The sequence below is a fragment of the Vibrio sp. Vb1127 genome (assembly GCF_033338735.1).
GTDB classification, from domain to species: domain Bacteria; phylum Pseudomonadota; class Gammaproteobacteria; order Enterobacterales; family Vibrionaceae; genus Vibrio; species Vibrio alginolyticus.
On the sequence record NZ_JAWOTF010000005.1, the window covers coordinates 115344 to 173014 of the forward strand.

Below are 57671 nucleotides of genomic sequence, written 5' to 3' on the forward strand. Positions count from 1 at the left end.
CAAACTCACCAACTGGGATCAGTGGGTAGTCTTTTTGAGACCATACACGTGTTAGGTCGAATGGGTTGAAGTTGACTTCATCCGCTTCTAGCTCAGGCATGATCTGTACGTACATCTTCCATTTAGGGAAGTCTTGACGTTCAATCGCTTCGTAAAGGTCACGGTGATGGCTTTCGCGGTCTTTACCTACGATTGCTTCTGCTTCTTGGTCAGTTAGGTTTTTGATGCCTTGCTGAGTTTTTAAGTGGAATTTCACCCAGTAACGCTCGTTTTCTGCGTTGATGAAGCTGAATGTGTGGCTACCAAAACCATGCATATGACGGTAAGACGCTGGGATACCTCGGTCACTCATTACGATAGTCACTTGGTGGAATGCTTCTGGTAGTGATGTCCAGAAATCCCAGTTGTTGGTAGAGCTACGCATGTTAGTGCGAGGGTCGCGTTTTACTGCGTGGTTTAGGTCTGGGAATTTTAGTGGGTCACGTAGGAAGAATACTGGTGTGTTGTTACCAACCAAGTCCCAGTTACCTTCTTCAGTGTAGAATTTAAGTGCGAAACCACGGATGTCGCGTTCTGCGTCTGCTGCACCGCGCTCACCAGCTACGGTAGTGAAGCGAGCAAATAGTTCTGTTTTTTTGCCGATGTCAGAGAAGATTTTAGCGCGAGTGTATTTTGTGATGTCGTGCGTTACTGTGAACGTACCGTAAGCACCAGAACCTTTTGCGTGCATACGACGCTCAGGGATCACTTCGCGGTCAAAGTGTGCCAATTTTTCAAGGAACCAAACGTCTTGTAATAGTTGAGGGCCACGAGGACCTGCAGTCATAACGTTTTGGTTATGTGCGACAGGGCAACCTGCTGCTGTAGTCAATTTCTTGTTTGTCATTTTTCTTCCCCCTCCAGGGCTCAATACCTTAGAAACTGTAGAGGAGGTTATTACGGAAAAGCTGGAGGAGAAAACTGATATTGCTTATCAATTCAATAGATGGTGACTATGGTCGAAACTATATTAGAATCAGAAATTTACTACATTAGTTTGATTGACATAACAATCGACGTTCTCGAATACGATTGACTGGGGGGGAGCGCTATCCAGTTAGCGTGTCTGCGATGCTAGTAATATCGCCCCTTAAATGAAGTTTTACGTGTCATCAAAGGGGCGAAAGGGGGAAGTAATTAAGAGTACTTCACTTCAAGTTGTTCAGCTTTTGCAAATGCTGGGTGTGTCGCGAGCTGTTTCCCATAACGTTCAATATTAGGGAAGTGATTAACTAAACCAAACTTTTGAACCAATTCGACAATGAAAGACATCATGATGTCTGCGCCAGTCAGACGCTCTTCTACTAGGTAAGTTTTGCCTTCTAAGGATTGCTCGAAGTAGCCTAGTACATTCATTGCTTCCTTGTCGGCATAGCCTGATAAAAACTGAGTTTCATTTGGCTCTTTGCTTACGAAGATTTTTAGCAGCATAGGTAAAATTGCGGAGCTTTCTGCAAAGTGCATCCATTGCAAATATTCTGTGTGTGCTTTTGTACCGCGCTCAGGAGCAAAGGCTCCGTCACTGTATTTCTCAATCAAATATTCGGTCATTGCACCTGACTCAATGATAATCTCGCCGTTATCTTCAAGAACAGGTGACTTTCCTAATGGGTGAACACTTTTTAGTTCTGGCGGTGCCATGAAGGTCACGGAATCACGGACATAGGGTACAATTTCGTAATTTACATCTAGCTCTTCAAGTAACCAAATGATGCGCTTTGAACGAGACTGATTGAGGTGGTGAAGTTTAATCATTTACATATCCCTTTTTATAATGGGTCGTTAATCTGTACTACAAGTTTGCCGAAATTCTTACCTTCCAACAGACCGATGAATGCTTCTGGCGCATTATGCAGTCCTTGTACTAGATGTTCGCGGTATTGGATCTTTCCTTCTGCCAACCATTGATTAATATCTTGCGCAAATTCACCGTAACGATGTCCGTAATCATCAAAAATGATGAAGCCCTGCACCTTGATTCGTTTGGTCAGGAGCTTACCCATTAGTAATGGAAGATGGTCGGTACCTTCAGGCAGCTCTGTCGCGTTGTACTGAGAAATCAAACCACAAAGTGGGATACGCGCATTTGTATTCAGAAGTGGCAATACAGCCTCGAATACTTTGCCACCTACGTTTTCGAAGTAAACATCGATACCTTTGTCACAGGCATTTTTCAGTTGTTCTGCAAAGTCTTCAGCTTTGTGATCAATACACTCATCGAAACCAAGCACCTCGTTAGCGTAACGGCATTTTTCTTCTCCGCCTGCTATACCAACAACTCGGCAACCTTTGATTTTACCAATTTGACCAACTGTTGCGCCTACAGGCCCCGTAGCAGCTGCTACCACGATGGTTTCCCCTGGTTTTGGCTGACCAATGTCGAGTAAACCCATGTACGCGGTAAATCCTGGCATACCTGCAACGCCTAGCGCGTAAGAAGGATTTTTCGGTTCTTTACCAAGTTTAATGACCATCTCACCAGTTGAGATAGCGTAGTCTTGCCAGCCAACAGTGTAGGCAAGAACCCATTCACCTGCTTCGTAATCTGGGTGGTTTGATGCTTCTACCTGACAAACTGTACCACCGACCATTACGTCATCAATTGCAACAGGGTCAGCGTATGATTCGGCATCACTCATGCGACCACGCATGTATGGATCTAGAGATAAATAAACCGTTCTCAATAGCATTTCACCCTCTTTCGGAGTCGGTTTCGTTACCTCTTCTAAACGAAAGTTTTCTTGTGTCGGTGCACCATGGGGACGTGACGCGAGTACTATTCTGCGATTTGTTGCGTTAGTCATATCTATCTCACTTGTTGATTAGACCGGTCGTCTAGCATTTGTTTCAAAATATCCCGCTTATGTAAAGCGGGAAGGTTTACTGTGTTAACACTGACGCTTTTTCTGACAGTGAAACGTGTGTAGGGTGTTCATTCTGCTTCCACGCCGCCCGTTATGGGCAAGTGCGCGTATTCTGCAGTAAGTGTTGAGTATAGGTCAGACTTTGCGTCAATGCTGCCTGATCTTGATAAAGTTTGTTCAGCAAGCTAGCGCCATTCCAAAGGTAGTATATCTGCCTTGCTAATAACGCACTGTCACCATTGGGGATTGAGCCATCTTGAATGCCGATGTCAATGCAATCCGCTATCGCTTGAATGGTTTTGTCTGCTCCTTGGCGTAATGCCAAGCGCATTGACTCAGAGAGATCGGAGACTTCTGCACTTAACTTAACCAATAAACATTTGTTCGCATTACACACGTCGTCTTCTACTTTGACCATTTCTTCGAAATAGCTCATTAGGCGTTGGTAGCCACTCAGTTCAGTATTGGTAAAGCGTGCGTTTAAACGCTCAAAATACTTAGTAAAGTAGTCTTGAATCATCGCTTCACCAAATTGTTCTTTGGATTTGAAGTAATGATAAAACGACCCTTTTGGCACTGCGGCCTTTTTTAATAGCTCTGAAAGACCAACACTCGTGAACCCTCGGTTTACGATCAACTCGTATCCGACGTCGAGAATATGTTGGCGTGTGTCATTCGTCTTTGCGTTCATGAAGTGTACTATAGGATGAATTAGACCAGTCGTCTAGTATTTGTTGTGGGTTATTTAATCAGCTCATACTCAATAACAAAGAGCGTGTCGGTATTTGGGTAGATTTCTCGAATTAACTGCTTGAGTTTTGGTAGTTCGATGGCTTCTTGTTCTGCATGAAACTCATTAATATCTTCAAAGTGAAGTGGTTCTACAGAACGTATCTTGATATCGCAGACTTTACGATCCGTTTCTAAGGTAAAAACTTCGACTTCTGTATTGGGAACGTAATGGCTTTCTGATTCATCTCGAATCGTTATCGTCTTTTTGCCTGACGTGATCAACGGGGTTAAGAATTCAAAAAAAGTAATCTTGGTTGGATGAGATGGCATGATGTACTCGTTAGTCTGGTTGTTTGGCGTAATTATATACCCAAATCCCCCAGAGATTCCTGTATTACTAGAACGACCGAGTGCGGATGAAGCGAATTAACTTGGCACTAAAGTAACCTGAGATAACGCCTATCCAGTTGGTGCTGAGATCATCAAAACTAAATGATCGATTTGGAATAAAAAGTTGGCTCATTTCTTCCATTGAAACGATAGCCAACAGCAGTAGCAAAAGACGAATCCCAAAAACGTCGGTTTTATTCGGGCTCACCAGAGAAGGGAACGTGAAAACCGATAAAAAGCCGATCAATAAACTGAAAGTAAAGTGAAGCGTACTCGATCCGCCTAAGTAGGTTTCCATTTGCAGGTAAGCAGTATGGTGTAGGTCAGAGCTTTTCCACAAAGAGAGTGAAGCGGTTAGCATCAGGACTAAAACAAAACTCGTGCGTGCCAGTATTAAAGCCATAATTAACCTATTGGAAAGAAGCCTAAGTAACGTTTTACAAAGTACAGTGCAGCTAAATTCTGGATAGCCATGCCAATTGCCATTGCCCACGCTGCACCAATCACCCCAAACATTTGGCAAAGCGTAACAAGTAGGCAGATGGACACCGTACCGGAGGAAATTGTAATGTATTTCATGGTTCTCTCATGACCACTCATTAATAATAAAAAACCTACTGAACCAGTCGCAACATTGACTAACTGCCCCAGAGAAAGGACGACTAATAGTGGCGCCGCGGCGAGAAACTCCCCACCAAAAAACTGCATTACAAACTCGGGGAAGAGGGTGCAAATAATTACGGGAACAAGCGCTAAACCAACATTGGCTCGGCACGCCAAGCGGCTCAGATTCTGCAGTTTGCGCATGTGGCGCTCTTTGTAGAGAGAGGCAAACATCGGGGCGACCACAAAGTTAATGGTAATCAGCACAAAGCCAATCAGTAGTGATGTACGTTGGGCTGCGGCTAACAAACCGAGTTCCGTTGTTGAGATGAAAAAGCCCGCAATAACAAGGCTTCCCCACTGAAGAACATTCGTGAAGATACTGCCAACCCAGACTTGCTTGGCAGAAGCGACCATTTTTTTGTTTGGTACGAAAGCCGATGTTTGATATTGATCTGAGCCAAGCCAATTGGCACTAGATATGACCGCGACACCTATGCTCGCTAAAAGCAGTGCGGTCATTAGATTGTTGATATTTTGCTGACCGATATAGTCTAAGGCAAAGACAAAAATGACCATCAACATGCTTACCCCAAGCTGCAACGCAAACAGAGATGATACAACTTTTCTACATGCTTGAAGCACCCGACTGTTGGTTTGCGCAAGCACCAAGAAAGGTATGCAAAGCAAGCATAAAATAATCGCATACATTGGTGATTGAGTCTGGTTTAGCTGCTCTGGAAACAGATTAAATCCTGCCAACAAAACGCCAATGGCGAGCAGGCAAAATGCCATACTTCGATAAAGTGCGGTTTTATAGTTTTGGCTTTGTTCAAGCTTCTCTTTGTTATTAAAAGCGATCGCATTGTAACGAACTAACGAAACATCAAAACCTAGCTGAGAAACGATAGCGAGTAGCGAGACTAGGTTGAATAAAAAGAAAAATTGACCGGCCGTCGAAGCGTCACTGGTCTTCGATACAATCAGAGTCAGTAAAAAAGCAAATAGCGCACTCAACACACGCGTGATTGCGGTTTTTAATCCAGTAGATAACAAGCTTTTTTTACCGCTGGGCATCAACAGTAATTTTTGTTGAACAGTGTGAAACATAGGGGCATTTAACCGTAAATATTATTGAGTGCGAGGCGCTGCTTTTCTTCACTGAAGGCATCGTTTAATTGTGCTGTATATTGGCGAAAATCGATCTCTTCATAATGATTGACACAATGCGCGATCTGCTTGGCCATTTCTTCAGGTGTGAGCGCTAAAAACGGGTAGTTGAGATCTTTGGTTGCGCCGATGGTCCGAATAACCATAGGAAGATGTAACTTGGATGCTTCTAGAATGGTTAACGGCATCCCTTCCCATGCTGCAGTGTGTAGATAAAGGTCTGAACCCTTGAGCTTTTCAACTACCTCATCGCGAGGCAGCATACCCGTTACATCCACATTTTCAGTACGTAATTTCTGTTCGAGTACGTGGTCACCGCCACCTATCCATGTGATCTCTATCGGGCGGTTAAGCGCATACCGATTAAGGAACTGCAATGTGTTGATAAGAAACTGAGGATCTTTTTGGGGCGCGACACGACCAAGTACAACGAGCTTCAGCGCTTCTTGCTTGTTTCGCTCTATACGATCTTCACTTTGATAAGACACGTAGTTGTTGAGCAATTCGGCACGTTTCGCACCAATGCTAATGGCTAGGTCACACTCTCGTTGGCTACAGCCTGCAACCACATCAATTTTGCTCAGTTTTACTTTCTCTAGTGCTTTATAGATCTGGCGTGCAAGCTCTGAGATATCTTCACGTTCGAAGGCATAACAGTGCGGTGTGTAAACCAAGCGTGCCTTGCCAAGCTTTAGAAATCGGCCGAGAAATCCTGCTTTACTCGAGTGCAAATGCACGACGTCGGGACCAAGTGATGCAATCATGTGGTTTGCATCGCGAATAAATTGAAGCAAGCCGCCTTCTACCCACTTTGTCTGTACGAAAATGTGGTGGTTGTTCTCATTGGTCAAGTCGTTTTCTCGGGCTCTGGCTAGCAAGAAATGCTGATAAGGCTCGTCTCTGGATGAGTGAACATAACTATAGAGGGCGGTTTGAACGCCACCTCCAAATGCTTCTGTAACATGGAGCACTTTCTTCATGATGATTTTGTCCCTGGTGTTTGCATCCATTTGTGTTTAAAAGCATCACGCTCTTGCTCTGAATAAACGTGGCGATACAAGGGAAGATCGTACATATAGAACAGTTTTGAGAAGTCGTAGTGATTCTTAAAGTGTTGGTGGATATTGGAGTACCACTTGTTTTTCGCTTCGTTGCTGTTTTTCAGTACGAAGTCTTGCAACTCAAGAAACTCACCGATTTCTTTATCAAGAGAACTGAGCTGTTCGCATTTGATTAGCATGACGTTGGCCTGATCGTTCTGGAATGTGAAGAAAGGTTGAGTGTTGTCCAGCTCTTGGCGCATCACATCGATATTGAAATTACGCTTTAACTCGTTGTCGAACCAGTCCGCAAAATAGTTGAGATTGATATAGTTATCAAAGCAATGCTCGAGGTGCTGATACGTGACTTCCATATCTCGGTGAATTGCATCATTCTTTTTGCCTTCGATAAATTGCAAATGGAGGTCTTGAAAGAAGCGAGAAAAGACAGTTGCGATTGGATCGCGGACCAGCGTAACGATTTTAATCTGCTCGCGTTTTTGTAAGATACGTTTTCGCTGCTTGAGCACTAAGCGATAGAGTGCGCGGTTTCGGAAGTCGAAGAATTTACTCACGTCTTTTTTATTGTGATACATGTGAAATTCTTCGTGATCATCAAAGGTGTGGATGTGATAGCTCGGGATATTTTTCTCCCCTAGCGTGTGCTCAATTGATGAGGAGCCAACTTTGCCCATTTGGTAAACTAAAACAAAATTATCAGCTTGGAGTTCTCGGTTCTTTTCAAATTGTCGAGAGATTGAATACTTCATCTATCCTATCCTTGATTATTCATATTCGTGGTGATGGTTTACCGGAAAAGTATGAGCAATGGCCCTTGAGTCGTTGCTCATGCTGATCATGACGGGTAATAAGAGTATTAAAATTATGGTGGTGTTTACCGCAACGAAAAACACCATGATGAGGGCGTATATCGCAAGTAATAGGCTTTTTCTGTTTTCATTAAGACTACGGAAGCAAAAGCGAATAAAAAGAAAATAACCACCAAACAGCAGACCAATACCAAGCAATCCGTATTCAATTGCGGTATCTAACACAAAGTTGTGGGTGTAGATCGCCAGCTCATCATAATTAAAGTAACTGATCATAAAGTTGGGTAACATTTTCGCGCCGACACCTAACACCGGGTGTTGAAATAAAATATCTAGCCCATTGGCAAGTAAAAGTTTTCTATGAAGATTCGATACCCAGCGCGCTTCACTTTGGTTGGCAAATAAGACGTCTTCTTGGGTTATTTCCAATGTGTCTGCTAGCGTTTCAAACCCAACGTAGAGTGTGGTTGTGACGGCAGTAAACACAATGAAGCTTAAGGCTAATAAAATCGTCCACGTGTACGTTTCTCTGAGCGATTTTCTCATTAAGTTTTTTACGAGCAGTTGGTCAAAGAAGAAAAGCAGACAAAAACCAAGTAGCGCTTTTCTTTCTTGTGACAACACCAGTAATACTAAAGCTACGAGCATCAAAAGGTGGAAAGCGCGAATTTTATCTCGATAAAGGTACAGTAGTGAGCACAGTACACCGAACCCGTATTTACTTACTCCGAGTAACTTAAACCCGCTTTGATAGCCCTGAGCAAAGTGCCATAAGGCAACGAGCGAACAGATGAAAAACAACAGATACGTGAAATAAACCATTACCCGTTCGTCATCAAACACGCCATAGGCGTACATTAGGCTCAGTAGGCACAAAATCGCTAACCATTGCACAGTTTCTATAACTAGCGGCATTAAAGGGACGCGATTTAGCAGACCATTTATGAACACATACCCAGTGAACAATACGAGGAACCCCATACAGGGATGCATGAGTTTTTCAGCTTTTCCTTCCAATACCACTAATGCAGTAAAACCAATGGACAAAAGGCTTGCGATGTCAGAAGGGGCTAGCGCTATTCCTCCAGCACGAAACTTCATAGGAATAAAGAACAATGTTAGTAAGCACGCAGCTATTATCGGAGTTTGGTTATTTATCGGTACAAAGTTCATCATAAATTTTGTAATAGCTGTTCCTAAAGTTATTCAAAGTAAACTGGTTACAACGTTCGACAAAAAAACAGGAAGCAGCTTCATAGGAGCTTTTACTACCCACTATGTGAAGTATTTTTGTTATTAAGTCATCGGATTGACCTTGTTTAAATAAATAAGTTTTATCTCCGATTACTTCATTTAGTCCGGGGACGTCCGAGCCTAGAACTGGTAACCCTTCAGCCATAGCCTCTACAGCCGCAAGACCAAAACCTTCTACTTTTGAAGATTGCACATACAGATCGAGACTAGATAAGAATCGAGGAATGTCAGATGTGATACCATACCAATGTATACGATGATCGCAGTTCAAATCTTTTGCTTTTTTTCTAAGAACTTGTTTTTTTTCTCCGTCTCCAGCTAGATGGAGGTGGTAGTTTTCTGGTAATTTAGCTATTGCACATATTAATGTATCGTGGTCCTTATAGTGATGAAGCCTACCAACCATTCCTATGTTTATAACTCCTTTTTTTTCTAGCGCCTTATATAATTTAGGTTGTCTAGAGAATCGATGAAGATCTACACCATTGAATATTACTTCATAGCGGTCTTTGTATGCTGGTATGAATTTAACTAATGCTTCTTGAACCTTGTGAGTGATGCAAATAGTTTTGTCATTGCTCATATAAAGAAGGTGCTCCATAAACTTAAATAATGGATAGTCCCTGCGTCGATTAGTTGTGTTATGTTCTGTTTGTATTTTCCTTTTTCCAAAGGAAAATAGAGCGAGGTATATAGAAGGAAATAAATGACTATGTACCAAATCTGGCCATTGGAGTATTTTCCATTTTTCAATTAGAGACAGTGACTTCCAAACATAGCACGTCACTTCACTTTCTTTCAGTTTTTCCTCGAAATCATTGTCTGGATTAAGAATGAGAACTCGTATTTTATATTGAGGCATATGCTGGACTACTAGATCTACAAGAAAGCGCTGTGCTCCACCATTGCTAGATAAGTCATTGATTATGTGTAGTATTTTCATTTAAATACTTTTCCTTGAGTGATAGGATTTCAGAGTTTGAAAAGAAACGTTGTGCTAATTTTGATGAGAACATTTCTTCAACGTACTCGGGTGTAGGTTGAAATTGCGTTTTGAATTCTTTCATTAGTGGCGAGTACCATTTGTTGTCTGATTGATTTTCATAAACAACATCCACGGGGTAACCTAAAAAGTCTTCAACTGCGGAGTTAGCCTTCGTTAGCTTGTCACTTCGAATGACCAACAGTGAGAAGTTATTGTTATGGTATGTTTGATAGCCTACTTCGTGATTAAAAGACTCGTTAAACACATCAATCCCTGTTAGTTGTTTGATCTCGTTGTCAAACCACTGCAGCGCATATTGATGATTCATGTGCTTATCAAATGCTTCTTGGAGTAATTGCGGTCGTTCGGTACGTATTGCGCTGTCATCCTTTAGATATTTGTCCGCCATCCAAAAAGGAAGTGCTTGAAAGAACATTGAGACATTTCGTCCGATCGGTTCACGCACCAGCGAGATAATTCGAACTTTTTTCTTACGCTTTAACATGCGGCTCATCGTTATGCGCTTTAGTCGTCGCTTTAACGCATTGATCTGAGGCTTATGCAATTGCGCTCTAACGGGGGATATTTGTTTTTGCGCATCGACGGTCATAAGGTCGTGCAAGTGAATCGAGTCAGGAATGGAATGCTCTAATGCACTCGAACCTACTTTGCCCATTTGATAGATCAATACCGGTTGTTCTTGGCTTTTCAAGGTTTGGTACCAAGATAGGTTTACGTTAGTAGGCGTATTTCTGGACATAAAGCGTCTCTCCTTCCTTGGCCTTGGCTTGTGTGATTAAGACGCCAAGAGATGGAACTGAGTGTTGTATTTGTTTAGATAACGCAAGGTTAACCAGTGATGATTTTGTTGATTCTGAGCGAATGACGGTGATCAGACCATTGGCATACTGACCAAGAATAAGTGCGTCACTCACTGACAGTAGGGGCGGCGTATCGATAATGATCCGGTCATACTTATTTTGAAAATGTTCGAGCAACTTTTTAAAGCGATCAGAAGCCAGTAATTCCTGTGGGTTTGGCGGAATTAGGCCGGCCGATAATACATCTAAGTTGGCTTCTTTTATATGTGTAACACAATCTTTGATTGGCGTATCCATCGTCAGGATATGCGTTAAGCCAGGGCTTGATTCAGCAATACCGAATCGCTTTGCGATGGAAGGTCGACGTAAATCGCAGTCGATGATCAACACCTTTTCCATTTTTGAAAACGACACCGCCATATTGATACTGGTCGATGTTTTTCCTTCTTCTGGAATAGCAGAGGTAAAGGGCAATATCTTTTGCTTCGTGTTGGTTAATCTGAGCAGAAGCGAGGTTCTGACGGAGCGGCAAGCTTCACTAAATAGCTTTTCTTCATCATCTAAATACGCGGTATAACTGACGCCGTTTTTACGCAAATTGCGTTTTTTGACCATAGGAATCACACCTAAACACGTAACACCAAGTTTTTCCTGCACATCGGCTGTGCTTCGGATAACTTCTCGCATCGTTTCTAAGATGATGACCAGAGCGCAAGCAATGGCAAAGCCAAAAAAGGTGGCAATTAGTACCAGTTTGATTCGTTGTGGTGCCACCGGGAATAGAGGGATGATGGCTTTATCAGTAAAGCGAGCAGTGACATTCTTGTAGTCGCTGGTGGCGTTGGTCTCTTTCTCACGATTTAAGAACGCTTCATAGAGTGCCTTATTGGATTCAACCTCGCGTTTTAACTGTTCGTAACGCGCTTTTTGTGACCCTAACGATTGGAAGTCTGACTTTTTGTTATCGAGCTCTGCTCGAAGCATGTCCTCTTGCGCTTTTGCAGCAAGAAGGTCTTGTTGCTTACTGAAGGAAATGTCACGAATGAGTTGCTGGGTTCTTGATTGAATTTCAGCAAGCTGTGCTTTCGCCTGAATCATTCGATCATGCTTAGGTCCGTAGCGCTGTGCCAGTTCAGAGAGATTTTTGGCTGCCTGTGCTTCCGACAATTTTAGATCGCGGATTTGCGCTTGATTAGCGAATTCATCAATTGACAACAAGCTGTCTAAACTTTGCGAAGATTTACGTCGTAACAGTTTGATTAACGTCTGCGCTTCAATACGCTTATTAACAGCGATATTCAGCTTGCGAGTGAGTTCTTCTAGCTCATTTGCGTAAATTTCATCAATACCGTTGATATCGATCAACCCTTCTTTTAACAAGAATTCTTGCAGCGCTTGCTCCGAGTTACGTAATCGCTCCTCCAATTTTTGAGAGTTATTTGTCAACCAAGTAGCCGCATTTTGTGTAACGACCAATTTGGCTTCAAAATTTGCGTCAATGTAGGCTTGGCCGACCGCGTTGGCGATTGTCGTCGCAAGCTTAGGATCGGTAGAACGAAAGCGAATTCTGACTAATTGGGTGTTACGTACTGGCTCAATATCGAGTTTACTTCTGAAAGCTTGAAGTGCCTGATAATAGGACTCTGAAAACTGGGCGGTTTCTTTTGGGCTTGGTGCCACATTCAGTAGGTCTTGAACAAAAGGAATCGACTTTATTTGGTCGATTTTTTTATTTAACCCCCCTGAGCTTGTGAATTCAGGTAATTGGGTGAGGTTCAGCTCTCTAATGACCTTATCTGCAATATGATTCGATTTTAAAATGGCGATTTGCGTTTGAAAGTACTCTTTTTTTGTCGTGTCGACGCCATATACTTCCTCGATTGAAAGGGCGCTTTTTTGCTCCTCTTGGATGAGTAGCGTAGCTGTAGCTTGGTATATCGATGCTTTGGAGTAGATATACCAAGTACAAGTTAATGAGAACAGAAGCGTGAATGCTGCGATGCTTAGCCAATTCTTTTTAATCGCTTTGAAGTGATGGCCAAAACGAATCAGTTCTACTTTGTTCATCTGGAGATTATTTGGATGAGTCCCGTTCATTTGATTCCCTGTCACTTAAAAGAAGCTCTGGTCAATAAATACAATGTCACCAGGTTCAACGTTGCGGTGCATACTGACCCCTTCCATCGTTTGACCTGTTTTATGCTTGGTGAGGTTAATGCCTTTGCGTGAGGCTCTGTCGGTCAAGCCACCTGCTAGAGCGATGGCCTTCTCTATGGTTAACCCTGGACGGTACTCAAATCCACCAGGTTTCCTGACCTCGCCATTAACGTAAAACAGACGAAAGTTATTGATGGTGACCATCACTTTTGGATTGATGAGATAATCGCCTTTTAAGCCCGTTTCTATTTCGTACTTGAGTTGTTTTGGTGTTTTTTTGATTGCTTTGATTCGGCCAAGGTAGGGGTAATCAAAATAGCCATCTGACGTTATTAGAATATTTTTAATCGTAAGATCTTCTTCACCATAGACCTGCACGGAAATGGTATCGCCAGTATCGAGTAAGTAATCTTCCTCGTTTGAGTCAGCGTTGACCAAAGTGCTAAATAGCAACAACGCTACACTCATGAATTTGATGAATGCCTTCATTAATAATCCTTTTTACAGAGAAAACTGTGCGCTTAAAGTCCAAATGTTTTGTTCGAAGCTATAACCCGATCGGCTAGAGTTTTTATCTTGGTATTGCCAATCGGCTTGCAGCTGTATCCAACGTTTGATCTGATAATCGATACCAAAAGATAGAGTGTACCGATCGTCGTTTCTGGAGATTCCCGTGTAATCATCTTGTTGATAAACAGCACCTAAGCGAGTTGCAAGGTAACTATTCCAATCGTGCTTGAGGTTCAGTCGGTAACGAGTTTGTAGGTTGTAATCGCCATCTTGATCGGGGTTAACCGCCGCCTGAGTGGTTTTCACGCTGACTAGAGTTTGTTCTTGAGGCAACCATTCAAAGCCGATATCCCAACTAAAGCCTTTAAATGTCTCTCGTTGAGCGCTGTCAAAATCTTTGATTTGATAACCGAGTCGAGCGATGCCTTTGGTTTTTCCTGTAACTTCCCATTCGGCACCGGTGTAATAGAAACTGGTGTTGTTATCTTTCGATGGCTGCGCAGAATTTCGGTGCTGATACTCGGTTATGATTTGGTTTGTTCCGACTAACCAATAGGTTCTTGGCGTCGCTCTTAAATAGAACTCCAAATGTGCATTGGGAGCTCGAAAATCGTTGTATTTAGTTTTAGCGTTTGGGCGCCCAGGCAAGCCGTCACGATAGTTTTGATAGGTTTTATCACTATAGCCTAAACCGAATTCGAGTCTGCCTTTGGCACCGTTAGATCCAAAGACATAATTGGTTTTTACATCGTTACGGTTGAACTCTATTGGTGAGTCGATTGCGCTACCATTACCTTCGGTAATATCTTCTCCTCGAACTTCATGCTGGGCGCGAAAACGGTAATCAACCACTAAACGATGACGATGATTAAATTCGAAAAAGTTGGAAAACTGAAAAGTGTGGTCGTCGAAGTCGTTGCGATCGTCAGATGAAAAGCCCGCTTTTAACTTATATAAAATATCTGCGCGATAGCGATTCCGTTCTATACGTGCTAGTAAGCTTGGTTCTATACCCCAAATATTGACCGATTCTACATTGCCGGATTTTTCCGCTTTATTGATGTTGTCATCTCCCTCGTAGAAAGTTTTTACGAGGGGAATCAACTCTATACCAGACTCGGTTTGGTAAGCCATCGGTTCTGCGAGCAAGTCAGTAGAAAACAGACTCAATGCTATTGCCATTGTCAGTTTCTTCATAATCTCAACCTTAGTAAGCGTTAGCACCAGTGAAGCCTTTGAAAACGGTCATAAAGATGATTTTGATGTCCATCCAAACCGACCAATGGTGGATGTAATCCAAATCAAACTCGACTCTCTTTTCCATTTTTTCTAAGGTGTCGGTTTCGCCGCGATAACCATTAATCTGTGCCCAGCCAGTAATGCCTGGTTTTACTTTGTGACGTAGCATGTAGCGATCCACGATCTGACGGTATTCTTCATTGTGTGCCACGGCATGAGGGCGTGGGCCGACAATAGACATGGTCCCTTGCAGTACATTGATAAATTGAGGTAGTTCGTCCAAAGAGGTGCGACGTAGAAATCCGCCAAAAGGCGTAATACGAGGATCGTTCTTTGTCGCCTGTTTCACGTTGGAACCTTGATCCATGGTTGTCATTGAACGGAACTTCCAGACTTCAATCTTGCGTCCATCAAGACCGTACCGATGTTGTTTAAAGATGACAGGGCCTTTAGACGTTGCCTTAATGCCAATCGCAATGACGAATAGAATAGGGGCGATTAAGACCAAAATAATGCTCGAAAACAAGATGTCTTCAAACCGTTTTACCCAAGAAGAAATTCCAGCAAAAGGTGTATCAAAGACACTTAGTGTTTGAACTTGGCCGATCTGCGCCCAACGAGAATGTAAAAGGTTATAAGTGAAGAAGTCGGGAATCAGATACGTATTTGCGGTGGTATCTGAGAATTGGTTAAGAAGTGACGCAATGCGCTCTTTTGCGTGCATTGGCATCGCGATATAGACGTAATCTACTTCCCCTTTTTTAGCTCGCTCAAGGGCGTGGTCAACAGCTCCTTTAATAGGATAATCAGAATTTGGCAATCTGCCGGAAGATCGTTCGTCGTAAAAGCCATCAAAAAGCACGCCGTGTTCTGTGTGGTTTTGAATTTCGTTAGCTAGGGTAATGCCGTGAGGAGTTTGGCCGATGATGATCGCAGTGCGAGTGTTGAATCCTTTTTTTCTCAAATAGGCTAATCCGGTACGGAATGTTACTCGCCATGCTAAGAGCAGAGCGGGCGTAATCGCAAACCACAGCACTAAAATTGTGTTATCAAATAAGGTATGGACTTCAGAAAAATACAGCACAATAAAGATAAGTGCAGAAGTCACCGCCCAAGAAACACAGACAATAAACATCTGCTCTTTAAACGAACTGGTTCGCCAAGAGCGATACAGATTGCCGCTTTCTGCCATAAATAGAAAAGAGATGCCTCCAACGAAAGCCAATATGACGTAATCTTTCCCCATCGCAGTATTCATGTCTTTGAACACTAAAAGCAGCATAAAAGAGACGATGACAGCAAGATCTGAGATGCGATATAAAAAAGCGAACTCCATCTCATGAGAGCGGATAAGTCCTTTTTGTTTCATGACTCAGTTTCCCTTCTGACACGCTACCGCCCTTGGGTGTCTTCCCCAATTGCCGTGTCGTGAACGTTATTAGTAGTTAGTGCACAGAGCATTCTGTGGAATGCTGCTGAGTTTTTTGTCACGTGTAATTTCGTTGATAAGTGTAAAAATTTGCTTTGTTGAGGTAAGTGGAAATAAGAATGATATTTAGCCCTTTGGCTAAGTTTGGCGGGTTAGGAAAAAGCTGGTACTTACTTATGAGGAATGAGGAAAAGTATTAAAAATGAAGTATCAGTACAAAGACAATGGTTTATGTGAGGGTAGAAGAAACGGGTGATTTGATTCGTTCACGATTAATGATTTAGTATCGAATTGCTGATATTTATTAAGATAAAAAAATCCCTCTCACTTGAGAGGGATTTTTTTGAGTAAGGACGAATGAATTATTCGACTTCTACGCCGTTTTCTTTGTATAGGCGGCGGCATGCGCGACCATCACTGTGGAACAGGTGACAACGATGAGCTGGAATACCGATCTCGATTTTATCGCCAGTGTCGACTGCAAGCGTGTCAGGCTGACGGAAAATAACGTCGGCGTCCGCACCTTCTAGGTTTAGGTATACTTGAGTTTCGTTACCTAGCTTCTCAACAATCATCACTTCACCGTGAATACTTGCATCAGCTTCAGAAGCGGATAATAGGTGCTCAGGGCGAATGCCTAAAGACATTCGGTCGCCGCGGTTAACTGTTGTACCATCCACTGGAATCCAGAAAGATACGCCGTTAGATAGTTGAACTTTGACGCGCTCTGCTTCTACTTCATCAATGAACACGCTCATGAAGTTCATTTTCGGAGAACCGATAAAGCCAGCTACAAAGCGGTTTTGTGGGTAATGGTAAAGCTCAAGCGGCTTACCAACTTGCGATACATAACCGCCGTCTAGTACAACGATTTTATCTGCCATTGTCATCGCTTCTACCTGATCGTGCGTTACGTAGATCATGGTACAACCAAGTTGGCGTTGTAGCTTAGTAATTTGTGCACGCATGTTTACACGCAGTGCCGCATCCAAGTTTGATAGTGGCTCGTCTAGAAGGAATACATTTGGCTGCGATACCAATGTTCGGCCAATCGCCACACGTTGACGCTGTCCACCAGAAAGTGCTTTTGGTTGGCGCTCAAGCAAGTGGCCTAGTTGTAGGATTTCTGCTGCTTGTTCAACACGCTTGTCGATTTCTGCTTTGTCTGCTTTTGCTAGTTTCAAGCCAAATGACATGTTGTCATATAAGTTAAGGTGCGGGTAAAGAGCGTAAGACTGGAATACCATACCAACACCACGTTTGGATGGTTCGACGTCATTCATGCGCTGGTCACCAATATACAAATCACCTGAAGTAATGTCTTCAAGACCGGCAATACAACGTAAAAGGGTAGATTTACCACAACCTGATGGACCTACGAAAACAACAAATTCACCTTCGTTGATTGTTAGGTCTACGTTCTTAGAAATCAGTACGTCGCCATACGCTTTACAAACATTTTTTAACGTGACACTCGCCATGTAGCTCGTCCTCGATCAATTTTTTATTATTCACCGCTCATCATTATATGAATTATCTAGCGAGCAGTAACAGTAGGAATCGGTAAGTTCTTGCGGTTGGTAAGAAAAGTAGGGTAGCACTTCAATAAAATGTCCTGAATAGAAGTGCTACCCATCATAGCCAAGTACGAGTTTCTCTCCCCCACATTATTCGTATTGTCTCCCCCGTGAAATAATTACCACAAACAACACTAATAATGACATTCCACTCGTCTGGCAATGCAAAACCAGCAAATCTTTTTCCTAATACGTAGGCACTGCTGGGAAAGGGTTCTTACCATCCACTCTTGGATGACTGCAGTTTCTAAGATTGTGCGTAGTGCGACATCCTCCTAATAGAAATAATTGTAGGGGGAGTAGAAAGGGAGGAGTAAAAAAGGAGGAGGAAGAAAGCAGTTGGTCGGAAATCACATTATTGCACCACCTAAAGTTGAAACCGATCACAGGAACTATCCATTTTGTGATTTGAGTCTCTTACCCTTGGCGATTTAGATCACGAAAATACGTCATAATTGTAAGGGCGTAGGGATTAGGAGGATGAGACATATTGGATTATTTCAGATGATATATGTCGAAATACGGCTGAACCTCAATGGACTAGCCCTACATCAAAAATATAAAAAGGATACGAACATGAAAAAGTTAAGCGCTGTAGCACTAGGTACTCTTGTTGCTTTGGGTTCTTTTGGTGCTAATGCTGCCATCGAAGAAGGACAACTTACTATCTGGATCAACGGTGATAAAGGCTACAACGGCCTTGCTGAAGTTGGTAAGAAATTTGAAGAAGACACAGGCATTAAAGTGACTGTGGCTCACCCAGATGGCCTTCAAGACAAATTCCCTCAAACTGCAGCGACTGGCGACGGTCCTGATATCGTATTCTGGGCTCACGACCGTTTCGGTGGTTACGCAGAAGCTGGCCTGCTAGCAGAAATTAAACCTTCTAAGAATATTCAAGAAGGTATCGTTGATTTCGCTTGGGATGCAGTACGTTACGACGGCAAATTGATCGGCTATCCAGTTGCGGTTGAGTCTCTATCTCTAATCTACAATAAAGACCTAGTTCCAAACCCACCAAAGTCTTGGGAAGAGGTTGCAGCATTAGATGCAAAACTTAAAAAAGACGGCAAGTCTGCAATCATGTGGAACCTAAAAGAACCGTACTTCACTTGGCCACTAATGGCGGCTGATGGCGGCTACGCGTTCAAATACACTTCTGAAGGTTACGATGTTAAAGACGCTGGTATCGCGAAAGAAGGCGTTAAAGACGCAATGAGCTTCGTAAAAGGCTTAGTTGATAAAGGCGTAATCTCTGCGGATATGGATTACTCAGTGTCTGAGTCTGCGTTCAACCAAGGCAAAACAGCGATGACGATCAACGGTCCATGGTCTTGGGGCAACATTGAGAAGTCTGGCGTTAACTACGGCGTGACTACGCTACCTAAGTTCCAAGGTCAATCTTCTAAGCCATTCGTTGGTGTTCTAACAGCTGGTATCAGCACTGCGTCTCCAAACAAGGACCTAGCGGTTGAGTTCATTGAGAACTACCTACTAACAAACGACGGCCTACGTATGGTTAACAACGATAAGCCTCTAGGTGCGGTAGCGCTTAACTCGTTCCAACGTGAGCTAGATTCAGATACTCGTATCGCAGCAACAATGGACAATGCGATGAACGGCGAAATCATGCCAAATATCCCTCAAATGAACGCATTCTGGGGGGCGGCTAAGAACGCAATCATCAACGTAGTTGACGGTCGTCAAACTGTCGATGCAGCTCTTGCAGATGCAGAAAAACAAATGACTAAATAATTAAGTAAGACCTTTTTAAGGAGGAGGCAACTCCTCCTTACTTTTCTATATTTATTCTATATTCGCTAGCAGGTTCCCTATGCAGTCAGTTCAAGGTACAAATGCTATGACAGCACCAGAAGCCAGCCTTCCGAGCAGCAAAAAAGTGTTCATGAAATGGTCACTTTTAGGCACAGTCGGCATCATCAATGGCTACGCAACAATCCTTATGTATTCTCGCGGTGAGATTGCGTTTGCACTACTTACGCTCATTCTTACCGCTTTAGCGTTGTTCATCTTTGGTAGTAAAAAGACGTACGCACACCGTTACATCTACCCTGGTATAGCAGGGATGATCCTTTTCATTCTTTTCCCTTTGGCGTACACCATAGGTTTGGCGTTTACCAACTATAGCGCGAAGAACCAACTCTCTTTTGATCGCGCTCAGAACGTACTTTTGGACCGAACTTACCAAAGTGGTGATAGCTACCCGTTCACTTTGTATAAAACGGAGCAAGGCCATCAACTTGTGGTTGAAAAAGATGGTGAGCTACTTGCAAGCCCGACTTTTCAGCTTGATAACCTTTCAGCATCGGAGTTTGATCTTTCACCAATTGAAGAAGTAACGGGTGAAAAAGAATCAATCAAGGCGATTGTTAAGAACCGCAGTGCGTTGAGCAGTGTCGATTTACATTTGCCAAGTGGTGATGATATCCGCATGAGTGGGCTGCGCAAATTTGCTGCAGTTGTACCTTTGTACACATTACAAGAAGATGGTGAAACGCTTTACAACAACCGGACTGAAGAAACGCTACGTCCAAATATGGAAGTAGGTTACTACCAGCCTGTCGATGAAAACGGTCAATTTGTTGGTAGCACAGTGTCACCAGGTTTCGTGGTGAACATTGGTACCCACAACTTTGAGCGTGTTTGGAAAGATGATGGTATCAAAGAGCCGTTTATCAGTATCTTTATCTGGACCATTGTTTTCTCTGCGCTAACCGTATTATTTACGCTTGTTATTGGTCTTGTCCTTGCCAGTGTGGTTCAGTGGGAAGCACTTAAAGGTCGCTCAGTTTACCGTTTGTTGCTAATCCTGCCTTATGCAGTTCCGGCGTTTATTTCTATCTTGATCTTTAAAGGTTTGTTTAACCAAAGCTTTGGTGAGATCAACATGTTGTTGGAAGGCTTGTTCGGCATTAGCCCGGCTTGGTTCTCTGATCCGTTCATGGCGAAAACCATGATCTTAATTGTAAACACTTGGCTTGGTTTCCCTTACATGATGATTTTGTGTATGGGCTTACTAAAAGCGATTCCAGACGATTTATATGAAGCATCAGCAATTGATGGTGCGAACTTTGTCACGAACTTTACACGTATCACACTACCAATGATGTTGAAGCCATTAACACCATTGTTGATCGCGAGTTTTGCATTTAACTTCAACAACTTCGTACTTATCCAGTTGTTGACTGGCGGTGGTCCAAACATGATTGGTACATCAGAGCCTGCGGGTTACACCGACCTGCTAGTAAGTTACACCTACCGAATCGCATTCGAAGGTGCTGGCGGTCAAGACTTCGGTCTAGCAAGTGCGGTAGCAACGCTTATCTTCCTATTGGTTGGCGCATTGGCACTTATCAACCTACGCGTAACTAAAGTAGCTCAGGACTAAGGAGAAATTACAATGGCAATGGTACAAGGTAAGTCATTAAAGTATCGTGTTTGGGCTACTCATATTGCAATGTGGGCATTCTTGGCACTGATTATTTTCCCTTTACTGATGATCATCGCGATTTCATTCCGTGAAGGTAACTTTGCAACGGGTAGCCTGATCCCAGACAACCCAACACTTGATCACTGGAAATTGGCATTAGGTTTCTCGGTGACTAATCCAGACGGTACAGTTACACCGCCACCATTCCCAGTAATGACATGGTTGTGGAACTCGGTAAAAGTGGGTGGTATTTCTGCAATCCTAATCGTGGCGCTATCAACCACATCGGCTTACGCGTTTGCTCGTATGAAGTTCAAAGGTAAGAACACCATTCTTAAAGCGATGATGATCTTCCAGATGTTCCCTGCGGTGTTGGCACTGGTTGCTCTGTACGCGTTGTTCGACAAACTGGGTCAGTACATTCCTTTCCTTGGTCTGAACACGCATGGCGGTCTGATCTTCGCTTACTTAGGTGGTATCGCACTGCACGTTTGGACCATTAAAGGCTACTTCGAAAGTATTGACTCGTCTCTAGAAGAAGCGGCGGCTCTTGATGGTGCTACACCATGGCAAGCATTCCGTTTGGTATTGCTGCCACTGTCTGTGCCAATCCTAGCGGTAGTCTTCATCTTGTCGTTCATCATGGTAATTGGTGAAGTTCCTGTAGCGTCACTACTGCTTTCTGATGTAGACTCGTACACACTTGCAGTGGGTATGCAGCAATACCTATATCCACAAAACTACTTGTGGGGTGACTTTGCCGCAGCTGCTGTACTTTCAGCAGTGCCAATCACTGCCGTATTCTTACTTGCGCAGCGCTGGTTGGTTGGTGGTCTAACCGCTGGTGGTGTAAAAGGATAATCTCTTGTGGTCTGAGATTGATAAGAATAACTAGAAAAGGGCGACCACATGGTCGCCCTTATACTTAGCACGGATATTACAATTTTGGTTTGGCCGCCGATCAGTAATATCTTGGCTTTTATTGGCGTTACGCATAGCTGGCTGTTAGCTTAGTTCCTTACGATTCAATCACTAACAGTTTTTGTAACCATAACCTGAGTTTAGACTCAGGTTTTTTTATGCCTGTTAAAGGCAATTTTGCAATAAGTAGATAGAGATTAGCGGCTTTGCAATGGATTACACAGGGCTTGAATAATGCCCTGCGTAGCACTTCACATAAATAACTAGAGCTTAGTAAAAAGCGAAATTGAGGTAGGGAAGAGATTAAAACTCTCGGCTGGAAGGTGCGCATCCAACGTATTGAAGCAGCGTGTATAAACTTTCTTGCTGCAGTGCGACGCGACGAAATAGATTAGCAAAGGTAACGTCACCGCCAAAGCAAGTTTGAATGTAATGATTAATTTCTGTTTCGTTATACCCCTCGACGTACATGGTTCTCACCCACTGGTACTCGACCGCTTTTAAATTGGTCAACGTCTCTTCACTTAAGGTCGTTTCTTTTAGTCTCAAGATCCAAACTCTATCCAACTCTAAAATAATGGATGGATTTAAGCAAAGCTAGGTGAAGGATTTATGACAGAGAAGGGCGAGCGTGAAACAAATGGCAAAACCATGATGTTGCTCCACACTCTGGGTCTGGGTAACGTTGAGGTACTTAATAGCGTTCTTAACGGATGCCAGTTACTTGAGGTATTTAACGTGTGCTTCCATTTCTTCCCCAATCTCTTTACGCATGTTCATAAGACGGATAGCGGATTGCTCTAAGGCTTTGTCTTCATCTGACTCTGGAATCCATTTCGGTACATCGGTTGGTTTTCCGTTTTCATCTACAGCAACCATGATAACGATACAGTGAGTGGTGAGTCTGTTTTTCATTTGCTTTGGATCACTGGCTTGCACGTCAATCGCAATGTGCATTGAGCTTCGTCCGGTATAAATGACTTTCGCGCTAACTTCGACTAAGTTGCCGACATGAATCGGCGCAACAAACCGAATGCCGCCAGCATATGCGGTAATGCAATATTTACCACTCCACGCTGCAGAACAGGCGTACGCTGCCAAGTCGATCCATTTCATTACGGCGCCGCCGTGCACTTTTCCGCCAAAATTTACGTCGCTGGGTTCTGCTAAAAAGCGAAGGGTAATGTCTCTTTGACCACTGCTCATCTGTCTTTCCTTGATGGGTTATTGTTTTCCCAATTTAGCAGCAAGATGAATTTTCGGGAATAGCGAATGAAACAAAACATTAACTTTTATTCGAACGCTGGAAGTGACAAGCCACAGCGTAGTTCTGTGGCTTGGGGTGTAGATGTTAATTGGCGGTAGAGGCAATCTCAGAATTGGATAATGGTTTTCTCTGTCTTACTTTTATTTGCGACAGGATAACGCCAGAGATGACTAACAACCCACCAATAATATGGTAAGCGTAAATTTTCTCACCAATTAGTGTTGAAGCAAGTATGACGGAAACCACAGGCATTAGGTTCATGAACATAGCACTTGAATCAGCACCAATTGAATCAATCGCTTTTACCCACATCAGCGGTGCGAAAATGGAAGCAGCAATACCAGCATAAGCGATTAATGGTAGCGCGTCTTGGCTTGGTAACAGTTGCTCACTAGAGAGCCAAAGTGGTGTGAGCATCAAAACAGAAAAGAAGCCCTGCATGTAAACCAGAGTCAAACTACTGAATGGCATTTTCCAGCGTTTTAGCAGAACACAATAAGCCGCGTATACCATGGCAGCAACGAGCATTAAGCTGTCACCTTGCGTTAAGTCTTGATGTAAAAAGTAAGTGATATCACCGTGACCAAGCATAAATGCCAAGCCGCCGAGCGAAATGACACCACCGACGATACTTAACATTGATATAGATTTACCGAGCAATGGGACACTTAAAAACACACTGATCAAAGGAACTAAAGAGGTGATCAGGGCCATATTAGAGGCCGTTGTTGTTAAACCGGCATAGTATCCAAGTGACTGGTTGAGAACCATACCAAGTAACGCAAGAAACGCCAACTTAGCTAAGTAAGGTCGAATAATGTGTCGTTGTTTGATGATTGCAGGCAGGCAAAATGGCGTTAGGAGTACCATTGCGACAAACCAACGGTAGAAACTCATCGCACTTGGTTCAATGGCGCTCGCAGCCATCTTGTTCACAATTGAGTTACCACCCCAAATCATAACGGTGAAAAACGGAAGTAAATAAATCATGAGAACCCTATAGCACAATTATTGATGGCGCTAGTCTGGCAGGTCTTTATAATAAAAAGTATCTCTTAAAAGACATCGTAAGCGATAGGAAGACAATTTTGAAAAAGAGCGCCAGAAATCTTCACCCCTCCTTATCAATCGATCGTGCGCCATCAGATGTATTTATGAATTTCGAAGCGTTTCTCTCTAATACAGAAACACGAATTCATAGCCACCCTTGGGGGCAAGTGCAACTGATCAGCGGTGGGATTCTGGAGATGGATGCAGAAGACACAAGATTTCTAGCACCTCCACATCTTGCTATTTGGGTTCCCGCCGGAATTCGTCACACTAGCTACAACCGTAAGCCAATCGAATATTGTTCTTTGAATATTGCCCCTGAATTGACGGCGCATTTTCCAACTAAAACGAGCTTGATCAAAGTGACTCCAATCGTGTCATCTATTATTGAGGACTTTCGTCAGCGAGACATTAATGTGGCGCAAACTGATGAAGACAAGCGCTTGGTACAAGTGTTATTGGACCAGCTTGCAAAGCAAGAAGTCGAACATCACTTTTTACCGACTACCGACAATAAGTATCTTGAACCGATTTTAAAAGCAGTAGAAGAATCGCCGACGGATGAGATCAGTTTGGCGGAGTGGGCGGCAAAAGTGCATACCACAGAACGCACGTTAGCGAGACATTGCCAGAGTGAGTTAGGAATGAGCTTTACTGAGTGGCGCTTACGTGTGCGATATTTACATTCTATGGAGTTGCTGCGTAAAGGGCAGACCGTAAAAGAAGTCGCTCTGACGTTAGGTTATAACCAAGCCAGCCCTTTTATCGCGATGTTCAAGAAATACTCCGGCATGACACCGGAGCAATACAAGAATCGATTGTTATAAAAGTGTAGAGTCTATTTTAAAAAAATTGACAATGCGCTGTATGATGACCGACTCGAAAAGCTGATGGTATTGGAAAGACTTACGTCTATCTTGTGTCAGATTGAGTCAGAATTATAACCTTGAGAATTCGCTTTATTATTATTGCTTTACAACATGCCTGTAAGATTCTTTAGATGATACAATGTGCTAAAGTGACAAAAAACTCAATTGACACCGCTTAGATTTAAGTATTGATTGTTATTAGTTTCTTCAGCCGCCAATTTGTCCCTACTTTTCAAGGAAGTAGAGTTGTACTGTGCAACTATAACTCTTCTACCCTCAATCGTGAGTTCCAATGTGGGTGACCATATATTCTGATCGCGATGCGTCACAATAATCACGGTCGAGTTCAATGTTTGAATATGTTGAGCAATACTTTTTTCGGTTGCTTCGTCTAATGCTGCCGTCGCTTCGTCGAAAATGAGGATTGGCGCCTTTTTAATGAGAGCTCGCGCAATTGCGACTCTCTGTCTTTCACCTCCTGACAACCCTGAGCCTCTTTGTCCTACTGTTTGATGTATTCCTTTAGGAGATGAGTCAATAAGTTTGTCCAATTGTGCGTGTCTTGCAAAGCTCTCAACTTCATAATCACTTGCATTGGGATTACCTAACCGAATGTTATCCGCCAATGTGCCAGTAAAAATGACCGGTTCTTGAGCAACATAGGCTATATGCTGGGTGAGCACGTCATAAGGGATACTCTTTAGATCTATCCCTCCGAGCGAAATAAGACCTTGGTCAGGATCATCAAACCTTAGAAACAGGCCCAGTAAAGTGCTTTTGCCACTGCCACTGACTCCATTGATGACGACGGTATCACCTTGTTTGATCTCCGTGCTAGCATCTTCAAAGAGATCTAAATGGCCCACAAGGTTCAGTTCGAACTTATGGTTTTTGGGGGAGGTTGCAAATTGAGGATTAGGCTCAGGCAGAACAGGGACATTCGTTAACTGAGCGTAATTTTTAATTGAGGATTTTACGTCGTTAATCGCAAAGCCTGCCAACGCGAGTTCACCCAAAGGTGCAGCTGCACGGGTAATCAATATCAATAAAGCCAAGACTAATAAGGGTTGAGTAATCGGCTCTAAGACGAGATAGATGGCGATACCTGCAAGGGGTAAAATCGTTGCCAATCCTGATACTAAGGTTGCGATAGAAGCGTTACGATTAATAGTTGAATGAGCTTCTTCTTGTGCGTGCCAACTCTGTTCAATACGCTCGATTGAGCGCTCAGGCCCCGCTGTTGAGCGAAGTAACTCAAGGTTATCTATGAGCTCAAGTGTTGATTTAGTCGCTTGAAGCTCTGCGTCATGTCGGTCGCTATCTGAGCGACTTAGGTATCTTTGCGCCTTGTACTGAACGAGCAGTGCAACTAGTAACAATACGGCACTGAGTAGTGCAATTTCACCTCCTCCAACGACCCCAATACCGATAATTAAAAATATGGGTAACATTGGAGCGTGTAAAAATGTTTGTAGCTGATGAGCAGGAATGGCCATAAAGCCAGGTATTCCTCGTTCTGCTAGTTGGGTGAGCTGAGTTCTATGCTGATCATTAAACCAAGCTAACTTTGCTTTACTGAGCGAATGACCTACTGATGAATAAAGATCCCCAGCCAGTTTCGCACCAGAGAGAAATCCAGAACGAGTTACAATAACGGTAACTATCACAGTTAGAACAGCAGCTATTATGACGTTCAATGGTGAAGCTTGTTCGACAATAGATATTGCAAGAAATGTGTAAGCCGTTGCCTCAAATAATGCAACTAGTCCCCAACCTATAGCGACTCGATATAGACGGTGCTTTGCACTTTGTGGAATTGTCGAATTGGAATAGAGGGTATTGTGAGCCGTCATACTTCTTCATCCTGTCGTTGAGCCTTTCTGTTGAGCATCAATGTAGTGTCTGCAAGTTTCGCGAGTTCTGAGTCGTGAGTAATTATGATCAATATCTTGTCTTGTGTTTTCGCAAACTTCGCGAGATTTCTGATCACAGTGAAGGCCGTATTTTTATCGAGAGCACTGGTTGGTTCATCCAGTAATAGAACGTTGGCTTGAGTTAGAAATGTGTTAGCTATTGCGACACGTTGTTGCTCGCCTCCTGAAAGCACGCTTGCATCAGAATTGAGGTCAATCTTTAATTGAGCTTGTTGCAAAGCTTGGTTCAGCTCGTCGTCACTTGAACTTGGCGTTGATAGTTTCAAATTCTGCCTAATGGTAGTTTTGAGTACACCGATATCTTGGGGTACATAGCGTATGGCGGAGTATCGGGATATCTCAGAGAGTTTAGACAGTTGATTGCCTCCTAAGGTAACGAAGCCTGAAAGAGGTGTTTCTTGACCTGCTAATAGACGTAGTAACGTACTTTTGCCTGCTCCGCTAGGCCCCATGATGGCTGTAAATGAACCCCGTGGGAAGTAGTGGGAGAAGTTATCAATAATATTAACAGTTCCATTAGCCACTACGATATTTGATGCTTGTAGTGATAGCGGTTTTTCTCCCGCGCTCAAACTGCCACTTTCTATTTGTGGTTGCTGTAAAAAGTCGCTGATGTTCTTTGCAGCATTCTTTCCTGCGTTAACGTAGTCCAATCCATGGCCAAGCTTCAGTGCGGGTGATACGACGGCCAAACCAAAAAAGAATAGCGACGCCATTGCCATGGGACTTAATTCATAGCCAATGGTATAGGCCATTGCGAAAGTCGAAACCGCTTGAAGTAATGCGGTAGCAATTGCTGCTGGAAGGGCAACGCTACCAACCCATTTCACTATGCCGTGAGTAAAGCGTCTTGTGGCATCATTATAGCTGTCGAGTGCTCCTGCTTGCGTGCCGTAAATTCGATTTACTCGGATACCTCTTGTGTAGTCGTTTACTGCGGTAACGATATCACCCATTATTGTCATGCGCTCTTTGCCATGTTTAGCGGCGAACCTAGGTAAAAAGAGTAGGTAGTACAATGATGCAATTAGACCAGGGAGCAGAGTAAGCATCGCTACCGGACCTGTGAGATTCAACATGATAAAAATAGAAGTTGCGGGTACGACAATGAATGTCACGAGTTCTGAAGGCAAATGCGCAACCATGTGGTGAAGCGTGCTGATGTCTTCGGAAACTATGCGACGCAGTTGATTATCACCATATTGAGAGATGGTCTTGCTTGGCAAGCGCGTCAAGTGCTGAGCAACTTGGCGACGTAATCGAGTGGAAAACTGCGACTCGGCATCATGAACTAACCACGAGCCCACTGATGAGGCAAGTGCGCTAGCCGCCCAAAGTCCTATGGCACCGTAAATCCATTGGTTTGCAAATTTATCGATAAGGTTTATCAAGCATAGCAGTGCACCAACTTTTGCCACAGCGGCAAGTGCTTCACAAAACGTTCCCAAAGCAAGCTTCTTAATCGATGGCTTTAAGGCTGGCATTAAGCTAGGCGTAACGTAATGTTGGCTGATTTTACTTATCATATTGTCACCTTATCTAGCCTATCAAGCGAAAATAAGGAGAACGTGGTAGAGCATATTGAGCTCTTATCGTTTTTCATATAAAGCCTATGGAAGTGGACGTTGATGGATTATGTTTTGAATTAACTTTGGCCGTAGGTGTTGCGAGCTCTTTGTCTGCTTGAATGTTGAAGATGAGTACTTCCTTTGATTTGTTGTGAATTTTCATGAACAGCCAAATGGGAGTAAGTCCCCCCTTAGAAGGCAGGCTAAAGGGGAGGTGGAGGGATTAGAAATCCGCAGTAGCTGACAGCATCACTGTACGTGGTGCGCCAAGAGCTAGGTCCGCATAGTGGGTGGTTGTCCAGTAATCTTCATCCAGTACATTGTTTACGCTAAGGCGCCAAACCACGCTTGTTTCAGCAATTTTTGAGTTGTAGCGTGCGCCAAGATCAAGAATAGTCTGTGCAGGTAATGCCTGAGTGTTTTGTGCATCAATGTATTGTTCAGACATATAGTTCGCTTGGCCGATAAGCGTGAGATCACGCATCGCAGGGAGGTTCCATTCTAATGCGAGTTTAGCTTGTAAATCGGGTAGCTTAGTTGCTTGTTTCCCCTCCTCTGTCACATCTGTTGCTTTTGTAATCTCTGCATCTGTATAGGCGATACCACCGATGAGTGTATAGTCCTTTGATAGTGTGCCGTAGAACCCCCATTCAATACCGCGATTGCGCTGTTCACCACCGAAAGAAAAAATGTTGGTATCCGGATCTTGGTACCCATTTGGCTTTTTAATCTCAAATAAACTGAACGTATGAGCAAAGCCGTCCAGGTCAAGCTTCACGCCTGCTTCAGTCTGTTTGGTTTTTTGGGGTTCAAAAGCCTCTCCTGCGTTTGCAGCGCTAGAGCCTGCTGTTTTCCCATTCGTTAAGCCTTCGGTGTAGTTACCATAAAGCGAAACTGAGCTCGAAACTTTGTATAATGCTGCAAGTGCGGGAGTGTAAGTACTTTCCTTAAACTTGGTGGTAGGAAGCGACATTCCGTTCATTATTATTCCAGATTCATAATCAATGCTCTGGTAACGCAAGCCGAGCGTGATTTGGTATTTCCCATCAACAAAAGATAACGTATCGGCAATGCCATAGCTGACCTGAGTTGAATCGATAGGTAAACCATAGTAGTTGTCGTAAACTGAATTTTCTGGTCCCCAAACAGGATCATAAATATTCGAGTTCCAAGGGGCTGGATTATTATTACCTGTTGGAGAATCATTTTTATCTTCTCTAAAGTAAGTACTATTCAGTACAAGGTGGTGTTCTACTGGGCCAGTGTCAAAGTTGCTACGAACACCTATCTCACCTGAAGTCCGTTTGTTCTCAAGCTTAACTGATCCGAGAGATACCTCTAGGTTACCCTCGTTATCGATGATTTTGATTCGTTGCGGTACATTTGAATGAAAATCTGTACGGCTACCACCCAATGCGCTGTATACAGTTACAGAGTCACTAACGCTTAGCTCCCCGCGAATCATCATCCCTTTATCTTCGCTATCATTGTAGGCCCAACTTGGCGTCAATAATGTGTCAGATGGAGGAGGTGATGGGATTTTGAGACCAGAAGCGATGCTTAACCCACGGTTTGCACCTTCAACTCGCTCTGTACTGTAGTAAAAATCTGCTTCAAGGAAAGCAATGTCATTACGCCAATCAAGGCTTAATGATGCAAGTTGAGTTTTGTTGCTTTGGTTGTTTATCGCGGTGTCTCCATCTTTAAATGCACCGTTGAAACGAATACCAAATTCTTCATTTGTACCAAAGCGACGTCCAATATCGATATGTCCTCCGAATTGAGTGTCCGATAAGTAGCTGCCGGTGAAAGATGTGATTGGTGTTTCTTGTGCTCTTTTTGTCACTAAGTTGATGGTGCCACCAACAGATCCATTCGGTGGCATACCGTTGAGCAAAGAAGCAGGACCTTTAAGTACATCAATACGTTGATACATTTCAGGAGAGGTTCGGTAATAAGGAGCGATACCATACAATCCATTAAGCATAACGTCGCTAATGTCTGAGTTGAAACCTCTTATTTTGAAACTTTCTTTGTTTAAGCCGGTTTCACCGCTGGTGAAAACAGAGGGATCAGAAGCTGAGATTACATCTGAGATATCGCGTGCTTGTTGGTCTTGAATGTGTTTTTCTGTGTATCCAATCGTATTGAAAGGCGTTTCCATGAGGTTTTTATCGCCAAGCATTCCTATATTACTCGCGTGAGAAACTTTGCCAGCGGCATAAACTCTGTTTGCTTCACCATAAACTGTCATTGATTCATCTACGACTTCTTCAGCTTGAGCGATACTAATTGGTACGACAAAAGTACTAAATTGAAGTGAAATAAAGAGGGCGATATGACATGGGCTTGGTTTGTTTTTCTGTGAAGAGTCCATCGCTATCTGATGATAGTCATGAGTCATTATAGATTCCTTTTCTTTGTTTGGGCTAGCTCACATCCGTTCTGACGTCGATTGAGTGTTGAATTACTTAAGATCCAACTCATTGTTATTAGATTTAGCTTTGGTAACCTTTTAGGATGTCTTCAATTATGATTTTCAGAGATGTGATGCTTGCTGAAGTGATGTACCAAGCATCGGCATCAACAAAAACGACGTTGTCGTTTTTCCATGCTTTGGTTTGACGGAGTAGTGGGTTTGCTAAGTGTTCCGCATCAATGACAGGCTTTCCTTCCATTACTGCTGTTCGATCAATGATGTAAAGAATGTCTGGATCAGCTTGGCTAATGAACTCGCTAGAAATTGGCTGACCATGCAAACCTGTCTCCACTCTTTCACTCGCTGGTTTTACCCCCAGAACATCGAAAACGAAGCCATAACGAGACTCAACGCCAAATGAGCTGAAAGCACCATTGTTATGCATGACAACCAAAGCTTTTTCAGAACGCTCTTTCGTAACAGCGCGCACTTCTGCGACTTTTGCATCGATTTCGGCAACTTTCTGTTGGGCTAGCTCCTGCTTTTCAAAGATCTCACCAAGCTCTACAAGGTGTTTCTTAATGGTATCGACGTGATGGTCACGACTATTACGGTAGTTGATGTCAAAATGTAAAGTCGGAGCGAGTTGAGAGAGTTCTTCATACTGATTAGCATGTAGCGGAGTCATCAATACGAGATCTGGTTTTAGGGCATAGATCTTTTCCATATTAGGCTGAACTATCGCACCAAGATCCGCTATCTCAGGTGTGTCTTTGTATTTCGCTAGAAAGTGAGGAACAAAGTCTTTCACCATTCCTGAGATTGGAACATTTAGCTGATCTAAAAAGTCCACTTCGTTCATATCTAATGCTGCCACTCGTTGAGGGCGATGAGAAATAGTAGTTGCTCCGAGATTGTGTTCAATCACGATGAGCTTTTCTAATGGCTGAGTATCTTCAATTTTAGTTATTTCCGGCTCGCAACCTGATAAGGCTCCTAGAGCGCAGCAAGCAAGCGCGATACTCAAACGTAGGGGGCTCTTAAACATGGGGTATTTCCTTTTTGTCAGTGAGTTGTCTTTAAACAGGCGAGTAACAGTTTTCATATTTGGCTTCTTGTTCTTATCGTGATGGCTAGGAAATATCCCCCACAAAGGACATTCACCAAAATAGAGACGGTGGTTTTAAAGTTAAATAAGTGCTCTACCAGAAGTTGACCAGACAAGAACATGACAATTGCAATAGCACAAGCAACGAGCAATATGTGTCTGTAGTTCGGTGCGCTAGTAACGGAATAAGCAATATTGGCAATAAAAATTCCCATAAAAGCCGTTGGGCCAATCAAGCTCGTCGAAATTGCTACTAAAATGGCGATTACAGCAAAGAACTTTGGTACATATTGCTTATCATTTAGTCCTAATGACATCGCTTGGTCTCGACCTAGACCTATCACATCTAGCTCGCGTGACCATCTGTTAGCAAAGAGTGCCAAAACGCTTAACGCAATACTGGAAAAAAGTAACGTAGAAGGTTTCGCTCGCGCAAACGAGGTATAGCTGAGCCCTTGAAGGATAGAGAATTCTCCAGGGCTTATTCTGAGCTGGATAAATTGAGCAAGAGTTGTCAGCACCATTGTCAAAACAAAGCCAATCAGCAGAACTTGGTGCATGTCATGTTTAAATCTATTGAGTACCCAAGATTGAATCGCTAAGGAATACAACAGAATGAGTATTGCAGAGACAGCGAAAATACCGACAACACCTAATGTAGCAATGCCAGAAGTGCCCCCTAGTAATAAGAGTAGGGTTTGCCAAACCAGATAAACCGACTCATATCCCATAATGGATGGCGTAAGAATACGATTACCAGCTAAAGCTTGGAAAATAACAGTAGAGATGGCCACGCAGCTGCCCCCAATAACTATGGCACCAAGTTTAATCAGCCTCTTAGGGATGACGTAATCAAAATCCCACCCAGAGCTTGTAAAGATAAAGGCGATAGACAGTATGCAAACGAGTATAATGCTCACTCGCATGTTTGAGTAATGTGATCTCATACTCGTGCTCCTTTCAAAAGAAACACAAGAAACATGACTCCCCCGATAGCACTGGCTGTTAATCCAATTGGGACTTCAAAAGGAAAGGCAACAACTCTGCCTATGACATCGCAAAAAATAAGTAACGAAGCGCCGCCTAGTGCAACGATTGGTAGGGTGTTTTTAAGGTGATCGCCATATTTTAGTGCGACTAGGTTAGGTATGACTAAACCGATAAAATGAATGGCACCTACGGTCACCACTGTTATAGCAACTGTCACGGAAACTAGCATTAGACCCAAGGCGGCAGTGAACGCAATATTAATTCCTAAGTTGGACGCAACATCTTCGCCCATTCCCATCACAGTAAACTTATGTGCATATAAGTAAGTCAGTAGGGTGATGGGTAAAATCAAGAAAATTATTTCATAGTGTTCTTGGACCACTTTGGAGAAATCTCCCATTAACCAACCGGACATACTCTGTAAGATGTTGTTTTGATAAGCATAAAACTCCGCTATAGCACTTATTACACTACCAAACATAAGCCCAATCACAGGTATTAACGCAGAGTTACTGAATTTAATTTTTCGTACGATGGCAATGTAGATAAGGCCAGCGGCGAAGCAAAATAGTACGGCGAAGAGCATACGTTCAAGCTTGTCTGAGGATGGAAGCATGACGATAGATACCAAAATACCGAGCTTTGCCGCATCGATACCGCCTGTGGTGCCCGGCTCAACAAAACGATTTCTAACAATATGTTGAAGAATAACACCACATATTGCGAGACCAGATCCGGTAAGAATTAGTGCGATTAGCCTTGGTAATCTGCTAGCAGTAATCGGTAGCCAAGCTTTGTCATCCATGGTCAGCAATAACGACCAATCTAGTTGGTTTGCGCCGACGAAAATTGAAGTTAAGCACAGTATAAAAAACAGGCTTACTACGTGAATACTCATACAGAATCTGCCCCAAAATAAAATGAGTTTCTCTTAACTTATGACTTGGGGATGGAATACGAATAATGAATATCTATTCGCATATAGGTTCTAAATTCCAACAAAACATAACCAAGTTATTTTTTATAAACATTAAGGTCACAATCCAGCCCTCAAAGTATCACTAGGCCATACCTAAAAATTCAACGTGCTGATTTGGCTTTAAAACTGGATTAACTAGCAAAAGAAAAGTGCCGCTTTCAATGCAAAGAGAAAGAGGTTCTCGATTTAAAATTAAAATACAAATGATAATTATTTTCATTATATCTTTGTTTTTTCGGTTAAGCAATGAGGTTCATATATGTTTCTCTAAAAAGATCAATCGCGTATAAAAAACAAGGCAATGGCTAATGCATGTGCTTTTGGGTAAGTGGTTAAAAAATAAAGCCAAAGAGCATTAAGCTTTCTTATTGTTTAAGGATGTTTTTCGCTTCAGAAGCTCGTTGGTTGAGGTTTGATTTAAATGGTATGACGATAGTTTGTTCAGGAAGAGGAGTTAGTAGTGACGATGATGTCTAGATGTCGTTTGTATTTTAGGATTTATTAGATACCGCATTAAAATAGCGTCATAAAGTCGTGATGCTTCGCATCTTCAGTGTTAGCGATGTTAATGCGGTAATTTCTAATAAACTAGCGGATTAATGTCTCAACTTGCTTTTGGAGCAAAGTAAAGCTGATTCACAATTCAAAGACATCGTCAGTTGCTTTATTGTTAACCTGTGTTATTCGAGCTTACTTAGTACGTAATTCAAACCACCAACTACGGCTGCAACCTGTGCATCGTTGCATTCTTCGTCGGTCACCGTTGGGCTGTCTGGGTACACTTCCGTTGTCGTGCCGTAAACGCAATTTGTTACGCCGCCACACAGGCCCAGTTTTACCATTGGGTAGTTGATAACGCCAAACTGTACGACGGGTGAACCAATGATTTCGCCGTTTTCATCTGCTGGTGCAATGTGAGTCACTTTTGCAACTGACTTAATGACCGCTTTTTGGAAGTCAGGCTGAGGGTTTTCACTATCTCCCACCGTGTAAAAGCCATCTGGGATCATACCTTCAATGTACTCAATACCATCACGAGCAGCTAAGGCTGGACGGAACTCAGTTTCGTCAGAATCTGTCGTTTCATGTAGATCAATGTGCATTAACACATCGCCTAAAGTTGCAACTAGCTTTATGAGGTTAGCGGACTCTTCGGCAGGGCTATCCTTATAGAAAGAGCGGTTTGGATCAATCGCGTTTGGATTCCAGCGGTTGATCACCTCGTAACCCCAAGGGCTTACGCAGGGTGCAACGACAATATTGAAATGCTCTGCATAGCGCTCTGCTTCTGTTTCTACAAACTTTAATGCGCCATGTACACCGCTGGTTTCGTAACCGTGCACGCCGCCTGTGACCAACACAGCAGGTTTAGTTGAATCCCAATTGCGTGTTTTGATACAAAACAGAGGGAAGCGTGCCTCGTTGTATGAGAGCGCACCATATTGTTCAACATCAAAACGCTCGCGTAGGGCATCGATTTTACTGACGACTTCATCTTGGTAGCTACGTTTTACTTCTTGCGTTGCTAACCAAGCTTTACGTTCTTCTTCGTTCCAAGGTTGGCCAGGAGTACCGATCGGGTAAATGTATCCACTTTTCATCTATACTTTTTCTTTTGACTGCTGAAAGGTATCACAAGACTAGACCTGTCTTATCTTTACGGCAATATAAAACACCATTTGGGGTGGTATTCTTTGCAAAATCATCACTTTGATGAGTGATTCATTGGTGTTACATTTTGTTACTTACTCAATTTCATATAAGAGACAAAAAATGGCTGGAGCAAGTTTACTCACACTGTTGGACGATATTGCCACGGTGCTTGATGATGTCGCCTTAATGTCAAAAATGGCGGCAAAGAAAACCGCAGGTGTATTGGGAGATGATCTAGCGTTAAACGCTCAACAAGTGTCTGGTGTTGCATCTGAGCGAGAGATTCCAGTGGTTTGGGCGGTTGCAAAAGGCTCATTCAAAAATAAATTGATTTTAGTTCCTTCAGCTTTACTTATTAGCGCGATTATTCCATGGCTTATTATGCCATTATTGCTAATTGGCGGCTTATTTCTCTGCTTTGAAGGGGCAGAGAAAGTACTTGAAAAAGTGTTTCCTCACTCGCATCCGCACGAAGAAAAAGAGGAGCTAGTTAATACTGGCGAGTCGATAGAAGAGTATGAAAAGCGTAAAGTTTCTGGTGCGATTCGAACAGACTTTATCCTTTCAGCAGAGATCATCGTGATTGCGTTAGGTACCGTGACAGGAGCCAGTCTTGTTACGCAAATTTTAGTTGTCAGTTTAATTGCAGTGATTATGACGGTTGGAGTTTATGGACTAGTCGCTGGGATTGTGAAGCTAGATGATTTAGGCCTTTACCTTGAAAGTCGCTCAAACGGTAAAGGTTGGGTAGCGAAAGTCGGAGGGGCCTTGGTCGCTTTTGCACCAAAGTTGATGAAGTTGTTAACCATTGTAGGAACTGCTGCGATGTTTTTGGTGGGTGGAGGAATTGTGGTGCACAACGTGCCAGCCATTCATCACTTTGTAGAGCCGATTATTATGAACTTTAGTGGTCATTCGGTTGCTACAGCCATTTTGCCTATTTTACTGAACGGTATTATCGGCTTTGTGGCGGGGTTGGTTGTGGTTGCGGTATGGACGATGGTTGAAAAGCTTCGTGGTCAATAATCACATCTAAAACATGAGACGATAATAACAAGGGTCATGACTTCTTTTTACAAAAAGCATGACCCTGTTTTATGGGTGAAACGTCAGTAAAGTACTTACTTCACTTTCCACTCGATCTGTTCATTTGCTCGAATAGGCACAACGATAGCATTGCCAAATGGCATCGTTTCTGGCACATCCCAAGCGGATTTTTCTAACGTTACCGTATCTGTGTTACGTGCAATGCAGTAAAAATCAGGACCGTTGAAGCTTGCGAAAGCTTCCAAGTTTTCCAACTTGCCTTCTTTTTCGAAGACTTCTGCATAAAGCTCTAGCGCAGCGTGTGCAGTGTAAGAACCAGCACAACCGCAAGCCGATTCTTTTGCCCCTTTCGCATGTGGCGCTGAGTCTGTACCTAGGAAAAACTTCTTGCTACCACTAGTTGCTGCTTCGATCAGCGCTTGCTGGTGGGTTCCGCGCTTAAGAATTGGCAAACAGTAGAAATGAGGTTTAATACCACCCACAAGCATGTGGTTACGGTTGAAAAGAAGGTGGTGGGCAGTGATGGTAGCCGCTACGTTGTCTGAGGCATTGTTAACGAAGTTTGCTGCGTCGGCGGTGGTGATATGTTCTAGTACGATTTTAAGATTAGGGAAATCATTGACGATAGGAGCGAGGACAGTATCAAGGAATTCTTTCTCTCGGTCGAAGATATCAACATCGTGATGTGTTACTTCCCCATGAACCAAAAGTAACATTCCTACTTCTTCCATCGCTTCGAGAACGTGGTAAATGTTCTTCGCATTGGTCACACCGGAATCTGAGTTTGTGGTAGCGCCTGCAGGATAGAGCTTGGCAGCAACAATGTGTCCGGTTGCTTTAGCCTTACGTATTTCGTCTGGTGTCGTGTTATCTGTAAGGTAAAGCGCCATTAAAGGCTCAAACTGTTCGCCATGTTGCTCTTTGAGAATTCGGTCACGGTAGGCTAGGGCGAGCTCAGTTGTAGTAACAGGTGGGACGGTATTTGGCATAATCAGCGCACGGCCATTGTAGCGGCTGATGTCGCGAACGGTGTCTTTAAGAACTTCCCCATCGCGTAAGTGAACGTGCCAGTCGTCAGGACGAGTGATAGTCAGTGTTGTCATTAATTGCTCCCACCATTGAAAAGTTGTCTGATTGGAGCCTAAGCGCCGTATTTGCTTTTGAGCAAACGCTTGCGCTTAGGCGACAGGATGATAGAGGAATTGCCCTCATATTTCATCCCATTTTTCAATTTTATAAAGAGTGAGAGTGTAAGTGGTTACTTCATTGTTAACCAAAGCGCGTGGATCGTACCTGGTAGAAAGAAGAAACACGTCAATATTAGATTAATCAAAAAGTCTTTATTTAGACCTTTCTCCATAAACACCGCGACAGGCGGAAGAAAGATACATAACAAAATCAGAACCAGTTTTCTTGTATCCATAATTAAGCTCCAAATCGATAAATGGGAGTAGTGATAACTTGGGTGAATTATGTGTGTCGTATCACACTTTATCAAACGGTATTTGGTCAGAACGGTGTTAAAAAACGCGAATATTGAGTGTAGTAAATACTTGTCACTAAAACCAAATTTATAAGAATATGGTTTCGAGAAAGTTGCGATGGATGAAGAGGCAGTAGACTCTGCAACTTAATGTGATTTGAGTATACAATACCGCAACAAATAAAAAACACCCGTAGGAAGAAGGCCATGTCGCAACCCGTTTTATCCCAAATTAATGTTTTTCCGGTTAAGTCAGTTGGCGGATTATCGCTGTCGTCCGTATGGGTTGAGAAGCAAGGATTGAGCTTCGATCGTCGCTTTATGATTGCGAAAGCTGATGGCTCGATGATCACTGCGCGAAAGTATCCGCAAATGGTAACCATTAAGTCTGCCTTATTGTCCGATGGAGTGGTGTTTAGTAGTTTGGGTATGGAGCCACTTAAAATCCGTTACCAAGATTTCAAAATGCAGGAGACACCTGCAACGGTTTGGAAAGATACATTTACTGCCTATACCACGACAGATGATGCAGATGACTGGTTTAGTCGTGTGTTGGGGCAACGCGTTGAGTTGTTGTTTAGTGGTGAGCAATCGAATCGTGTCCGTGAAAAGCTAGGTCAAAACGTCAGTTTTGCTGATGGTTATCCGGTTTTAGTGATCAGCCAAGCTTCACTTGATGAGCTGAACCGAAGAAGTTCAGAGCTACACTCAATGGATCAGTTTCGTACTAACTTAGTTGTCTCTGATACTAAGCCATTTGAAGAAGATTCATGGAAGCGCATACGAATCGGTGAGGTAGAGTTTGAGTCTCTCAAACCTTGCGAGCGCTGTATCCTGACTACGGTGAATACCCAAAGAGGCACATTCCGTGAGAGCAAAGAGCCGCTCAAAACCTTGCAACAGTTCCGTGCAAACGATGTCGGTGGTGTGTTCTTTGGCCAGAATCTTGTAGCGCGAAATGAAGGCATTATTCGTCAAGGCGATAAAGTTGAAGTATTGGAGTACAAAGAGCCGGAGTTTTACGTAGATAACTCGCCAGTGCGCATGAAGCTTACATGTGTTGAGCGTGAAGAAATTGCCCAAGACTTTGTGACCTTATGGTTAGAGCCAAACAAAGGTTCGTTGCCTAATTACTTGCCAGGACAACACCTGCCAATAGAGGTGAATATTGATGGTAAGAAAGTGGGTCGACGCTATACCTTATCATCCAGTCCTTCTCGCCCGGGTCGTTATGCTATTTCTGTAAAGCGTATCGCGGGTGGAAGAGTCTCTAACTCACTCTTAGACAACTTACAAGTCGGTGATGTTTTAGAGGCAGAACAACCTGACGGTCAGTTCCACCTTAAAACGCATGAAGCGCAGCCTCTGTTGTTACTCTCTGCGGGTAGTGGAGTAACACCAATGTTATCAATGGTGCGTTACTTAGCGGATCACAATCAGTTGGATAACGTGGTTTTCTACCATCAATGTCGCACCGAGAATGATATTCCTTGTCGCTCAGAGTTGGAGCAGTTAAAGCGTGAGCACCCAGCGCTAGAAGTAAAAGTCTGTTTAACGCAACCTGCTGTTGATTGGTTTGGTTTGAAAGGGCGTTTAAGTTTGTCACACATTAAGCAAATCAAAGATGTTGAACAGCGCCAAGTGTTTGTGTGTGGTCCTGATGGTTTTATGGAGAAAGCGAAAAATCTCCTGCTAAGAAAAGGGCTGCCAGAAGAAAACTACCATCAAGAAGCGTTTGGCGTATCTTCAGTCACTTCAAGACCAGAGAAGAGCATAGCGATCGATTTCAATGGGACGAAAGTTGTAGGGAATAATCAGAAAACGTTGTTAGATCAGCTTGAAGACGCAGGGAAGGTTGTTAGCAATAGCTGTCGTGCTGGCTTATGCGGCGCGTGTAAGGTTCAGCTTACGTCGGGTCAAGTACATCATCCGGACGTGCCTGCGTTGACAGATGAGGAACGTGCAATGGGAACCGTATTGGCGTGTTGTGCTGTGCCAGAGACGGACGTAACAGTAACCAACTAGGCGAGAGCAATTTTGTCCTTCGACAAAAACTGTTCCTAGACAAAAAACGCTGCTATTTTTAGCAGCGTTTTGAGTTTTAAAGAGAGCTGAAAATATCGCTTAGTCGTAAATCGTCGGGATTGGCTGGCGTTTGTGCTGCGTTGCTTTGTAAATCGCTACCAGACGGTCACTCACTTGCTGTGGAACAGGTTTGCCCTCTAAGAAGTCGTCGATTTGCTCGTAAGTTAGGCTTAGGGCATCTTCGTCTGCTTTCTGTGGAGCAAGCTCTTCTAAGTCTGCCGTTGGCACTTTCTTCACTAGTTGCTCAGGTGCACCCAATGTAGCAGCCACTTCACGAACTTGGCGCTTACTTAATCCGAACAATGGTGCCATGTCACAAGCGCCATCACCAAATTTAGTGTAGAAACCAGTGATGTTTTCTGCTGAGTGATCAGTACCAAGAACAAGGCCGCCTACGTAGCCCGCGATCTCGTATTGAGCAACCATGCGAGCACGCGCTTTTACATTGCCTTTTACGAAGTCGACTTTTTCTGCATCAGTTGGTAGAAGGTCTGTGCCTTCTAATGCAACGTGAGAAGCCGAATGAAGCCCGTCAACACCTGCTTTGATGTTCACCGATACAGAATGGGTTGGCTGGATAAAAGACAGAGCGAGCTGAGCCTCATCTTCATCTTTTTGCTCCCCGTAAGGCAGGCGAACTGCGATAAATTGGTAGCTATTGTTGCCCGCTTCTTCGTTTAGTTGGTCTACAGCCAACTGAGCTAAACGACCACATGTCGTTGAGTCAACGCCACCGCTGATGCCAAGAACAAGAGACTTACAGCCCGCTTCTTGCAATTTACGCTTAATAAAAGCGACACGGCGTTCAATTTCAAAATGCGGATCAATTGAAGGGAGTACGCGCATTTCGTCACGGATGGATTGTTCCATTTAGGGTTCCTTTTCCTGCAAATATTTCAGACTCTAAAGCGCATTTGCTCAAATGGTGATAAACCATACAGTTGAGGCTCATTAAACGCGACTTTAGGGTCAAAAGCTGTAAAGATTAGTAGTATCATACCGAAATCATCAGATTAGAAAACTCTCTTCAACCAGGTAATCACCGGATATGAAAAAAATCGCCATTTTTGGTAGTGCATTTAACCCACCTAGTTTAGGGCATAAAAGTGTTATTGAGTCTTTGAGCCACTTTGATCTTGTGCTACTTGAGCCAAGCATTGCACACGCTTGGGGCAAGAACATGCTTGATTACCCAACTCGGTGCAAAATGGTTGATGTGTTCATCAAGGATATGGGGCTTTCTAATGTTCAGCGTTCTGATGCAGAGCAAGCTTTATACCAACCTGGACAAAGTGTGACGACCTATGCGTTGTTAGAAAAAATTCAAGAAATCTACCCAACTGCCGATATAACTTTTGTCATTGGTCCTGATAATTTCTTCAAATTTGCTAAATTTAGTAGAGCTGAAGAGATTACGGAACGTTGGACTGTTATGGCATGTCCTGAAAAAGTAAAAGTAAGAAGCACAGATATTCGCAAAGCATTGGCCGAGGGTGAAGAGATCGGCGCCTATACAACACCTTCCGTACGTGATTTATTACTTAGTAAAGGCTTATACAGAGAAACATTGTCTGGGAACTGAGAGGTCAGATTTTCATGGTCAGAGTCGTTTTATTTAGTGCATGTGCGCTGCTTGTGGTGACACAAGCTCATTCCGCGTGTAACTATTTTTCTGATCGTTCCGTGGTGTTTGAAGATAACACTCTTCCTATCTGTGAAGAAATTTTAGATTCCATCGGCGTGTTAAGTACTGAAGCATTGATTTGGTATGCAGCGGAAGCGAAGCTTGAAGGACCAACAGAAAACTATTGGGAGGAGTGGGCGATTAAGCCGGAAGAGACCCCACTTCTAACTCAAAACTTAGAAAAGAATTACTTTGGTCTTGGTTTTTGGATGCCGGAAGAGCTCCGAGACGAAGAGAGTAAAATGGATACAGAAGAGTGGCTTCGTAGTCACGGGTTGATGTTCAGCGTTGGTTTTGGTGATAAATCAGACGGACAGCCAAGAATGCGGTTTGATTATCGTTGGCACGAATATTATGACGCTGACTGGATGATGCAGATAGAAGTACCTTTCTAGACATCTCAAGCAAATGAAAAAGGGCGTACATTATCAATGTACGCCCTTTTTGTTTTAATCTACTTTCTGTGTCCGTAATGCTGAAGACGTAGCTTGTTGAAGAGCAAGTTATAGCGTTTCTCCAAAGACTAAAAAGCAAAGCTGTTCATATTCTTCGGTGTTACCAGCAAAAAGAGAGTCAACAATTTGCTCTTCCTTCTTCCCCGACAGTTTCATTTTTCTTGCTTCACGTAGTGTTAGTACCAAGCAAAGCTCTTTAGAAATATTCATGTCACAGCCAGGAGTCCATTGATTGATGGTTCTCGTTAACGTTGAGTGCGCTAGTTTAGGAGACAGCGTCAATACTTCATGTCTTACTACTGTCAGTAGATCGGTTTGCAGATCCGAGCGTTCGGCAGTTGTTGCTAGCTTCTCGACGAGCGCTTTTAGTAGCGGTGAAGGCTTCACAAAGCCCGCCTGTTGTGAGAAGTCGTCATTTAAACGCACAGAAAAATCACAACGATATACACGAGAATTAGGTAAAAAGGTGAGGGAGCTCAAACATCCTTGAGGAATCCAAAAATATTGGCCTGGTTCAATGGCATACTCCTGCTTACCCAATTTAATGACGGCTAACCCTTCGATGACAGATAGTAGACTGTGCTTCAGTGCTTTTTTACGCGCAGCTACATCAAGAAAGGGGTATTTAGCGTCGTGAAATTCAATTGCGTAGTTCATTATGAGTACCAGTGTTTTTTGGCGCTAAGGGTAACGTTAAACCCATACGATTCCAACCTGTTGAGAGAATTTTTTAGCATGATAAATGGTGGCTTAACTGGTATGACCATGTTAAAAGTATGGGTTGAAATGCTGCTTGTCAGCAAAACTATGCGTAAAATGTGCCAGCTTTTTTTGATATGTAATGAACAATGACAGCCAATACCGATCCTTATATTGAAATTCGTCCTTACAACGACGAAGAAATTCCAGCAGCGCTGGATCGTCTAATCCAAGATGATGAATTTATCACTGCTATCCTAGAACATCGCTTTGCTAATAAAGCAGCGTGGTTCAAAACGCTAATGAGCCCGATCCTGCGAATCTACCTGAAAGCCAAGTGGAGCAAGCTTGATTCTGTCGAAGCAATTCAGATTGAAGTGAAGAAGTATCTGAAAGATACATTGAATAAGACAACGGATGGCGTCACTTTTTCTGGTTTGGATAAGCTGGATAAAAACACGTCATACCTATTCGTTTCTAACCACCGTGATATTGCGATGGACCCTGCGCTCGTAAATTATGGCTTGTACCAAAGTGGGCACCGTACAGTTCGTATAGCGATTGGCGATAACCTGCTGAAGAAGCCATGTGCGACAGAATTGATGCGACTCAATAAGAGCTTCATCGTTAAGCGCTCTGCTAAGGCGCCTAGAGAAATGATGAAAGCATTGGGACAACTGTCAAGCTATATCAAACATTCGCTTGATACTGGCAATTCAATTTGGATTGCCCAAAAGGAAGGTCGTGCTAAAGATGGAAACGACTTTACTGATCCTGCGATTTTAAAAATGTTCCATGTTGAAGGTCGTAAACAAAAAATCAGTTTTGGTGAGTACACGCGTTCTCTGAAAATCGTTCCTGTCTCGATTGCCTATGAAAATGATCCATGTGACATTGCCAAAGCAAAAGAGCTGTACGAAAAAGCAGAAAATGGCCGCTATGAAAAAGGCGAATTTGAAGATATCGAAAGCATCATTCAAGGTATCGTTGGCTATAAAGGCCGTGTACATGTTGCGTTTGGTGATGTGATTGAGCAAGAGTTTGAAACGCCGGAAGCTCTTGCTGGTGAAATCGACCGCCAAATTCACAACAACTACAAATTGTACCCAATCAACTTGTTAGCTGCTGGGCATGAAGATTCGAGCATCATTACGGAAGCGGTTAAGCGTCATCTCTCGGATAAGTTGGATCAGCTACCTGAAGGAGCAAGACCTTATTTGGTGGCGAGCTATGCCAATCCTGTGAATAACCAAGAGTAATCTTCGTCACTGAACTCGTTGATTCAGAATGCCTTAAAGCCTCGGTCTGCCGGGGCTTTTGTTTATCTGCTCTTTAAGGTGCGACGGCACCACCAAGGGTTAAATTGCTGGGCCATTTTGTGATCCTGTTACCACCTAAATAGATATTCCCTTTCACCGTCATTGTGTCTGGAAATACTTTCAGCGCTGATCCTCCAATATAGAGATTACCATCAACCACTAATCCTTCAGGAAGATCAGAAATGGGAGTGCGAATAACACTTAGATCACCTTTTACTCGAAGTTTAGCTGGAAGCGCTTTTAGCGGTGTATCTGTCAGGTTTAGGTAACCGCCTAATTTTATGCCTTTAGGCCAGTTTTCGATCTTACTACCTAGTAGGTTTGCATAGCCTTTTATCTTTGTTCCTGAGCGAATAACTTTGAGTGCGCTGTTAGTTGCTTCCAGACTGCCTTCAACATCAAGCCCTTTGGGCAAGGTTTTGATAGGGGTTTGTGAGATGTTTAAGTTGCCCTTTACCACTAGGCCAGAGGGGAGTTGGGTGTAAGGCTTGTTTCTAAGATCAAGATTGCCGTAATTATCGATGTGACCAAACTTAGAATAGTAATCTAGCTCATATGCCAAAGGAGACGAGCAGAGCAGGATTGAAGTAAGGCATAGGGAAACAAAACGCATAGTCAAAGATTTAGTTAAATACCGAGATCAACAGGTGCTTATCTTATACTTAAATAAACCTATTATGCATTTTTTGCTCACAGTTTTTGATTCATAACTTAAATATTCAAATTAGAGATGCACGCTAAAAGTGTGCGCTTCTTTACTGCGCTAAGTAACTTCAAGCTTACTAAAATGAGATAAATTAAATGATTGAATGTGAAGCAGATTCAAGCGTAGAGGTGAGAAAAATATCAGTAGATATTTGAATAATATGAGATTCTTCCAAGAACTTCACAAGGGTCCTTGTTAGTATTATTGAGGTTTGAGGGAGATTTTCATGAAGTTAAAAAGTGTATCTATTTTTACCGCTGGTGTTTTTGCAGTACTGCTGTCGGGTTCCGTTTTTGCTAAATCATACAGTACACCAGAAAACAAAGCGCTAATAGTTGCTGACGGTAAGGTAGGTCAGCGTATCTGTTACTACGATGATAAAGCCTACACCACAGGGGCCGTGATTAATGTTGAAGGCGTACTACTGATGTGTACCGCTGAGAACGATTTTGAAACCAATGGCTCGTTAAAGTGGGTCGTGTTCAAAAAAGATAAATAAACGCGCCGAAGTTGTCTGTTTCATTTAGAGCGGTTTAAGATTAAGAGATTGGAAAAATAAAAGCGAGCATCATGCTCGCTTTTTTCATTAACGCGCGAGTGAGCGAGTTTTTAATTCAAAGATAAGTTTTTCAGCACTTACTTCAAATTTGAATCGAGCCGTCGCTTGGTTCGCTTCTTCGGTTATTTCTGAAACATTGTATTCAACATCAGCACATACTGATTTAGCGAGCTCGATGTATTTTTGTAGTTCAGACTCTAGCTCTGTTTTTGTCTGTGCGAAAACCGTTACGTCGGCAACTTCGTCACCTTCTTTGATGATAAAGCCTATCTCGCCAGCACAGCCGCAGGCCTCACATACTTGGTTTTTTTCTAATTCGACACTCATAACGAATCCTCTTGTAAATACTAAGGGTATTCTATCAGGTATTTGATCTGTATCTACAAAAATGACGACTTTTGCGTAAAAAAGGAACAGAATAGGCACTTGTTAAGTAAGGGTTAAAGATTGGATTACTAAATCATCAAGAACGTTAATGTGATATATATCAACATTTAAAATCAATTAACGAACATAGTGACGAGATTTTGCTCAGTCCAGTTGAACTAATGGTTAATTTATAAGACTATTTCTTGATTGATTATTTTTAATAATTATCATTCTTGGTCTTTGAATAGTTTCGATGAATAATTGGCGCAAGGTTTTGATGAGACTAACTTTTCGCCTTATTTTGAGTAGCATGTATTGACAAAAACATAACTGAAAATTACACATTACGCAGTGTAAAGACGTTATGGTTTGGAACTCGACATGATATTAAATAGTCGCAATACATATACCCAAAGCGCTTTCAAGTGCAGCGCTTAGCAACCTGATTTCTAGGTTTTCGCTAATCGAACCGCATCGGCGAGCCGGGTATAATGCTAAGAATGATTTCATTCTGGCCTCATTTAATAGTGAGTTAGATGGATTTACAAAGAGAAGAGCTTAAAATATGCCAAAGCGTAGTAAAGAAGATACCGAAATCACTATCCAAAAGATCATGGATGCCGTTATTGATCAGCTACTCAGATTAGGTTACGACAAAATGTCGTACACGACGCTAAGCCAGCAGACAGGTATATCGCGTACCGGTATTAGCCATCACTTCCCTAAGAAAACGGACTTCACCGCCGCACTGGATGGCCGTATCTTTAAAATGTTTATTGAACACTTAGAGTTTGATAAAGGATTAAATGCATTTTCACAAAGTTGGATTAAAGCGCTGGAAGATGCTGAGTTTCTCGCGATTTTACGACTGCTATTCCATCACATTGTCACCGCTGAAAATGCGCAAGAATTTGCTGCTAATGGTATTGACCGCTTATACAAAATGGTTGAAAGCCAGTTTGGTGCGGGTGGTGACAAAGAGCTTGAGTGGTTGATTGGTCGATCATTGATCCAAATGAGCAAGTAATAGCCTTTAAAGCACCAAATTCTGCCACTATCAAAGCAAAGGCCCGCAATTCTTATATTGCGGGCCTTTGTCGTATCAAAGTGTTTTAGAGACGGCTTAGAGGAAATACGCTTTATGCTGCGGCATGCACTTGAGGGAAGTCTAGCGTCGGATGTTTTGTCACAATAGATCGATAGCCATAAACTTGCTCAATGCGCTCTGACGTTAGTGTATTCCATGGCGTGTCATCACAAACTAGTTTCCCGTTATGCAAGAGTACAAGGCGGTCTGCGTACTGAGAGGCTAGATTCAAGTCATGTAACACCACAACCACCGCTGCGTTTTGTGCTTTTGCCGTTTCACGAGCAATCTTTAACGTGTTGTGTTGGTGGGCGAGATCCAACGCTGAGGTAGGTTCATCAAGCATTAAGATTCGTTTTTCGCCAGATTGATGTAGTTGTGTCATCACTCGTGCTAGATGCAGTCGTTGCTTTTCTCCACCAGATAAAGACGGGTACAGGCTTTCTGCTAAATGCAATACGTCGGTTTGTTCCATGTAATGTAAAGCCAGTTTAGTGGTTTCTTTATTGGACAGTGATAGCGGTATTGCCCCCAGCTCTACTACTTCTCTGGCTAGAAATGGGAAGGTTAAGGTGCTGTGCTGCGGGAGCATTGCAATATGTTTGGCGCTTTTTTCAGGCTCCCAATCATGCTTTTGTTTGCCGAAGTAGGTGATGTGATGATTCGAAGAGATCTCACCGCATAGAAGCTTGAGTAAAGTACTTTTACCTGCGCCATTGGGGCCGAGTAGGGCGGTCACTTCACCAGCTCGGATATCAATGTTGATGTCATCGAGCACCACACGGTTGCCATACGTCATCGAAATGTTTTTCCCCGATAAAACGATCTGGTTCATTACAAAATCTTCCCTTTTTGCTGGAACAATAAGTAGATGAAAAAGGGCGCGCCAATCAATGCGGTCACGATTCCAACTGGTAATTCAGCTGGTGCCACGGCAACACGAGCAAACATATCTGCGGCAGTAAGAAGCAGTGCTCCCATTAAGGCAGATATTGGTAATAGCGTTCGATGGTCAGGCCCAGCGAGCATGCGCCCTAAGTGAGGAATCACGAGCCCAATAAAGCCAATTGCACCACTGATGCTCACCGTAATACCAACACCCAGTGCAGAAAGTAAAATAAGCTGACGTTTGAGTTTTTGAACCGGAACTCCTAAGTGTCTTGCTTCTGATTCCCCTAACAACAGAGCATTCAGCGCCATCGACTTCTTCTGAAACCAGAGCAATAGGATGACGAGTGTTATAGCAGATAGAGCAATCCCTGACCAATTTGCACCAGCTAATGAGCCCATCGACCAAAGCGTCAAATCTCGCAGCATCTGATCATCTGCGATAAAGTTCATGTAGCCAATCGCAGCCCCCGAGAGCGCGCTGATGGCAACGCCGGCTAACAACATAATTGTAACTGAGGTACCAAACTTACTTGTGCCGAGTTTATAAACGAGAATAGTCGTTAGTGCACCGCCAAGGAAAGCAAAAAGAGGCAGAGCCGCTAAGTTCATTAGTTGCGGATAGTTTTGGCTAAATTCAGCAAATACAACAATAGCGAATGCACCACCAAGAGCAGCGCCAGCAGACACACCAATGATACCAGGCTCGGCTAATGGGTTACGGAACAAGCCCTGCATAACCACACCACAAATTGCCAAAATGGCGCCGATGAACATACACAAAATGGTGCGAGGCAATCGGATTTCGTTAATGACCAACTGAATGTGAGGAGCGAGATCAGAACTGCCTCCCGTTAGGCTACGCAAACTGTCAGCAAAGCTAATGTTCATTGGGCCAACGGTAATCGAGGCGATAGCAATAAATGCTAAAAATCCACTAAGCACTGATAACGTCCTTGAAAGGGGGATGCGTCTTAACAACATGTCTTGTCTCTATGGGTAAAGCAGTGCATTCAAGCGTTTGGCTTCTGCAAGGCTTTTAAGGCCCAAACCACCTACTAGAGCGTGACCATCAATCGTCACGATATTTTTGTTCTTTCCTGCTGGTGTCGCAGCAAGAAGCGGCATTGCTTTTAAAATTGCATCGGCACCACCCAACGTTTCATAGCTGCGACCACTAACAAGAATCACGTCAGGCTGCATCTCTACCATCGCTTCTGTGGATAGAGGCTTGTATGACGAGAGTTGTGTAGCGGCTGGGTTTTGTCCGCCGGCGAGTTGAATAATTGCATCGGGTGTCGTTTGTGAGCCCGCAACATTTGCAGGTCGCCCTTCATGGATCAGCAGAAAGAGCACTTTCTTTTTCTTCGCTTGATCAGGTTGGTTTGCATTGAGTGCTTGTACTTGCGCCTGGACATCTTGCTTTAAGCTTTCAGCTTGAGCCTTGCGATCCATAAGGTTCGCAATTTGATCAATACGTTGATAAAGGCCCTCGACATTTGCATCAGTATTAACAATTTCTACATCTACGCCAGCCGATTTCAATTGGCTCAATGTTGTTTTCGGCCCCATCTCATCAGAACCAATGACTTTTGTCGGACGTAAGGCGAGCAACCCCTCCGCTGAAAGACGACGATGGTAGCCCACTTTAGGCAGTTCCATTCCTTTTGGTAATTGACTGGTGACGTCGATAGCAACCAAGCTATCTTTAGCGTCGAGTTCAAGCAAGAGTTCAGTGACGGCGCTGCCTGCGCTAACAACGCGCTCTGAGGATGGCGTTTCATTGGCAAAAAGTTGACTACTCGCAAGTAGGGAAATAGCTGCCGTGACAACAGCATGAATAGTGATGCGTGTGTTCTTCATTTTGAAAGGATCTCTATCTTACTTATTTTTATGATGGCTCTTCAGTGAGTAACTGAGTTGCTTGAATTCCGTTTTCTTGTAAAAAGCCGAGAAGTTGTACTAGCGACTGAATATTCGCGGTTTTTTCTGCTCCAATTACAATCGGTTTATCGCTTGACTTACTCTCTTCTAACAGCGCGAGGGTAAAGTTGTCCCAATCGATATATGTCTTGCCGTTAATAGCCCAGTAAGGCTCGTCTTTAAGAATATTTACCGTGATGGATTGCTTATCGACATCTGCAACAGCCTGAGATTCTGTGCTCGGTAAATTGACGTCTAATGAATCGAGTTTGACCGCTGCGGTTAACATCAGGAAAACCATGACGATAAAAATAATGTCTAACAGCGGTGTTAAATCGGGGGTTAAACCGTTACGACTATTTTCTTGTGGTGTTTTAATCATTGAGTTGCAGCCTCAATCTTCTCAGAAGAGCGCAGTGTTACTTTTGAGTGGTCTGGCGAGACATGCTGTAACGAGATACCTTCAAGCCATAAGTTGACGTAGTTTAAAGTGTGCTCAAGCTTGGCGATTACACGATCCGCCCACAAACCAATGATCTGCGCTCCTGAAATGGCAGGAAGTGCGATAATGAGACCCGCGGCAGTGGTGCGCATAGCAAGACCTAGGCCGTCAGCCAAATCATTCGGAGTGATATTCCCCGTTGAAACCGCGATGCCTTTAAACATGTCAATTAAGCCAAGTACCGTACCAAGCAAGCCAATTAAAGGACTGATGACACCAATCAGCGTCAGCAAACGAAGGCCGGAATGCAGCTGATGGCGTTTTTCTTGCAGCCAAATACCTGCGGCATCTTCTCTTAAAGATTTCGAGAAAGAATGATGAGCAAGCAACATCGCAACACCACGGTACAGAAGCGGCCGCTTATTCGACAACTCTTCAGCAAGTGCTTCAAGCTCGCTCCCATTTGTTGGGTCTAATCCTGTGAGCTTTTGGCGAATGGCTCGCTTTCCTACACCAAGGCTAATTAACACATGGAATAATCGCTCGGCGATGATCATCACGGTTAGAGCTGAGCAAATGATCAAAGGCCATGTCATCAGCCCAAATTGAGTTTGTAATTCTTGTAGTTGTTCCATTATCCATCCAACTTAAAACGAACAGGTACTTGTACTCGGTGAGCGACTTTTAGCCCACCTGAAATATGTGGTGTAAATTGCCACTGTTTGATCGCACGAAGTGCTGAGGCATCTAGCGACTCTGTGCCGGAAGACTCAATCAAAACCTGTTTAATCTGGTTACCATTCTCATCTAGCCATATCTCATACAAGGCTACACCTTCAATACCGCGTCTTTGTGCAGACCTTGGGTAACGGGGTTGTGTTGGTTGACTCACAAACGTTGGTTTGTCGACCAAGACAGGCTGAGATGTTGCCCCTTTGGATTGGCTCGCAGGTGCGGATTGTTGAGCTACCGTCTCTTTCTTCACCGGTTCCGTTTTTTTCTTTGGTTTCGCTTCGGGCTGAACCTTTTGCTTTGTTACGGTTTTGGTGGGCTCGACCGCTTTAGGTTTAGATTGTTTAACCGGTTCAGGTTTTTTCTCTACTACCTTCTTCTTAACAGCGTCTTTCTTGACGACCTGTTTTTTTACAATCTTCTTTTCTGGTTCAGGTTGGTCTTGAGGCTGCTCTTTTGGTGGCGCTACATTTTCTGGTGTAGATTTTTCGACAGCGGGAGGAGCAGACACAAGATTTAGACTTACCGAACTTGCTGGGTTTCCAGCCGGCATCGCGAACACCTTTGTCTCTTGAGAAACAAAAAGAAGTGCGGCATGGATGGCAAGGGAAGCACCTCCTGCAATGACATATCTTTGTACGTTCACGGAATATCTCGGGAAACTATGAAAACTTGGGCAGATTATTACTTACAATGGAAATAAGATCAATTATCAATTGCATTATCATTACGCTCAAATTATGATTCTTGCAGAATTTTTAAGATCAGCTTCCATCCCTTACATGATGGGAGTTAAGCGAGTATATATGAGCGTCGATATCGATAAGCTTGATGAATCAGTGTTGGCCAGTGATAGTCCTGATCCATTGCGATTTGCTTTTGTTAAGAAGCATTCTGCACATGCCGGGGGAGCGAGCGTACCTGTGCCCTCGTCTCAACAACAGGCGATTTTTTCGAGTATTACGGCTAACTCAGTTAAAGCGACCAATAAACGCTGTCTTTATATTCATGTTCCGTTTTGTCGCGTTCGTTGCACTTTTTGTAACTTCTTTCAAAATGCTGCAAGTCGCACACTGGTTGATGAGTACTTTGAAGCATTAATGCAGGAGCTTAGAGAGAAAGCGGCATTACCTTGGACACAAAATGGTATTTTTCACGCCGTATATATCGGGGGCGGAACGCCAACGGATTTATCTCCAGTACAGGTTCGTGTGTTAGGCCAGGCTATCCGAGACCACTTTCCTTTGGCTGCAGACTGCGAAATCACCTTAGAAGGTCGCATCAATCGTTTTTCTGATGAGTTGTATCAAGGCGCTTTAGAGGGTGGGTTTAATCGTTTCTCTTTTGGTGTGCAAAGTTTTAATACACAAGTGCGCCGCAGCGCAAAACGTTTAGATTATAGGGAAGATGTCCTCAAACGAGTGAGCGAGATCGCCAAAGAAGACAAAATTCCGGTCATTATCGATTTACTCTATGGCTTACCTTATCAAACCAAAGAAGTATTAGAGCAAGATTTAAATGATTTCCTCTCGACTGGCGCACACGGACTAGATTTGTATCAGTTAGTGGTTGGCGGGTCAGCTCCCATGCTCAACCTCGTAGAAAAGGGAAAAATCCCGCCACCTGCGACCACACCAGAAAAAGCGGGAATGTATGAGCTCGGTGTGAACTTTATGGCCAAACACCATATGAAGCAACTGAGTGTGAACCATTGGGCAATCGATAACCGCGAGCGTAGTTTATACAATAGTTTAGCCAAGACTTATGCAGAGGTATTGCCAATTGGCTGTGGTGCTGGAGGTAATATCGGTGGCTACGGGATGATGCAACACCGCACACTAGAGACCTATATTAAAGCGGTCAAAGAAGGTCAAAGCACCATCGCGATGATGATGAAGCAAAGCCCTCTAGAACCACTTTTTTCTGCACTCAAATCTGCGTTTGACCGTGGCATTGTTCAAGCAAATCAACTTCCATCATTTATGGGAGAGGACGCGTTCGGGTTTTTATTGCCTCTATTTAAAGTGTGGCAAGCGAAAGGCTTAGTACAACTACATGAACGTAGCGCAGTCCTTACTCTTGCAGGCAGCTTCTGGGCAGTGTCATTGGCTCAAAGTTGTATTCAGGTACTCACGTCGGAGATGAACGAAACCGTACCGAAAGCATCCAATAATTAATGAAAACAAATTGAACAAAAACGGAAGACACAATGGAATCAATCAAGCAACAAGTTGAAGTATTACTAGAGCAAGAACCACAATTATTGCCAGCTGCGATGGCAGAGCGTCTTGGCATTTCCGAGTTTGAGGTTGTTGCGGCTCTACCTCAGGAAATGGTGGCTATTGCACCAGGAGAGCAAGCGCAAAGCATCCTAGAAAGTTTGGTTGGTTTTGGCCCGGTGACGACCATCGTCCACTCTTTTGGTTCTATCTTTGAAGTTAAAGCGCCGTTTCCAAAAGGAAAAGTGGCGCGTGGCTATTACAATTTAATGGGTAGAGAAGGTGAACTGCACGGCCACCTTAAATTAGATAACGTTAAAAATGTCGCATTAGTCAGTAAACCGTTTATGGGTAGAGAGAGTCACTATTTTGGTTTTTTCTCGGAGTGCGGAAGCAATATTTTCAAGGTTTATTTAGGCCGTAACGAAAAGCGCGAGTTGATTGAAGAGCAAGTAACCGCATTTCGCGCCCTACAAGCCGAATTAAAAAAGTAATCACAAACATAATCGAGGCTTAACTCGAATACTAATTAGTAAAGTCAGGTATCAATATGGATCAACAAGTTAAACAAGAGCGTTTGCAAGGTCGTTTAGGGCCAGAGATCAAAGAGTTTCGTCAGGAGCGCCGTACACTTCAGCTTGCAACTGTCGATGCAGAAGGTCGCCCGAATGTAAGCTACGCGCCTTATGTTCAAAACCAGGAAGGTTATTTCGTTCTCATTTCTAAAATCGCTCGTCATGCCCGTAACCTTTTAGAAAATCCAAATGTTTCATTGATGATGATCGAAGATGAAGAGTCTTCAAAGCAGCTGTTTGCTCGTAAGCGCTTAACTTTTGATGCGGTAGCAAATGTAGTTGAGCGAGACACAGAGATGTGGCAACAAGTTGTTGGACAAATGAAAGAGCGTTTTGGTGAGATTATTGATGGTCTAAGCCAGCTAGAGGATTTCGTTTTGTTCAACTTAAAGCCAGAATCGGGGCTATTTGTTAAAGGTTTTGGTCAGGCGTATCAAGTGTCTGGTGATGATTTAGTCGATTTTGTTCACCTTCAAGAAGGTCACAAGAAAGTCGAAAGTGCCTGATTGTAAACCGATCATATGAATGTCGATTATTTGGCATAATGAACGTTTAAAGGGAGTTAGGTTATACTGACTCCCTTTTTTATATTGGAACAAAAGCATGAAACCTGTAAGCAAGGAATTGAGCGAGATTTGCTATCCGTTTATTTACGAGGACAGTCCGGTTTGTGACTTTGAAATTACAGCAGATGAACTTTGTAGTCGTATTGGCCTTGTTCTCGCTATGGAGTTGGACGAGTTTAGCCGTGATATACTGACAAGAATGCAGCCTAATGTTTATCATCTAAATGGTTCGGTTCGCGGAAAATTAGCGATTACAGAGACGGAAGTTGAAGAGTTAAAGGCCGATTATGCTTTGCTCAAGCAACGCATTGATGGTGGCTTCAAAGGCTTTGTTCTACCCGGAGGACACCCGGCAGCCAGTCAATTGCATTTGTGCCGTTGCCAAGCTAAAAAAACGGTACGAGCATTAGTTGCCGTTGAACATACAGGTAAGAAGCAGCCCGCACCTATTTTGTTTCGTTACGCGAACTTATTAGCGAATGTACTTTACAGCCTAGCTTCTTATATTAATCATACTCATCAAGTCAAAGAGACGGAATTCGTTTCTCGTAGTTACGCGATGCCAAAGAAGTGAGCTGAGAAATTAGCGGATGTGAGCATCAGGGATAGGACAAGCACTGCATTATATTCTCAAATCAACTCGTCCAATAAGAGTTAAGAAGTCATAGCTTTGGCTTCTAGCTCTTTTGCTCCGCGAAGCATCGCTTCGATTAGTTCTCCTGCATTGAATTTCTCAAGTGCCTCATGCGCGCCAACTTGGTGAGCTCTGTCTACACAGATTTCGCTCGATAACGATGTATGTAAAATGCGGTATGAATGGTTCAGAGAGGAATTATTCTGAACTTCAAATGCTAATTCATAACCGTCTAATCCGGGCATTTCAATATCGCTGACCAGAATATCAATTGGGCGATGAGCCGCAGCGTCACTTTTCATCAGTTCCAATGCACCTAAACCATTTTTACAGATTTGATACCCAATATTGATGCTATCAAGTGCGTCACACAGCTGTTTACGAGCGATGGAAGAGTCATCCACCAATAGAATACTGAGTGCTTTTAGGCGTTCTCGCTCAATATCTGTCAGCATTGGGATCTTTGAATTCTCGTACTGCGGATAAATTTTGGAAAGTAGCAGCTCCACATCCAGCATTTGAACAGTTTTGTCCTCATAGCGAGTAATTCCAGTCACGAAAATATTTTTTCCAGCGCTCGGAGGTGGCGTTTCAATAGCTTTCCAATCGCACTCAATGATCTTCTCTATACTACGAACCATAAACGCAACCACGGTTCGCAAGCAATCTGTCACGATCAAGTAGCAGCTTTTATATTCTTCTTCACTAATAGGACGAAAGCCAACAGCCGCTGACATATCGATCACTGGTACTGTTAAGTTACGTATCGTAACGGTTCCAATGACGTGATGATGCGAGTAAGGGATCTTTGTCGTTGGCATGTACGGGACGATTTCACGGACTTTTAGCGTACCGATAGCGAAACTCTGTTGCAGGGTGAGCTTAAACATCAACATGCCCTGAGATTGATTCGCTTTGCTAACGACTTTTGCCATGAAAATAACCTTATAAATACCACCGAATTGTGTCTAATCTAATCTTATCAGACGAAGGCTTCAACCATCGGAGAGACAAATGTGAGCTTTTTAGACAATCTTTTAGAGAATAGTGATTAACTGAGCAAAACTTGTTTGTATTTTAAACTCATTATGTAGACGATTTTATATTCCTCGTGTATTTGGGCCTTTACCGCTGAGCTATTATTAAGAAATGTTTGGTCTGTTAAAAAGGATTGGGTACACTTGCGCGACCAGAATAGTGAGAGATAGAACAATGGCAAATACAGCAGCCGCATTACATATTCTTGTGAAGCACAAAGAGCAAGCGGAAGACATAATCAAGCAACTGAAAAAAGGCGCAAAGTTTCAGACATTAGCGAAGAAGTATTCAACTTGCCCGTCAGGCAAACGCGGTGGTGACCTTGGTGAATTCCGCCGTGGTCAAATGGTACCTCAATTCGACAAAGTGTGCTTTTCTGGCGAAGTGTTAACGCCGCATTTAGTTAAAACCAAGTTCGGTTGGCATGTTGTGAAGGTGCTTTACAGAACATAAGGCTTGGTATCGACCTAAACATTGTCAGATGAAACCCACAAGCATTAAATATCATCTGTACGGTCTCTTTTCACCAATCACTACCGTTATGACATGGCAGATACATTCTGATCTGCCATGCTCCACCAAACGCTAATCTTTCCAAACTAGAAACTCATTTATATGCAGTTAACTTGGCTTTTCTCATAAGTCGTTATCCTATTTCAAGCTTTGGTATGAGAATACGTTGGCTGGTTGTATCAATTATCAATGCTATTCCTTGCTGGTGAACTTTGGTTCATGTTCGGGCGCCATTCGCATATGATAGCGACCTTATAAAAATTAATCCTGTTCATAATTTAAGATGTCCCTGACTCATAAAGACTATTTTAAAATCGCATTTCCTTTCATCGTTTCTACGGTAACCCAACCATTATTGGGGGCGGTGGACACCGCGGTGATCGGTAAACTCGGTGTGGCTGAGATGATTGGTGGTGTAGCGATCGGCACCGTCATCATGAATACCTTGTATTGGCTGTTTGGCTTCTTCCGCGTCAGTACTACCGGGCAAAGTGCAATCGCATTAGGTAAAAATAGCCCAGAAGATCAAGCGAGCAGCTTATTCCGTCCTTTCGTGCTTTCGCTTTGCCTTGGCTTGATTTTCATTGCGTTGCAGTCCGTGATTTGGATGGGGGCAGAGCTGATTATCTCCCCTGATGCAGTCGTGGCCGAAAACGCGAAGATTTACTTCGATATCATGATCTTTGGTGCACCGTTTGTACTGCTGAACTACACCGTGATTGGTTGGCTGATGGGGCAGGCGAAAGCCAAAGCAACCTTGTTCACGCAAGTGTTTGGTAACGTTCTGAACATCGTGCTG

Annotated in this window: 57 protein-coding genes (2 of these 57 cut by a window edge); 17 read left to right on the forward strand and 40 right to left on the reverse strand. The window is 43.2% G+C overall.

Going from position 1 to position 57671, the window contains the following annotated elements; all coding sequences use genetic code 11:
* The 17 genes from R7H07_RS09575 to malK all read right to left on the reverse strand — a co-directional run.
* Positions 1–886, reverse strand: partial view of a catalase gene (locus tag R7H07_RS09575; RefSeq protein WP_025768524.1) — the 5' portion only. 554 nt of this gene lie to the left of the window's left edge; only the first 886 of its 1440 coding nucleotides appear in the window; it begins with the start codon at positions 884–886; its stop codon lies off the left edge, out of view.
* 290 nt (positions 887–1176) lie between these two features.
* Positions 1177–1794 (reverse strand): glutathione S-transferase family protein, encoded by a 618-nt coding sequence (locus tag R7H07_RS09580; RefSeq protein WP_005375238.1) that lies wholly within the window; start codon positions 1792–1794, stop codon positions 1177–1179.
* 14 nt (positions 1795–1808) lie between these two features.
* Positions 1809–2843 carry an NADP-dependent oxidoreductase gene (locus R7H07_RS09585; RefSeq protein WP_206959000.1) on the reverse strand — a complete coding sequence of 345 codons (1035 nt, stop codon included), beginning with the start codon at positions 2841–2843 and terminating at the stop codon, positions 1809–1811.
* A gap of 151 nt (positions 2844–2994) precedes the next feature.
* Positions 2995–3594 (reverse strand): TetR/AcrR family transcriptional regulator, encoded by a 600-nt coding sequence (locus tag R7H07_RS09590; protein ID WP_005385858.1) that lies wholly within the window; start codon positions 3592–3594, stop codon positions 2995–2997.
* 50 nt (positions 3595–3644) lie between these two features.
* Complete coding sequence (gene yqfB / locus R7H07_RS09595) at positions 3645–3965, reverse strand: N(4)-acetylcytidine aminohydrolase (protein WP_005385855.1); 321 nt, start codon at positions 3963–3965, stop codon at positions 3645–3647.
* A 67-nt stretch (positions 3966–4032) separates the two neighbouring features.
* Positions 4033–4428 carry a VanZ family protein gene (locus R7H07_RS09600; protein ID WP_047102581.1) on the reverse strand — a complete coding sequence of 132 codons (396 nt, stop codon included), beginning with the start codon at positions 4426–4428 and terminating at the stop codon, positions 4033–4035.
* A gap of 2 nt (positions 4429–4430) precedes the next feature.
* Positions 4431–5738 carry an oligosaccharide flippase family protein gene (locus R7H07_RS09605; RefSeq protein WP_206958998.1) on the reverse strand — a complete coding sequence of 436 codons (1308 nt, stop codon included), beginning with the start codon at positions 5736–5738 and terminating at the stop codon, positions 4431–4433.
* 8 nt (positions 5739–5746) lie between these two features.
* Positions 5747–6778, reverse strand: coding sequence for a glycosyltransferase family 4 protein (locus tag R7H07_RS09610; RefSeq protein ID WP_206958996.1), 1032 nt, complete (start codon positions 6776–6778; stop codon positions 5747–5749).
* On the reverse strand, positions 6775–7608 hold the full coding sequence (locus R7H07_RS09615; protein ID WP_005375258.1) for a putative capsular polysaccharide synthesis family protein: 834 nt from the start codon (positions 7606–7608) through the stop codon (positions 6775–6777). The genes R7H07_RS09610 and R7H07_RS09615 overlap by 4 nt, the downstream gene beginning before the upstream one ends.
* 15 nt (positions 7609–7623) lie before the next feature.
* Positions 7624–8844, reverse strand: coding sequence for an O-antigen ligase family protein (locus R7H07_RS09620; protein ID WP_373920869.1), 1221 nt, complete (start codon positions 8842–8844; stop codon positions 7624–7626).
* A complete protein-coding gene (locus tag R7H07_RS09625) occupies positions 8819–9865 on the reverse strand; it encodes a glycosyltransferase (RefSeq protein WP_170897549.1) in 1047 nt (348 codons plus the stop codon). The genes R7H07_RS09620 and R7H07_RS09625 overlap by 26 nt, the downstream gene beginning before the upstream one ends.
* Positions 9840–10667 carry a putative capsular polysaccharide synthesis family protein gene (locus R7H07_RS09630; protein ID WP_206958994.1) on the reverse strand — a complete coding sequence of 276 codons (828 nt, stop codon included), beginning with the start codon at positions 10665–10667 and terminating at the stop codon, positions 9840–9842. The genes R7H07_RS09625 and R7H07_RS09630 overlap by 26 nt, the downstream gene beginning before the upstream one ends.
* Positions 10645–12825 carry a GumC family protein gene (locus R7H07_RS09635; RefSeq protein WP_206958991.1) on the reverse strand — a complete coding sequence of 727 codons (2181 nt, stop codon included), beginning with the start codon at positions 12823–12825 and terminating at the stop codon, positions 10645–10647. The genes R7H07_RS09630 and R7H07_RS09635 overlap by 23 nt, the downstream gene beginning before the upstream one ends.
* 15 nt (positions 12826–12840) lie before the next feature.
* On the reverse strand, positions 12841–13374 hold the full coding sequence (locus R7H07_RS09640) for a polysaccharide biosynthesis/export family protein (RefSeq protein WP_005375265.1): 534 nt from the start codon (positions 13372–13374) through the stop codon (positions 12841–12843).
* Positions 13375–13386: 12 nt separating this feature from the next.
* Positions 13387–14592, reverse strand: coding sequence for an outer membrane beta-barrel protein (locus tag R7H07_RS09645; RefSeq protein ID WP_054701816.1), 1206 nt, complete (start codon positions 14590–14592; stop codon positions 13387–13389).
* Positions 14593–14602: 10 nt separating this feature from the next.
* The gene (locus tag R7H07_RS09650) at positions 14603–16003 is read right to left on the reverse strand and encodes an undecaprenyl-phosphate glucose phosphotransferase (protein WP_065275439.1); all 1401 of its coding nucleotides are present in this window, start codon (positions 16001–16003) and stop codon (positions 14603–14605) included.
* Between the two features lie 422 nt (positions 16004–16425).
* Positions 16426–17544, reverse strand: a complete 1119-nt coding sequence (malK, locus tag R7H07_RS09655) for a maltose/maltodextrin ABC transporter ATP-binding protein MalK (RefSeq protein WP_005375271.1) — start codon at positions 17542–17544, stop codon at positions 16426–16428.
* Positions 17545–18216: 672 nt separating this feature from the next.
* On the opposite strand from malK, the gene malE reads away from it, so the two are divergent.
* From malE to malG, 3 genes are all read left to right on the forward strand, one after another.
* Complete coding sequence (gene malE / locus R7H07_RS09660) at positions 18217–19395, forward strand: maltose/maltodextrin ABC transporter substrate-binding protein MalE (RefSeq protein WP_005375272.1); 1179 nt, start codon at positions 18217–18219, stop codon at positions 19393–19395.
* Between the two features lie 79 nt (positions 19396–19474).
* Positions 19475–21049, forward strand: coding sequence for a maltose ABC transporter permease MalF (malF, locus tag R7H07_RS09665; protein ID WP_005375273.1), 1575 nt, complete (start codon positions 19475–19477; stop codon positions 21047–21049).
* A 12-nt stretch (positions 21050–21061) separates the two neighbouring features.
* Positions 21062–21952: a maltose ABC transporter permease MalG gene (malG, locus tag R7H07_RS09670; RefSeq protein ID WP_005375275.1), complete on the forward strand. Its 891-nt coding sequence runs from the start codon at positions 21062–21064 to the stop codon at positions 21950–21952.
* Between the two features lie 363 nt (positions 21953–22315).
* Here malG and R7H07_RS09675 read toward each other — a convergent pair whose 3' ends face one another.
* The 3 genes from R7H07_RS09675 to R7H07_RS09685 form a co-directional block, all read right to left on the reverse strand.
* Positions 22316–22561 (reverse strand): hypothetical protein, encoded by a 246-nt coding sequence (locus tag R7H07_RS09675; protein ID WP_005375277.1) that lies wholly within the window; start codon positions 22559–22561, stop codon positions 22316–22318.
* A gap of 171 nt (positions 22562–22732) precedes the next feature.
* The gene (locus R7H07_RS09680) at positions 22733–23218 is read right to left on the reverse strand and encodes an acyl-CoA thioesterase (RefSeq protein ID WP_005375279.1); all 486 of its coding nucleotides are present in this window, start codon (positions 23216–23218) and stop codon (positions 22733–22735) included.
* A gap of 145 nt (positions 23219–23363) precedes the next feature.
* Positions 23364–24269 (reverse strand): DMT family transporter, encoded by a 906-nt coding sequence (locus R7H07_RS09685; RefSeq protein WP_017821248.1) that lies wholly within the window; start codon positions 24267–24269, stop codon positions 23364–23366.
* A 98-nt stretch (positions 24270–24367) separates the two neighbouring features.
* On the opposite strand from R7H07_RS09685, the gene R7H07_RS09690 reads away from it, so the two are divergent.
* The gene (locus R7H07_RS09690; protein WP_005385013.1) at positions 24368–25156 is read left to right on the forward strand and encodes an AraC family transcriptional regulator; all 789 of its coding nucleotides are present in this window, start codon (positions 24368–24370) and stop codon (positions 25154–25156) included.
* Between the two features lie 203 nt (positions 25157–25359).
* Here the strand turns inward: R7H07_RS09690 and R7H07_RS09695 are convergent, their stop codons facing one another.
* The 7 genes from R7H07_RS09695 to R7H07_RS09725 form a co-directional block, all read right to left on the reverse strand.
* Positions 25360–27051, reverse strand: coding sequence for an ABC transporter ATP-binding protein (locus R7H07_RS09695; RefSeq protein ID WP_005375285.1), 1692 nt, complete (start codon positions 27049–27051; stop codon positions 25360–25362).
* Positions 27048–28658, reverse strand: a complete 1611-nt coding sequence (locus R7H07_RS09700) for an ATP-binding cassette domain-containing protein (protein ID WP_054578648.1) — start codon at positions 28656–28658, stop codon at positions 27048–27050. The genes R7H07_RS09695 and R7H07_RS09700 overlap by 4 nt, the downstream gene beginning before the upstream one ends.
* A gap of 265 nt (positions 28659–28923) precedes the next feature.
* The gene (locus R7H07_RS09705) at positions 28924–31104 is read right to left on the reverse strand and encodes a TonB-dependent receptor (RefSeq protein ID WP_054578649.1); all 2181 of its coding nucleotides are present in this window, start codon (positions 31102–31104) and stop codon (positions 28924–28926) included.
* A gap of 94 nt (positions 31105–31198) precedes the next feature.
* Positions 31199–32167 carry a siderophore ABC transporter substrate-binding protein gene (locus R7H07_RS09710; RefSeq protein WP_054578650.1) on the reverse strand — a complete coding sequence of 323 codons (969 nt, stop codon included), beginning with the start codon at positions 32165–32167 and terminating at the stop codon, positions 31199–31201.
* A gap of 53 nt (positions 32168–32220) precedes the next feature.
* Complete coding sequence (locus R7H07_RS09715) at positions 32221–33174, reverse strand: iron chelate uptake ABC transporter family permease subunit (RefSeq protein WP_277987611.1); 954 nt, start codon at positions 33172–33174, stop codon at positions 32221–32223.
* Positions 33171–34115 carry an ABC transporter permease gene (locus tag R7H07_RS09720; RefSeq protein WP_191116398.1) on the reverse strand — a complete coding sequence of 315 codons (945 nt, stop codon included), beginning with the start codon at positions 34113–34115 and terminating at the stop codon, positions 33171–33173. Before R7H07_RS09720 ends, R7H07_RS09715 begins: the two co-directional genes overlap by 4 nt.
* A 761-nt stretch (positions 34116–34876) precedes the next feature.
* Positions 34877–35797 carry a M14 family metallocarboxypeptidase gene (locus tag R7H07_RS09725; RefSeq protein WP_206958989.1) on the reverse strand — a complete coding sequence of 307 codons (921 nt, stop codon included), beginning with the start codon at positions 35795–35797 and terminating at the stop codon, positions 34877–34879.
* A 172-nt stretch (positions 35798–35969) separates the two neighbouring features.
* On the opposite strand from R7H07_RS09725, the gene R7H07_RS09730 reads away from it, so the two are divergent.
* On the forward strand, positions 35970–36875 hold the full coding sequence (locus R7H07_RS09730) for a DUF808 domain-containing protein (RefSeq protein WP_017821242.1): 906 nt from the start codon (positions 35970–35972) through the stop codon (positions 36873–36875).
* Positions 36876–36970: 95 nt separating this feature from the next.
* On the opposite strand, the gene pyrC is transcribed toward R7H07_RS09730, so the two are convergent.
* Both pyrC and R7H07_RS09740 read right to left on the reverse strand, forming a co-directional pair.
* Positions 36971–37999: a dihydroorotase gene (gene pyrC / locus R7H07_RS09735; RefSeq protein ID WP_206958986.1), complete on the reverse strand. Its 1029-nt coding sequence runs from the start codon at positions 37997–37999 to the stop codon at positions 36971–36973.
* 155 nt (positions 38000–38154) lie between these two features.
* Positions 38155–38319: a YqaE/Pmp3 family membrane protein gene (locus R7H07_RS09740; protein ID WP_005375297.1), complete on the reverse strand. Its 165-nt coding sequence runs from the start codon at positions 38317–38319 to the stop codon at positions 38155–38157.
* Between the two features lie 267 nt (positions 38320–38586).
* Between R7H07_RS09740 and R7H07_RS09745 the strand changes: the two genes are divergently transcribed.
* Positions 38587–40404, forward strand: a complete 1818-nt coding sequence (locus R7H07_RS09745) for a hybrid-cluster NAD(P)-dependent oxidoreductase (RefSeq protein ID WP_206958984.1) — start codon at positions 38587–38589, stop codon at positions 40402–40404.
* A 99-nt stretch (positions 40405–40503) separates the two neighbouring features.
* On the opposite strand, the gene nadE is transcribed toward R7H07_RS09745, so the two are convergent.
* On the reverse strand, positions 40504–41334 hold the full coding sequence (nadE, locus tag R7H07_RS09750; RefSeq protein WP_065275433.1) for an ammonia-dependent NAD(+) synthetase: 831 nt from the start codon (positions 41332–41334) through the stop codon (positions 40504–40506).
* A gap of 178 nt (positions 41335–41512) precedes the next feature.
* On the opposite strand from nadE, the gene R7H07_RS09755 reads away from it, so the two are divergent.
* Both R7H07_RS09755 and R7H07_RS09760 read left to right on the forward strand, forming a co-directional pair.
* Entirely contained in the window at positions 41513–42046 is a 534-nt protein-coding gene (locus tag R7H07_RS09755; protein ID WP_065275432.1) for a nicotinate-nicotinamide nucleotide adenylyltransferase, read from the forward strand.
* 14 nt (positions 42047–42060) lie between these two features.
* Complete coding sequence (locus R7H07_RS09760) at positions 42061–42543, forward strand: hypothetical protein (protein WP_005375301.1); 483 nt, start codon at positions 42061–42063, stop codon at positions 42541–42543.
* A gap of 108 nt (positions 42544–42651) precedes the next feature.
* Here the strand turns inward: R7H07_RS09760 and R7H07_RS09765 are convergent, their stop codons facing one another.
* On the reverse strand, positions 42652–43260 hold the full coding sequence (locus R7H07_RS09765; RefSeq protein WP_065275431.1) for an AraC family transcriptional regulator: 609 nt from the start codon (positions 43258–43260) through the stop codon (positions 42652–42654).
* A 191-nt stretch (positions 43261–43451) separates the two neighbouring features.
* Here R7H07_RS09765 and R7H07_RS09770 point away from each other — a divergent pair, with 191 nt between their 5' ends.
* The gene (locus R7H07_RS09770) at positions 43452–44561 is read left to right on the forward strand and encodes a 1-acyl-sn-glycerol-3-phosphate acyltransferase (RefSeq protein ID WP_065275430.1); all 1110 of its coding nucleotides are present in this window, start codon (positions 43452–43454) and stop codon (positions 44559–44561) included.
* Between the two features lie 73 nt (positions 44562–44634).
* Here R7H07_RS09770 and R7H07_RS09775 read toward each other — a convergent pair whose 3' ends face one another.
* Positions 44635–45234: a hypothetical protein gene (locus tag R7H07_RS09775; protein ID WP_005375305.1), complete on the reverse strand. Its 600-nt coding sequence runs from the start codon at positions 45232–45234 to the stop codon at positions 44635–44637.
* Between the two features lie 319 nt (positions 45235–45553).
* On the opposite strand from R7H07_RS09775, the gene R7H07_RS09780 reads away from it, so the two are divergent.
* Positions 45554–45826, forward strand: coding sequence for a YnjH family protein (locus R7H07_RS09780; protein ID WP_005375306.1), 273 nt, complete (start codon positions 45554–45556; stop codon positions 45824–45826).
* 87 nt (positions 45827–45913) lie between these two features.
* On the opposite strand, the gene R7H07_RS09785 is transcribed toward R7H07_RS09780, so the two are convergent.
* A complete protein-coding gene (locus tag R7H07_RS09785; protein WP_005385031.1) occupies positions 45914–46213 on the reverse strand; it encodes a YfcZ/YiiS family protein in 300 nt (99 codons plus the stop codon).
* Between the two features lie 607 nt (positions 46214–46820).
* Between R7H07_RS09785 and R7H07_RS09790 the strand changes: the two genes are divergently transcribed.
* Positions 46821–47282, forward strand: coding sequence for a TetR/AcrR family transcriptional regulator (locus tag R7H07_RS09790; RefSeq protein WP_005385033.1), 462 nt, complete (start codon positions 46821–46823; stop codon positions 47280–47282).
* Between the two features lie 112 nt (positions 47283–47394).
* Here the strand turns inward: R7H07_RS09790 and R7H07_RS09795 are convergent, their stop codons facing one another.
* Genes R7H07_RS09795 through R7H07_RS09820 form a run of 6 tightly spaced genes read right to left on the reverse strand, consistent with a single transcriptional unit; the run spans position 47395 to position 51973 of the window.
* Entirely contained in the window at positions 47395–48177 is a 783-nt protein-coding gene (locus R7H07_RS09795) for a heme ABC transporter ATP-binding protein (protein ID WP_206958982.1), read from the reverse strand.
* On the reverse strand, positions 48177–49214 hold the full coding sequence (locus R7H07_RS09800) for a FecCD family ABC transporter permease (RefSeq protein WP_206958980.1): 1038 nt from the start codon (positions 49212–49214) through the stop codon (positions 48177–48179). Before R7H07_RS09800 ends, R7H07_RS09795 begins: the two co-directional genes overlap by 1 nt.
* 9 nt (positions 49215–49223) lie before the next feature.
* Positions 49224–50093 carry a heme/hemin ABC transporter substrate-binding protein gene (locus R7H07_RS09805; RefSeq protein ID WP_065275429.1) on the reverse strand — a complete coding sequence of 290 codons (870 nt, stop codon included), beginning with the start codon at positions 50091–50093 and terminating at the stop codon, positions 49224–49226.
* Between the two features lie 28 nt (positions 50094–50121).
* Positions 50122–50535 (reverse strand): ExbD/TolR family protein, encoded by a 414-nt coding sequence (locus R7H07_RS09810; protein WP_005375322.1) that lies wholly within the window; start codon positions 50533–50535, stop codon positions 50122–50124.
* The gene (locus tag R7H07_RS09815; protein WP_005385044.1) at positions 50532–51230 is read right to left on the reverse strand and encodes a MotA/TolQ/ExbB proton channel family protein; all 699 of its coding nucleotides are present in this window, start codon (positions 51228–51230) and stop codon (positions 50532–50534) included. Before R7H07_RS09815 ends, R7H07_RS09810 begins: the two co-directional genes overlap by 4 nt.
* On the reverse strand, positions 51230–51973 hold the full coding sequence (locus R7H07_RS09820; protein WP_025998667.1) for an energy transducer TonB: 744 nt from the start codon (positions 51971–51973) through the stop codon (positions 51230–51232). The genes R7H07_RS09815 and R7H07_RS09820 overlap by 1 nt, the downstream gene beginning before the upstream one ends.
* A gap of 160 nt (positions 51974–52133) precedes the next feature.
* Here R7H07_RS09820 and hutW point away from each other — a divergent pair, with 160 nt between their 5' ends.
* The 4 genes from hutW to R7H07_RS09840 all read left to right on the forward strand — a co-directional run bounded on the left by hutW (position 52134) and on the right by R7H07_RS09840 (position 55261).
* Complete coding sequence (hutW, locus tag R7H07_RS09825; protein WP_065275428.1) at positions 52134–53504, forward strand: heme anaerobic degradation radical SAM methyltransferase ChuW/HutW; 1371 nt, start codon at positions 52134–52136, stop codon at positions 53502–53504.
* 32 nt (positions 53505–53536) lie between these two features.
* Positions 53537–54040, forward strand: a complete 504-nt coding sequence (gene hutX, locus R7H07_RS09830) for a heme utilization cystosolic carrier protein HutX (protein WP_005385051.1) — start codon at positions 53537–53539, stop codon at positions 54038–54040.
* Positions 54041–54096: 56 nt separating this feature from the next.
* Entirely contained in the window at positions 54097–54627 is a 531-nt protein-coding gene (gene hutZ, locus R7H07_RS09835; protein ID WP_005375331.1) for a heme utilization protein HutZ, read from the forward strand.
* A gap of 97 nt (positions 54628–54724) precedes the next feature.
* Complete coding sequence (locus tag R7H07_RS09840; protein WP_033906781.1) at positions 54725–55261, forward strand: ATP:cob(I)alamin adenosyltransferase; 537 nt, start codon at positions 54725–54727, stop codon at positions 55259–55261.
* 80 nt (positions 55262–55341) lie between these two features.
* Here R7H07_RS09840 and R7H07_RS09845 read toward each other — a convergent pair whose 3' ends face one another.
* Entirely contained in the window at positions 55342–56256 is a 915-nt protein-coding gene (locus tag R7H07_RS09845) for a chemotaxis protein (RefSeq protein ID WP_206958977.1), read from the reverse strand.
* Positions 56257–56470: 214 nt separating this feature from the next.
* Between R7H07_RS09845 and ppiC the strand changes: the two genes are divergently transcribed.
* Positions 56471–56812: a peptidylprolyl isomerase PpiC gene (gene ppiC, locus R7H07_RS09850; RefSeq protein ID WP_081007916.1), complete on the forward strand. Its 342-nt coding sequence runs from the start codon at positions 56471–56473 to the stop codon at positions 56810–56812.
* A 343-nt stretch (positions 56813–57155) separates the two neighbouring features.
* A protein-coding gene (locus tag R7H07_RS09855) for an MATE family efflux transporter (RefSeq protein ID WP_206958975.1) crosses the window boundary here: on the forward strand, positions 57156–57671 show its beginning. Its footprint extends 789 nt past the window's final position; 516 of the gene's 1305 nt are visible here — the first part of the coding sequence; it begins with the start codon at positions 57156–57158; the stop codon falls past the right edge of the window.

Coding starts and splice junctions, on each gene's coding strand:
- R7H07_RS09580 (WP_005375238.1), bottom strand. CDS start 1,794: ATGATTAAACTTCACCACCTCAATCAGTCTCGTTCAAAGCGCATCATT.
- R7H07_RS09585 (WP_206959000.1), bottom strand. CDS start 2,843: ATGACTAACGCAACAAATCGCAGAATAGTACTCGCGTCACGTCCCCAT.
- R7H07_RS09590 (WP_005385858.1), bottom strand. CDS start 3,594: ATGAACGCAAAGACGAATGACACACGCCAACATATTCTCGACGTCGGA.
- yqfB (WP_005385855.1), bottom strand. CDS start 3,965: ATGCCATCTCATCCAACCAAGATTACTTTTTTTGAATTCTTAACCCCG.
- R7H07_RS09600 (WP_047102581.1), bottom strand. CDS start 4,428: ATGGCTTTAATACTGGCACGCACGAGTTTTGTTTTAGTCCTGATGCTA.
- R7H07_RS09605 (WP_206958998.1), bottom strand. CDS start 5,738: ATGTTTCACACTGTTCAACAAAAATTACTGTTGATGCCCAGCGGTAAA.
- R7H07_RS09610 (WP_206958996.1), bottom strand. CDS start 6,778: ATGAAGAAAGTGCTCCATGTTACAGAAGCATTTGGAGGTGGCGTTCAA.
- R7H07_RS09615 (WP_005375258.1), bottom strand. CDS start 7,608: ATGAAGTATTCAATCTCTCGACAATTTGAAAAGAACCGAGAACTCCAA.
- R7H07_RS09620 (WP_373920869.1), bottom strand. CDS start 8,844: ATGATGAACTTTGTACCGATAAATAACCAAACTCCGATAATAGCTGCG.
- R7H07_RS09625 (WP_170897549.1), bottom strand. CDS start 9,865: ATGAAAATACTACACATAATCAATGACTTATCTAGCAATGGTGGAGCA.
- R7H07_RS09630 (WP_206958994.1), bottom strand. CDS start 10,667: ATGTCCAGAAATACGCCTACTAACGTAAACCTATCTTGGTACCAAACC.
- R7H07_RS09635 (WP_206958991.1), bottom strand. CDS start 12,825: ATGAACGGGACTCATCCAAATAATCTCCAGATGAACAAAGTAGAACTG.
- R7H07_RS09640 (WP_005375265.1), bottom strand. CDS start 13,374: ATGAAGGCATTCATCAAATTCATGAGTGTAGCGTTGTTGCTATTTAGC.
- R7H07_RS09645 (WP_054701816.1), bottom strand. CDS start 14,592: ATGAAGAAACTGACAATGGCAATAGCATTGAGTCTGTTTTCTACTGAC.
- R7H07_RS09650 (WP_065275439.1), bottom strand. CDS start 16,003: ATGAAACAAAAAGGACTTATCCGCTCTCATGAGATGGAGTTCGCTTTT.
- malK (WP_005375271.1), bottom strand. CDS start 17,544: ATGGCGAGTGTCACGTTAAAAAATGTTTGTAAAGCGTATGGCGACGTA.
- malE (WP_005375272.1), top strand. CDS start 18,217: ATGAAAAAGTTAAGCGCTGTAGCACTAGGTACTCTTGTTGCTTTGGGT.
- malF (WP_005375273.1), top strand. CDS start 19,475: ATGCAGTCAGTTCAAGGTACAAATGCTATGACAGCACCAGAAGCCAGC.
- malG (WP_005375275.1), top strand. CDS start 21,062: ATGGCAATGGTACAAGGTAAGTCATTAAAGTATCGTGTTTGGGCTACT.
- R7H07_RS09680 (WP_005375279.1), bottom strand. CDS start 23,218: ATGAGCAGTGGTCAAAGAGACATTACCCTTCGCTTTTTAGCAGAACCC.
- R7H07_RS09685 (WP_017821248.1), bottom strand. CDS start 24,269: ATGATTTATTTACTTCCGTTTTTCACCGTTATGATTTGGGGTGGTAAC.
- R7H07_RS09695 (WP_005375285.1), bottom strand. CDS start 27,051: ATGACGGCTCACAATACCCTCTATTCCAATTCGACAATTCCACAAAGT.
- R7H07_RS09700 (WP_054578648.1), bottom strand. CDS start 28,658: ATGATAAGTAAAATCAGCCAACATTACGTTACGCCTAGCTTAATGCCA.
- R7H07_RS09705 (WP_054578649.1), bottom strand. CDS start 31,104: ATGACTCATGACTATCATCAGATAGCGATGGACTCTTCACAGAAAAAC.
- R7H07_RS09710 (WP_054578650.1), bottom strand. CDS start 32,167: ATGTTTAAGAGCCCCCTACGTTTGAGTATCGCGCTTGCTTGCTGCGCT.
- R7H07_RS09715 (WP_277987611.1), bottom strand. CDS start 33,174: ATGAGATCACATTACTCAAACATGCGAGTGAGCATTATACTCGTTTGC.
- R7H07_RS09720 (WP_191116398.1), bottom strand. CDS start 34,115: ATGAGTATTCACGTAGTAAGCCTGTTTTTTATACTGTGCTTAACTTCA.
- R7H07_RS09725 (WP_206958989.1), bottom strand. CDS start 35,797: ATGAAAAGTGGATACATTTACCCGATCGGTACTCCTGGCCAACCTTGG.
- R7H07_RS09730 (WP_017821242.1), top strand. CDS start 35,970: ATGGCTGGAGCAAGTTTACTCACACTGTTGGACGATATTGCCACGGTG.
- pyrC (WP_206958986.1), bottom strand. CDS start 37,999: ATGACAACACTGACTATCACTCGTCCTGACGACTGGCACGTTCACTTA.
- R7H07_RS09740 (WP_005375297.1), bottom strand. CDS start 38,319: ATGGATACAAGAAAACTGGTTCTGATTTTGTTATGTATCTTTCTTCCG.
- R7H07_RS09745 (WP_206958984.1), top strand. CDS start 38,587: ATGTCGCAACCCGTTTTATCCCAAATTAATGTTTTTCCGGTTAAGTCA.
- nadE (WP_065275433.1), bottom strand. CDS start 41,334: ATGGAACAATCCATCCGTGACGAAATGCGCGTACTCCCTTCAATTGAT.
- R7H07_RS09755 (WP_065275432.1), top strand. CDS start 41,513: ATGAAAAAAATCGCCATTTTTGGTAGTGCATTTAACCCACCTAGTTTA.
- R7H07_RS09760 (WP_005375301.1), top strand. CDS start 42,061: ATGGTCAGAGTCGTTTTATTTAGTGCATGTGCGCTGCTTGTGGTGACA.
- R7H07_RS09765 (WP_065275431.1), bottom strand. CDS start 43,260: ATGAACTACGCAATTGAATTTCACGACGCTAAATACCCCTTTCTTGAT.
- R7H07_RS09770 (WP_065275430.1), top strand. CDS start 43,452: ATGACAGCCAATACCGATCCTTATATTGAAATTCGTCCTTACAACGAC.
- R7H07_RS09775 (WP_005375305.1), bottom strand. CDS start 45,234: ATGCGTTTTGTTTCCCTATGCCTTACTTCAATCCTGCTCTGCTCGTCT.
- R7H07_RS09780 (WP_005375306.1), top strand. CDS start 45,554: ATGAAGTTAAAAAGTGTATCTATTTTTACCGCTGGTGTTTTTGCAGTA.
- R7H07_RS09785 (WP_005385031.1), bottom strand. CDS start 46,213: ATGAGTGTCGAATTAGAAAAAAACCAAGTATGTGAGGCCTGCGGCTGT.
- R7H07_RS09790 (WP_005385033.1), top strand. CDS start 46,821: ATGCCAAAGCGTAGTAAAGAAGATACCGAAATCACTATCCAAAAGATC.
- R7H07_RS09795 (WP_206958982.1), bottom strand. CDS start 48,177: ATGAACCAGATCGTTTTATCGGGGAAAAACATTTCGATGACGTATGGC.
- R7H07_RS09800 (WP_206958980.1), bottom strand. CDS start 49,214: ATGTTGTTAAGACGCATCCCCCTTTCAAGGACGTTATCAGTGCTTAGT.
- R7H07_RS09805 (WP_065275429.1), bottom strand. CDS start 50,093: ATGAAGAACACACGCATCACTATTCATGCTGTTGTCACGGCAGCTATT.
- R7H07_RS09810 (WP_005375322.1), bottom strand. CDS start 50,535: ATGATTAAAACACCACAAGAAAATAGTCGTAACGGTTTAACCCCCGAT.
- R7H07_RS09815 (WP_005385044.1), bottom strand. CDS start 51,230: ATGGAACAACTACAAGAATTACAAACTCAATTTGGGCTGATGACATGG.
- hutW (WP_065275428.1), top strand. CDS start 52,134: ATGAGCGTCGATATCGATAAGCTTGATGAATCAGTGTTGGCCAGTGAT.
- hutX (WP_005385051.1), top strand. CDS start 53,537: ATGGAATCAATCAAGCAACAAGTTGAAGTATTACTAGAGCAAGAACCA.
- hutZ (WP_005375331.1), top strand. CDS start 54,097: ATGGATCAACAAGTTAAACAAGAGCGTTTGCAAGGTCGTTTAGGGCCA.
- R7H07_RS09840 (WP_033906781.1), top strand. CDS start 54,725: ATGAAACCTGTAAGCAAGGAATTGAGCGAGATTTGCTATCCGTTTATT.
- R7H07_RS09845 (WP_206958977.1), bottom strand. CDS start 56,256: ATGGCAAAAGTCGTTAGCAAAGCGAATCAATCTCAGGGCATGTTGATG.
- ppiC (WP_081007916.1), top strand. CDS start 56,471: ATGTTTGGTCTGTTAAAAAGGATTGGGTACACTTGCGCGACCAGAATA.